The sequence below is a fragment of the Microbacterium sp. 2RAF4 genome (assembly GCF_052115285.1).
GTDB classification, from domain to species: domain Bacteria; phylum Actinomycetota; class Actinomycetes; order Actinomycetales; family Microbacteriaceae; genus Microbacterium; species Microbacterium oxydans.
The window spans coordinates 1,738,802-1,796,472 of the sequence record NZ_JBFRGI010000002.1 but is presented as its reverse complement, the minus strand read 5'-3'; the positions used below and the strand labels follow the sequence as shown (position 1 = coordinate 1,796,472).

The following is a 57,671-nucleotide window of genomic DNA, read 5'->3' as shown; positions in this document are numbered from 1 at the left end:
GCGCTCGCCTTGCCCACCCTGATCGTCCCGTTCATCTCGGTCGCCTGCCTGATCGCGCTCTACTCCGTCGCCGCCGCCGAGCGACGCCGGTGGCTGACCCTGGCTGCGGGCGCTGTCGTGCTCGCGGCGGACACCCGCGGGCTGTGGGAGGAACCCATCAGCGAATACCTGATCACCTCCGGGGTCTATGCGGTCATGACGGTTGCCGCTCCCCTCGCCCTGGGCGTGCTGGTGCGCACCCGCAAAGAGCTCACCGCCCGATTGCGTGACCTGGAGCAGGTGCGCACCAGCGAGAGACGTCACGCCGAGGAGGAGATCCTCGCCACCGAACGCGCCAGGATCGCCCGCGAGATGCATGACGTCGTCTCCCATCAGGTCAGCCTCCTCGCAGTCCAGGCCGGTGCCCTCCAGGTCAGCACGCCCGCCCTCGACGTCAAGGAAGCGGCGCGAACGATGCGCTCCCTCGCGGTCAAGACGCTCGACGAGCTCCGCCAGATGGTGACCCTGCTGCGCGCCGCAGATGGTCAGATCGCGCCGCAACCGACCCTCGACGATCTGCCCGACCTCATCGGGGAGTCCGGCATCCCCACCGCCACCTCCCTCGACCTCCCTGTGGGTGTGCCGGCCGGAGTGCAGCGGGCGCTGTACCGCACCGTGCAGGAAGCGCTCACCAACATCCGGAAGCATGCGCCCGGCGCCGAAGCCACCATCACCGCGGACGCCACCGGCGGCATGATCCGCCTCACCATCCACAACACGCCCGGCACGACCCCGTCGATGAACCTTCCCTCCTCCGGTCACGGGCTCGTCGGGCTCCGCGAACGTGCCGAGCTCCTCGGCGGAACTCTCACCGCGCATCAGCGTTCTCCGCAGGGATACACCCTGACGCTCCACGTTCCGTACGTCTGACGGACGCGCACAGCTCCGTCGGGGTCGGCATTCAGACACGATCAGACGACTCACGAGCTCGCGGGCTCCTCGATCATGGGGTCCTCGATCGAGGCGACCCGTCGCTCGAGTCGCCTGTCGCGCCGACTCTCCATGGCGGTGTAGATGATCGGCACGAGGACCAGCGTGAGCAGCGTCGAGGAGATGAGACCGCCGATCACCACGATGGCCAGCGGCCGGGAGATGAACGCGCCGCCCCCGGTCAGGCCGAGCGACATGGGCACCAGCGCGAAGATCGTGGCCGTCGCCGTCATCAGGATCGGCCGAAGCCGAAGCCTGGTCCCATGGGTGACAGCCTCGACCAGCGGGACGCCGTCGGCCCGGAGCCTGTTGATGAGGTCCATGAGCACGATCGCATTCGTGACCACGATGCCGACGAGCATGAGCAGACCGATCAGCGCCGGCGTCCCCATCGGGGTGCCGGTGAGCTGCAGTCCGAGGATCGCACCTGTCGCAGCGAAGGGGATCGACACCAGCAGCACGAGTGGCTGACGGAAGTTGCGGAACGTCCCGATCATGACGATCAGCACGAGCATGACCGCGAGGATCATCGCCAGGCCGAGCTGGGTGAACGCCTCGTCCTTCTGTTCGCTGATGCCACCGATCTCGAAGGTGACCCCGGCCGGCAGCTTCGTCTCATCGATCGCGGCCTGTACGGCCGCGTTCGCGGCGTCGAGCTTCCCCTTGCGCGGATCGATGGTCAGCGACACCTTGCGCTCCCCGCCCTCCCGGAAGATCACCGGAGGCACGAGTTCGTTCTCCACCGCGGCGATGTCGGCGACCTTGAGCGGGGTACCTCGCAGGTTGTCGATCGCGGCCTGCTCCGCCGCGTCCTTCTGCTGCGCCGCGAGCTCCGCCGCCTGGTCACGTTGAGCCTGGCCCACCTGTGCGATCTGATCGTCCGCCGCGGCGACGGCCGACTCTGCCTCGACGATCGAGTTCTGAAGGGCGGCGAGCTGTTCTTCCCGCTCTTGCTCGGCCTGCTCGCGCGCCGCGTCTTCCGGCGTGCCCGGGTCCGCGGGCTCCTCGGCCGGCAGGCTGGGAACGATCGGCGCGGCCGCGAGCGCGGCGAGCTGCGCACGCAGCTCCCTGATGCTGCCGGCACTCGCCTTCCGCTGCCGCTGCGCATCGGCGATCTGCTTCTCCTGTTCTGCTGCGGCTTGCCGCATGCTCGCTGCCGCTTCCGCATCGACTTTCTGCTGACGGGCATCCCTCGCGGCCTTCTGCGCAGCCTCCGTCAGCTGAGGGGTGACCGGCAGGAGGATCTCGCCGATCTGGGCGGCTGTGCGCTCGCTCCCCGGGGTGCGCAGCAGGATCGACCGTTCCGCCCCCTCGAACATCAGCCGCCCGATCTCGGTGCCTTCCTGGGCCTCGCTGATCACGTCGGCGACGAGCGCTCGATCGATGCCGACCGTAGCGGCGCGCGCTTCGTCGAGCTTCACCCGCACGACGCTCTGCTCGCCGGAAAGCTCGCTCCGCACGGACTTCACGCTCTCGGCAGCCGACAGCTTCTCGACCAGCATTTCGCTTGCTTTCCGCAGAGCGGTCGGATCGTTGCCCTGGATCCGCAGGTCGATCGCGCTGCTCGCGCCTCCATCCGACGAGAACGAATCCTTGGAGTACACCTGGAACGTCGCGCTGTCCTCCCTCGTGTCCAGCTGTGCTTGCACTCGGTCGCCGACCGCTTCGGAGTCAGCCCCGCGGTCGAGCATCAGATCGTAGGAGATGAGCGGGGGCTGGGAAGGATCAGGCTCTCCGACAGGGATGAACACCGAGACGTCGGCGACACCGTCGACCTTCCCGAGCATCTTCTCCACCGGCTCGACAGCCGCGATCAGCTCGGCGGTGGTGGGCGTGGCTATCGGCGCAGCAGCCTGTTCCTCCGGAGCGGCCTCTGTCGTCGCATCCTCCGTCGGGGGCACACCGCCGAACTCTGGGAACTGGTCGATCTGCACCGTTTCATTGCCGGCGGAATCGAGGAACTCCGTGGGAATCTGCGTGGCGAGGCCGACCGTGATTCCCAGGAGGACGACGGAGGCGGTCACGGTGAGCACCCGACGTCGCCAGAGCGTCTGCAGACGGGGCATGAACGCGCGCTGCAGCCGGTCCTCCGGAGCATTGATCTCATCCGCGTCGCGATGACGCGGGATCACCCCTGCCGCCTCCCGATCGACCGCGTACGCGTCGATCGTCAAGCGACTCGATCTCCTGTTCAGGAACCAGTACGCGAGCACGGGAACGATCGTGAGGGCGACGAGCAATGACGCCAGCAGCGCGATCGACACGGTGACCGCGAACGGACGGTACAGCTGCCCGGTCGGGCCGCTGACGAACACGATCGGGAGGAACACCGCCACTGTGGTCAGGGTCGACGCGGTGATAGCCCCGGCGACCTGACGGACCGAGTCGATGATTCCCTGGACGCTGATCCCGTCGACCCGAGCATGTCGGTTGATGTTCTCGATCACGACGATCGAGTCATCGACGACACGACCGACCGCGATCGTCAGGGCTCCGAGGGTCAGCATGTTCAGGGTGTTGCCCGTCCAGTACAGCCCGATGAGACTGATGAGCAGCGAGAGCGGGATCGACACTGCGGCGATCACCGTCGACCTCCACGAAGCCAGGAATGCGAGCACGACCAGGATCGCGAACAGCAGTCCGAGTCCGCCCTCCACCGTCAGGTCATGGATGGACTGCTCGATGGCTGGCGCCTGGTCGAACAGCGTGGTGAACTCCGCCTTGAGCTCGGGCGCCAGTCTGGTCAGCTCAGCGGTCACGGCGTGTGAGATCTGCACGACGTTCGCACCCGGCGCGATCGTGACCGTCATCGTGAGAGCTGACTTGCCGTTCACGCGCGACAGGCTTCCGACCGGGATCTTCTCCGCCTTCACCTCGGCGAAATCCCGAAGCGGCACTGTGCCGGTCTCGACGGGCACGAGAAGGTTCTGCACGTCTTCCAGGGTGCCGACGGTGGTGCCCACCGTGATCGACGTCGGACCGGTTTCGGAGGGCGCCTGGCCGGCGGGGTGCACGGTGCTCTTGGCCTCGAGTGCCGTCTTGATCTGCGTCGGGTCGACCTTCAGACGCTCGACATCGGCCGGCCGCAGATCGACGACGATGCGCTGCTCCTGTTGCCCGGCGACCTCGACTTTCTGCACCCCCGGGATCGATTTGAGCGCCGGCGCCACCTTCTGCGTGAGGCCCGCCGCGAGTGCGAACTCGTCACCGGCGGAGCCGGCACTGATCTGCATCGACGGGGCCGCGTCGTCGCTACCCGAGTAGACGTCCAGCGATGCTGTTGCCGGCAGCGAGGAGGTGACGCCGTCCGCCGCTGCACGAATCGCCCGCTGCGTCTCCTCGCTGTCGAGCTCGAACGGCCACTGGACGTACACGTTCGTGGATCCCGTCGATGTCGTGGACGCCACCGAGGTCACACCCGGCACCGCACGCAGCGCAGCTTCCAGCGGCTCGGTCGCCGTCCGCGACATCTCCTCCGGCGCGACGCCATCGACGCTCACCGATACGTAGGCAGCCGGCAGGGTGGTGGGCGGCATCATCTCCTGCTTGAGCGCACCGGCGACGAACACCCCCAGCACTGCGATCGCCATGGTCGCCAGCCCGACCACCAGACGATTGGCCAAACTCACACGCGTCAGAATCACCTGTACACCCCTTGCAGCACGCTGCTACCCCAGCATCGAAACGGCGCACGAGAGCGCCCGATTGCTTCGAGTCTGCGAGCGAGCGCAATGACATGTAACCCGCCACCTGACCGGAGATGCCCGCCACCCGACCAGACACCGTGCATCGCGCGCCTCTCGATGAGCATCGACCTTCCTCCATCCACCCTGGACAAAGGTCGCCATACGGTGTTGACTGAACCGGGCCGCACGCCCGATCACCCGACTGCGGTCGGGTCGCCGCGAGTCGGCAGATCAGGATCCGCCTTCGACCCGAACGAAGGCGGATCCTGATAGCCGGCGGGTCGGGGCAGCCGCAGCGGGGCCGGATCCCGGTCGATCCGGGCCGGCGCTCAGCATCGAGGAGTATGCTGACCCCTTGGGTCGTTCGGCCCGACGAGTCCCGAAAGGTGGTGATGGCGATGTCCGGTGATAGTTACGACGCCGCCTTCGCTGCGTCGCGACTCCCTGCGCTAGCGCGTTGACCCTCTGGTCCGCTTTCGCACGTCCTTCCCCGCAGCCGTCGGCGGCGTCATCCGCCCCCTGACGAACCGCGCACGGAGCTCTCCGTTGCCGTGCGCCTGCGAGAACGGAGCCGATCATGGCCCTCATCGACAACGGCGTGTACGTCCACGGACGTCGCGTGGAGACCCCCAAGAACCTGGACGAGACCTACCGGATGCTGGACGCCGCCGGAGGCATCGCGTGGATCGGCCTGTACCGACCCAGCCCGGAGGAAGTGGCGTCCGTCGCTCGCGAGTTCGACCTGCATCCGCTGGCCGTCGAGGACGCCCTGTCCGGCCACCAGCGGTCGAAGGTGGAGCGTTACGGCGACACCCTGTTCGCCGTCCTCCGCCCCGCCCGGTATCGCGACAAGGAGGAGTCGATCGAGTTCGGTGAGCTGCACCTGTTCGTCGGCCCCGACTTCGTGGTGACGATCCGGCATGCGGAATCCCCGAACCTCGCCGCCGTGCGCGCCCGCATGGAGGCGAACCCCGCGCTGCTCGCGATGGGACCGGAGGCCGTGCTCTACGCGATCCTCGATGAGGTCGTCGACGGGTACGAGCCGATCGTGGCTGGGCTCCTGAACGACATCGACGAGATCGAGGACCAGCTGTTCGGCGACGGCGACGACGACAGCGCGCTCTCCCGTCGCATCTATGAGCTGTCCCGCGAGGTGATCAACTTCCAGCGGGCGGTGCATCCGCTGAACGGCATGCTGGAGTGGCTGCGTCGGGGCTCCGCGAAGTACCGCATCGACGAGGAGCTGCAGCGCTCCCTGCGCGACGTGCTCGACCACACGATCCGTGTCAACGAGAAGATCGACTCGTTCCGGGCGATCCTCGAGAACGCGCTGACCGTGCACTCCGCGCTTGTCGCCCGGCGCCAGACCGAGGCCGGGTTGGCGCAGAACGACGAGATCAAGAAGATCTCCTCCTGGGCGGCGATCATCTTCGCCCCGACGCTGGTCGGCACGGTGTACGGGATGAACTTCGACGTGATGCCCGAGCTGCACTGGGCCTTCGGCTACCCGATGGCGATCGGCGCGATGCTCGCCTTCGCGGTCGGTCTGTTCGGGGTGTTCAAGTACAAGAAGTGGTTGTGACGGGCATCTCTCATCGGTGGCGCAGGTGGCAGTGGGTGCGCGCGAGGTCCGACGACCGACCGTAAGATCTTCACCTGTTCGTCGTCTTGCTCGCGCCACGCTTGTTCGGCGCGTCCACAGGATGGGGATCCGTGACGCAGGCGGACGGTGAAGCCCCCGGCTCACCCTCTGGTCCGCAATCAAGCACGCGGCTGCGGCGGGGATCTTCCCGGACCCGTCGCAGCCGCACTCTCGACGGGGAGTGACCCGGTGGGTTTTCATACGTCCACGCAACATCCCGCTCCGTAACGTCGATCATGTGAAACCACTCACGATCACCGCAACCGGCCTCGGAGAGGATGAGGTGTGACCTCTTCCTCCGCAGCGCCCATACTCACCCGGTGGGTGGGAGCGGGTGTTCTCCTCGTCTTCGCCCTCACCGTCGCGCTGTTCACCTGGCAGGACGGATCGATACTGCTCATCTGCCTGGCAGCGGTCACTCCGGCCGCCGTCGTGACGATGTTCGCCGCGCGCTGGTTGGATCGAAGGAACAGGCCGACGTGGAGTTCGACCATGCTCGCGATCGCCTGGGGTGCAGGCGGTGCCGTCCTGATTGCGACCTGGGGCGGTTCCTGGCTCGCGCAGGCCGTCGTCTACATCGACGCCCAGGGGATGCTGCAGGAACGAATTCCCTCCACGTGGGTCCTCACTCCCCTCGTCGAGGAGGGGGCGAAGGCACTGGGGGTGGTGCTCGTGATGCTCGCCGTCGGACGGTCTCGCTTCGGCGGTGTCTTCGGCGGTGGCTTCGGCGGCGTCCTCGGGGGCGCCATGATCGGCGCGCTCGTCGGCGTCGGTTTCGGGTGGTTCGAAGACGCCGCGGCGATCGCGACTGACATCACAGCGAACGACCCCGGCTACGGAATCGGCACCTGGATCGTGCGCACGCTGACCTCTCCCACCCATGCCGCCTTCACGATCTGGACCGGCGCGGGCATCGGTCTCGCGATGAGTGTGCGTCGTCTGTGGGCCGGTCCGCTCATCGCGATCGCCGGATTCGCCATCGCCTGCATCGCGCACGGGGCCGTGAACCGCGCGAACCTCGTCGGCGATACCGACATGGCCTCCTTCTTCACCGCCCTCGCGACGGCCGCGGGATGGGTGCTCCTTACCGCCGTCATCGCCGTCGTCGCCAGGCAGTGGCTCACTCGCGAGGACCGGCGGCGCTCCCTCGAGCCGGCACCGCCTCCCAGCCAGCAGGCGAAACTGTGATCTAAAGTTTTACTCATCCCTTGGACCACACAGGAACACACTGATCATGGACCACCCATCGCCGGTGCACGCCACTCGCCTGACGAAGCACCGGCGCGTGAGGCGCTTCATCCTGCTCGCCCTCGCCGCGATCGTGATCGGCGCTCTCGGCTTCCTGGCCTGGAGACTGTTCGCTCTTGCTCCCTCGAGCTATGACGCCCTCGACACGACCGACCGCGAGATGCTGCGCCAGCTGTCCGAGCAGTACGACGTCACGGCCACGCACGGGGACGCGGTATGGACGGAGGACTACCGGTACGAGCAACAGCCCATCGTGCTGCTGCGCACGGACGGCGAAGGCAGTCCGCTCTGGTCGCACGCCTTCCTTGTCAACATGAGCGAGGTCACCGACACCACCGGGATGGCGAAGATCGCCGTGCCACGCGCGACCCACCTCGACGATGTGCGCATCAGCAAGACATTCGCCCTCGGTGAGTGGACGTTGCACCTCCCAGCCAACTTCAGCCCCATCGAGGTCGACGGCCGCGAGGTACTCGCCTTCAAATACCACGAAGCGATGCTGCAGACCGAACCCACCACATCCGATGGATTCCAGCGTTTCTCGATGCACGAGAACTTCCACGTCACAAAGCAGGGCATCGACCCCACGACTCCGGGCGCGTGGCCCTGGGAAGCCGGCGGGTTGATCGAGGACTACCCGCACACGGAGGCTCAGTACGAGCTGCTCCGCGTCGAGGCACGCATCCTCGACCGTGTCGAGAAGGAGACCGACCCGGAGACCCTCTTCGTTCTCGCAACGGACCTCGCGAACGTCAGGATGGCCCGGTACACGACCTGGCCGACCCTGCGCCTGGAGATCGATCTCGAAGCGATCGAGGGGACGGCCACCTACTTCGAGCGCAGCTTCGACCGCGCGCGCGGCCTGCGCCCCGAGGTCTCGACGTTCACGGATGGGCTCGAACGCTTCATCACCGACCCCGACGAGAACGCGGTGCTCGAACGCGACTACTCCTACTTCACCGGAGCGCAACTGGGTCTCCTGCTCGACACCGTCGCGCCCGACTGGCAGCAGAGCATCGAACCCGCGCCGAGCGGGGAGGCAGCGACCCCGTTCGCCACCCTGCAACGCGTCACCGGAGTGACCGTCGCGCCCGACGAGACGCGGCTCCGGGAGATCGCCGACCGCTACCTCTAGACCGCGCGCTCCTTCACGGCGATCACGGGGAACGACAGGTCGTCGGTGCCGGCGCGCACCGGGAGCTGCAGCTGCACCTTCTCCGCCGAATCGACCGTCAGTCTCCATCGCAGTCCCTTGTCGGTGCGCTCGATCTCACCCGTCGAGGGCACCGGAACCTCGAAGCCGTCGTAGTCGGTGAGGTCGATGTCCACCACGGCGTCCCCGCTCGATGCTCCCGCGTTGGTGAGATCGAGGAGGATCAGGCTGCCATCAGCGCCCGCCTGTGGGGCGATCTGCACCGAGTACGACATGGCCGACGCAGTATGGACGGAGAACTTCGTCGGGGCTGTCACGGCCGACGTGTCCGACCCGACCAACGTGCGCACCGTCACCTCATAGTCCCCCTGCGGAAGCGATGCCTTGGTCGACCATCGACCATCCGTGCCTACCTGCACGAACCGCAGGAAGGGCGTGAGTTCGCCGGCGAAGACGTGCACCCGGACCAGTGAGCCGGGGACGCCGGTCCCCGAGATGTCCGTGCTCTTGGCGTAGACCGTCGATCCGGCGAAGGGAGTGACCACAGTCGGCATCTCGGGTGATCTGCGGATGATGACCGGAGCGGATGCACCTCCGCCCGTGAGCGTGGCGTCTCCTGGGGCCGCGTCCGCAGGAATGCCGAGGACGGTGGCGAACCGACCCGCCGCGTCGGTCCGCACCTGCTCGACGGCGTCGGCGATCTTCAGGTCGACCGTGGTGTCCGCCGGGTACCCGCTGCCGTTGACGCGGAACGGCTGCCCGGTGAGGGCGACCTTCGAGTAGACGCCGATCGTGGGAGTCGAGGTTGCTCGGGTATCGACGAGTCCTGCCCCGACCCGGTCCGCGCTGAGCCCGGCGAGCGGATCCGCTGTGTCTGTGATGCGCTGGGTCAACTGATCCGGAGTGAGGCCCGGAGCCTCCGAGAGGATGCGAGCGGCGACTCCGGCCACGTGCGGTGAGGCCATGGACGTTCCGGGGTAGAGCGCGTAGACGGAGCCGTCCGCCTGGCGCGGCACGGTCGACCAGACGACACCGGGCGCGGTGACCGTGACCTTGCCCGCACCGTAGTTCGAGAATCCCGCACGCACGATCGCGCCCGTCGTCTCGTCCTGATCCGCCGCAGCGACCGCGATGACGCCCGGCAGGCTGCCAGGAGCCTGAAGACAGGAGTCGTTCACCGGCCGAGGCTCGAGCGTCCCGTCGTTCGGGCTCATCTCGTCCGTCGTCATCGCCGCGAGGTCCTGACCCTCATTGCCGACCGCGGCGACGTTCAGCACGCCCCGGTCGTGGGAGTAGGCGTACGCGCGGCGGAGCGCCTCGAGAGCCGCGCCTTGCGAATCGACATCAGCGCACCACACGTACCAGGGGTCGACGTAGTAGCTGTGGTTGACGATCGGGATGTCATGCTCGGCGGCCCACATGGTGGCGCAGATGCTGGCCTCCGGGTAGATGTAGCCACCGTCGTTGACGACCTTGATCGAGGCGACGCGCGCCTCCGGGGCGACGCCGACGATCCCCGTGCCGTTCGCCGCACCCGCGACGCTGCCGGCGACATGTGTGCCGTGCGCGCTCGCGCCGCCCGCCCCCGGCTGCCATGCCTCCGGGCTCGTGTCCGGCACACCGTTGACCGTGCACCCGACGGACAACGCCGGGTCGATCCGGTCGGCCAGGTCGGGGTGCCCGATGTCGATGCCGCTGTCGGCGATGCCGACGACCACTCCCGTCCCCGACGGTGACGTCGCCCCGATGGCGACGGTATTCCACGCGGTGCCCTCGGCCGGCATCGTCGCCGGCTCCGTCGTATCGCCGGAGATCGGTGGCGCGGGTGCGGTCGGGGCGTCCGGATCGGTCGACGTTCGGGTGGGGCCGACGGACTGGACCCATGCGAGGCTCTTGAGTTCCGTCGGGAAGTCGCCGTCGGGTGCGCGGGCGACCGTCACCCCGATCTCGGGATAGGAGACCAGCACCTCCCCACCGGCGGCTTCGATGGCCGACTGCAGAACGTCCGCGCTCGGTGCTCCTGGTCTCGTGTTCACCACCCAATTCAGGGCGGACTGCTCCGCTGCTGCGGCGACGGGCACGGCGGCCGTCAGCGGGGCGCTCATCGCGAGTGCCGCGCCGACGGCGAGGACTGCACAGGTACTGCGGACGATCATGCGACTGGTCATTCAGGACTGCCTTTCCGCAACGCTCGACGGACGACCGTCGAGTCGAGGACTCTCCTGCGTACAGGAGTGAAAGGTCGAGGCACGATTACGCGATCCGGTGGCGATCGGTGCATTCCGCCTGCCCGCGGCGGTGAGTCCTACTCCCGGCGGAACATCCCCATCAATGCGGGTAGAGCAACCATGCCCACCAGCCAGAACGCCGCGCCCCAGATCACACCATCGGCGATGAACGGCAACCACTCGTAGTCGGTCGGGTAGGCGATGCCCGTTCGACCGGTCAGGCGCAGAACCACCTCTGCCGGGTAGGAAACGAAGGGGTTGGACGAATGGTCCTGCGAGACCCACGGAAGAGGGAAGCCGAAGGGGACGGATGCGAGGTCGGCGTCGGATCTCACCGGGATCCGCTGGACGGTGGTCACCCACCAGGCGACGGCGAACCCCGCAACGATCGCGCCCAGCACGGACAGCGTCGTCCCCGCGCGTCCCCCGAAAAGACGCGGCGAAGACGCAGAACGAGGATCCGTGGTCATCAGCAGGTGGCCGGCACTCAGCAGATCAGCTGTCGGAGCGGCTGATCTCGTCGAGCAGGTCGTCGAGGGTGTCGAAGTCGATCGTCTCCGAGCCGTCGAGGTCGCGCACCTCGACGCCGTCGACCTCGAAGTCCTCGTCGAGTTGCACGAGGATGCGCGACTCGGGGAACTGCTTCGGCGCGAGGAAGGCGAGCAGTACCGCGTCGGCGAACACGACGACCGAGGTGGCCTCGAGATCATCGCGCAGGTCGATCTGTTCGGCGACGGGCTCGTCATCGACGGCGTCCTCGATGTCGGCGACGATCTCGTCGATCACCGAGCGCCACCGGGACTCCCCGACCGAGAGGGTGCGGGCGACCGCCGCGATCAGCGCCTCATGATCCACGTCATCGCTCTGGACGTCATCCAGCTCAGGATCGACGTTCACGTTGACGGTCGTGCCGGCGGCGTCGATGATCGCGCGCCCGTACACCAGACCGTTCTCGGCGATCGGATCCTCGAGCAGTCCGCTCTCGACGATGCGGGCCAGGAGAGTATCGAGTGCAGACGAAGTCATGCCTCCAGTCTTTCGCATCTCACTCGTGCGGGGGCTGCGAGCCGTGAGATCGCCGGAACGGGCGCCCCGCGTCACACCTCGACGGCGACCGAGCCCCCGACGACGACGTGCGCCTCCGCATTGCGTCGCGTCTTCGCCCAGCCGTTCTTCCGGCGCATGATGCGCAGGAAGGCACGCGCGATGCAGATGTACATGTAGTAGACGTACAGCCACACCCCGAGCCCCCACATCAGGGCCGTGAACCAGCTGGCCTGCGGCTCGCAGCGCACCTTGTAGACGAATCCCCAGACAGCGAAGGGGGCGATCGAGAACACCGAGAGAAGTCCGACGAGACCGAGGATGCTGCCGAGTGCGAGCTGCACCTGAGCGGGATCCTGAATCCACAGCGACACCTGTGCACCCAGCAGGATCGTGAACGACAGCGCCCCGAGCATCTGCAGGAACGGGAGGACGAGGTAGTAGGAGGTCTCGATCACGCCCGCGCTGTCGATGTGCGGGGACTTCACCACCTCGGCGATGTACTTCACGCACTGGATGTTGCCCTGCGCCCAGCGTGTGCGCTGCGTGAGGAGGCGGCGGATGGAGGGGAGCGCCTCCTGGTTCACGTGAGTGTCGTAGACGTGCTTGACCTGGAAACCGGCGAGCACGACGTGCACACCCAACTCGTAATCCTCCAGGAGAGCTCCGTGCCAGGGTTCGCCGAACTTCTCGCCGATCGCGTCGAGAACCGACAGGCGCGTGAACTGTCCGTTCCCCCCGAGCCCCACCGTTCCCGTCTTCGCGCGCAGCGACTGCATCGCGGCGATGGTCGTGCGGAACTCCAGGTCCTGCATGCGCAGCAGGAAGCGTGCGAAGGTGTTCGCGAAGCGGCCGCTGTTCGGGTACGGCTTCTTGTCGTCGCGGTTCTTCATCCACACCGCGATCTGCGCGGCACCGACCGCGGGATCGCCGAAGGTGTCGTCCGCCGAGCAGATCTCCAGGGCGTTGGGCTCCATCTCGCCGTCGGCATCGATCACCACGACGACGATCCGATCACGGTCGGCGTCTTCAGGCAGCCAGCTCAGCAGCTGATGATAGGCCGCATTGAGGGCGTCGCCTTTGCCGGTGCGGGCTTCCGGACGGCGGCGCTGCACCAGGTGCACGTGCGAGTCCTCTGCGGCCCACCGCGAGACGATCCCCGAGGTGGCGTCTTCGCTGTCGTCGTCGATCACCCAGGTGTGCGCACCGGGGAAGTCACGACGGGCGCGCGAGATGGTGGTGTCGATGACCGCCTCCTCGTCACGGCACGGGATGAAGAAGTGCCATTCGAAGTCGGCGGGGTCCCCCGGGATCGCTTTCGGGTACCGGAGGTACGGAACGAGGATGAAGACGACGTAGGTGACGAAGGCGACGCCGAGAAGAATTGTGAAGGCGTTGAGTATGGAGAGCATGGAACGGCCTTTCCGGTTCACGTCAGAGCGCGCCGTTTCGGTGATATCGAGGCCCCTCGGTCTCTTCCGGCACGACGCGGCGACGGCGACGCGGCCGCACGCCGACGATGAGCAACAGGGCGGCGAGGCCGAGCGCATAGCCGATGATGCCGACGACGGAACCGACGAAGACATGGCTGATCTCATAACCGGGGTCGAGACCCCAGGTCTGCGTCGACCATCCGATGATCACGAGCCGGAGGAGGTTGACGACGAAGATGATGGCCCACATCGCCAGGATCCCGAGCACGCTGCGGCTCCACGACACTCGGGTGCTGGCGAGGATGACCGCGCCGACGACCGTGAGGGGAACGCCGATCAGCAGCGTGGTGCATTCGACGGTGACGCGAAGGGCGATGAGCTCATGCTCGGGCGTCCGCACGAAGTAGTGCTCGGCGATGGGAAGACGCTGACCCTCGACGAAAGGGGAGAGAGCCCAGGTCGCGGCCGAGGCTTCGAAGGAGCGGAACGCCTCGTTGACGGAGACGAGGGCCAGCACCGCGAGGATCAACAGCACCGCCGCGAGGATTCGAGCGGCGCGGTCCCCCTTCGGCCCGCCGAGTGCGAACCGCACAGGGGCTCGGAGTTCACTTCGCGGTTTGTCGACGATCGTGCTGCTGGCCATGACTACCTCTCACTGCGGGTGGTGCAAAACGAGGCGAGGAGAGGGCCGTCCTGGAAGGACGACCCTCTCGTGTTCGCCGGGGCGCGCCTTAGCGGGCGCTCCCGTAATAGTTGACACCGGGGAAGGCGAAGCCGTCTCCGTTGCCGTTCCAGACACCGGTGAAGGTGATCACGACGGTCTGGCCGGACGCCAGCGGACCCTTCCAGTCGATGGTGTTGCCGCTGACCACGACGGTGCCGCTGTTGGCGGTGATGCTGGACGGGCTCCAGGTGGAATCGTCCAGCACGCCGGCCAGCGCGTACTCGATCTCTGCGTTCGCCGAGTCGACGTTGCCGTTGTTGCCGAACTCCATCCGGTACGTGACCGCCTGACCCGGCTGCGGGTCGGTCGGGTTCGAGTTGAACGTGTACTGGAAGAACTCGCGCTTGACGGTGTCGGTGTCGGTTGCGCAGACGTTCGATGCGTTCGACGCGACGGCGCATGCCTGGTTGGTCAATGCACCCGGTGCTGCCGACTGGTTGACCTTGGCGTTCACCTTGAGCGTGACCGACTGTCCAGCAGCGAGGTCGCCGAGGTTGGCGGTCACATTGCGACCGGCGGCCGTGACCGTGATGCCCGCGGGACCGCTGCCCGACACGAAGTCGAGACCGGCCGGAAGCGGATCACTGACCGCGACGCTCTTGGCGGCACCGTCACCGGTGTTCCGCACCACGATGTCGTACGTCAGGTTCTGACCCAGCGTGACGTCGCCCTGCTGATCGTCCTTGGTGATCGTCAGGACGGGCTTGGTCTGCTTGTCGATGGTCGTGTCGTCCCAGTCGCAAGCCTGGTTCGACGAGGTCGCGACGGCACATGCGTTGTTGCGCAGGTTGCCGAGCGGAGTCGACGTCCCGACCGTCGCCTTCACCGTCAGAGTCGACGAGGCGCCGGGGGCGAGCGAAGGGATCGTGCCGCGCACCTGCTGTCCGGAGACCGTGACCTGGCCCGAGGTACCCGCGGTGTACGAGGCAGTGATGCCGGTCAGTCCTGCGGGCAGGTCGTCGCTGATGGCCACGTTCGTCGCCGTCGCGTCGCCGGTGTTCTTGACGACGATGTCGTAGGAGAGCTGGTCGCCGATGACGACCGCGTCGCGGTGGTCGTTCTTGTCGACGGTCAGCACGGGCTTGGTGGGCTTGTCCACGTCGATATCGATGCTGTGCAGGTCGCTCGGCACCTTGGTCCACGTCGGGACCACGCCGAGGAAGGCGCCCTTCGAGCGCATCGTGACCTGGAACTCGACCTTGGAGACCGTGCCGTTGATCTGCACGGTGCCGCTCTTCGCCGCGAAGTTCGTGGAGGTGATGGTGTTCGAGGTGACGTCGAGGTTGCCCGACGACGAGCTCAGCGTCACGCCGGAGGTCTTCAGCGTGTATTTCGCGGAGCCGTTGACGATGCCGCCGATGGCATAGACATCCCCACCGAGGTTGTCGAGCTTGATCTTCGGGTTCGTCACCTGCTGGCCGAAATCGATCACGACGTTGCCGCGGACGCACTCGGTGCCGTTCTTGCAGGGATAGCCCTCGTTCAGACCGATCACGTTCAGCCCCAGCTCGCCGCCGTCACGGACGGTGGCGAGGTTGACGACATCGCCGGAGCTCTTGACCTGGACCTTGTCGGTGGTGGTGATCGTGGCGGTGGCACCGGCCGCGGATGCGGTGCGGGTGTCTCCAGAGCCGGTCCAGCCGTTCACGTCTGCGGCCGTGGCCGCGGGGGCCGCCGCGAGGGCGCCCACCGCCAAAGCGGCGAGCAACCCCCCGGCCAGCGCACCCCGGAGGATGGATTTCTTCTTCACTGTGTCTTCTTCCTCTTGAGTGAGCCGAGCGCGGTCAGTCGGTGGACGACGAGGAGCGACGCCGCAGGGCGAACGCGCCGAGCGCGCCGACGCCGATCACACCGGCGCTGGCGAGTCCGACACCGGCATCGATCACCGGCACCGGAGGACGCTGCGCGAACTGGTGCGAGTAGTTGTACGTGAAACGGACGTCGTCCGTGAACACTCCGCCGGTGTAGACGACTTTGGCGCTGTTGGTGATCGTCGGCCCCCAGTAGCCGTCGGCCACCGTGAACGACGCCATCGGCTGCACGATCCGCGTGCCACCGTCGTGCGTGACGTTGAACGTCCACACGACGTTGGAACCGACCAGCGTGCCGCCATCGGTCGCCGAGACGAACGTGGTGTTCGCGGGCACCGGAAGGATCACCTTGTACACGCCGTCGATCTGCTCGTCGTTGACGAGCTGCACGATGGCGCCTTCCTTGATCTCCGATCCGGGAGTGACCCCGGTGGCAGCCGTCTGTGTGGCGCGACCGAGGTAGCCGCGGACCAGCTGGGGAGAGTCGACCCTTTCCGTGGCGCTGGCGCCCGTGGTCGTCGTCGACGAATCCGGCGTGACCGGCTGGTCGTCGGCCATGGCCACCTGCCCACCGAGCACTGTGCCTCCCACGATCAGCAGGCCGATGCCGGCGGTGCAGGCAGTCTTGAGGATGCTCTTCATCTCGAGCCCCTTCCTTCCATTTGAGTGACGCGCAGAGTGCATCGCCGCCGATAGGACCGCGGATCGAACGTTCGATTACGCCCGCACGGGAAACACCTCAACGGCACGGCCGGCGTCGATCCCGCCCGGCCGGGACGGCCCGGCGCAGCACGCGCCGACGGACCGTGAGCAACGCTCCAGCCCCCATGGCTGCCGCGCCCACGATGAGCCAGGTGAGCACCGAATCCGGACCGGTCATCGCGAGGAGGCCGACGGCGGCGAGCGGCGTGGTGAGATCGCTGCTGTACATCAGGACTCCTCTGCGGCGAGACGGACGACGGAATGGATGTGCGTGGCGATGCGTGCCGTGGCCTTGCCGTCACCGAACGGCGACGGCAAGGCGCTCAGCTTCTCCAGGGTCCCCGCGACATCGGCGAGCACAGCCGCCGCCTCGCTCGCGAGCGTCTGAGGTGTGACGAGCTTCGTGAAGGATCCCAGCGCCTCAGGGCGTTCCGTTGAATCGCGCACGACGAGCACCGGTCGCCCGAGCACCGTGGCCTCCTCCTGGATGCCGCCGGAGTCCGATACCAGCACTGCCGCGTGTGCGGCGAGGGCGAGGAAACGCTCATAGCTGTACGGCTCCTCGGCGATCAGGGCGTCGAGGAGATGCTCCGCGTCCAGTGAGGTGAGCATCGCCCGCGTTCGGGGGTGCACGGGGAAGACGACGGGCCATCCCGAAGCGGCGATCTCGTTGAACGCGTGCAGCGTCGAGATGAGGTTGGCCGGGGTGTCCACGTTCTCCTGACGGTGCAGGGTCGCGAGCACGTAGCGGTCGGGGTGGACCCCGAGCCGGACGAGCTCGTCGACGTCCGCGGCGACGTCGGAACGCTGCATGCGAACCGCCTCGACCACGGGGTTGCCGGTGACGAGGATGCGCTCGTCTCCGATTCCCTCCTCGAGGAGATTGGCACGGTTGGTCTCGGTCGCGGCGAAGAGGTCGTCGGAGATGTGGTCCACCATCACCCGGTTGTGCTCCTCCGGCATGCGACGATCCCGCGCCCGGAGGCCCGCCTCCACGTGCCCCAGTCGCACTCCCGCCGCGTTCGCGGCGAGCGCGGCCGCGAATGTCGCGTTCGTGTCGCCCTGGACGACGACGTATTTCGGGTCGAGCTGGGTGATCGCCTGTGCGATCTGCTCGGCTGCGCGCCCGATCTGCGCCGCGCGTGGGAGTCCGCCGACATGCAGCTGGAGATCGACGCGCTTGATACCGCACGCCTGCAGGAAGACGCGGGACATGCCGGGGTCGTAGTGCTGGCCGGTGTGGACGATGTAGGCGGCGTCGCCGAGGCTTCGCACCAGAGGGGCGAGCTTGACGATCTCGGGACGGGTGCCGAACACCACCATCACGGAGGATTTCGGAAGCTCAGCGGACGGAAGGAGAGAAGAGGATGTCATTTCTGGGTACTCCGATCAGTCCCCGGGGCTTCCCGGGGACGACGTGTGTGAGTGGATCTAGCGGTTGGACCTGCGGCGCATGCCGACGACGATGAGGAACGCCCCACCGGCGAGGAGGATGACCGCGGGGATGGCCAGGGCGAAGGTCGCACCGGTCTGCGCGAGAGCGGCCGGAGCAGGGGTGACCGTGGTGACGGCACACGACCAGGAGGCGTCACCCTCGCAGGCATGCACCGCGGTGAGCGGCGGGAGCGCCGGGAGCGCGGACAGGTCGGCGCTGCCGGGAACGGCGAGGCCCGCCTGCTTCGCCGCGCTGCGGAGGGAGTCGCTCATCGCCTGGTCGTACGCGACCGTGGCGCGGTTGACGACCTTCCCCTTCACCGTGGCAGGAACCTGAGCCCGGAGGGTCATCGTCGCCGACTGCCCGGGAGGGATCTCCTCCACCATCCACCCGACGCGGTCCTTGACCGCGATGCCACCGGTCGAGGCGGAGATGAACCGCGTCCCATCCGGGAGGTCATCCACGACGGGGATCTGCGTCGCGGTACCAGGGCCGGTGTTCACGACCGTGATCGTGTAGTCGAGGATGGCGCCTGACTGCACTGCCGCCTGCGCCACCGTTTTGCTGATCTCCAGGGATGCGAGCGCGGGGATCGCCGTCACCGCGCAGGCCTGCGCGACATCGTCGGCACAGGGGGTGAGGATCGTCGGCTCCGGAGTGCCGGCGGGAACTCCGGTCGGGTTCTGCACGGTGGCCCTGTTCACGAACTGCGCCTCGTCGAGTCCGCCCGGGGTGGTCCCGACGACGTGCAGTTCGACCTGGCCGCCCGCGGGCACCTCGGCGACGGTCCAGCGGATGGCCCCGTCTTCGATCACGCCGCCCTGGTCGGCGGACACCTGGCTCAGCGCGTCCGGAAGCTGATCGGTCACCGGCACATCGACGGCCGGAGCGACCCCCGAGTTCGCGACGACGATCGTGTAGGCGAGGGCTTCGCCGTGAGTGGCGACCTGCTTGTCGACGACCTTCGACAGCGAGAGCGCCGGCAGCGCGGCGACGACGGTGCTCGCGCATGCGGCGGACGGGTCGTCGGCGCAGGGCGTGGTCGTCGTCGGGTCGGGAGTCCCTGCCGGTGAATCGACGGGGTTCTTCACACCGGCGCGGTTCACGAGGGTGGCGCCGGCGCTGGACCGGTCGATGGTCGCCGTCACGTGCAGTCGGCGCTCGTCGCCCGCCGCGAGGTCGTCGATGGTCCACCCGACCGTGGTGCCGTCGACCTTGCCGCCGTCATCGACGGTCACATCGGTCAGACCGCCGGGAAGGGTGTCGGTGACGGGAACCTGTCGAGCCTCGGCCTCGCCGGTGTTCTTGACGGTGACCGTGTACTCGAGCTGGTCACCCGGCACCGCAGCTCCCTTGTCGACGACCTTCGACACCGACAGCGCTGCGAACGTCGGCTCAGGGGTGGGGGTCGGCGTGGGCGTCGGGGTCGGTTCGGGTGTCGGGGTCGGTTCGGGTGTCGGGACAGGGGTCGCGGTCGCTGTGACACCGAACGCGTATCCGTCGACGAATCCGGACTGGTTGGCGCTCAACGCGAAACGGGCGACATCGAACACGATCTCGGTGATCTTCTTCCCGGTGACCGTGAAGCTTCCGCAGCCACCGGGCTTGGTCGCCGCAGTGCACTTGATCGCGGCATCGCCGCGGTGGTACCCGTCTCCTCCATCGACGAAGGTGGCCCCGCGAGACACGACAGCGGTCGTGGCGCCGCCGTCGGCGGAGGCGAAACGGATCCCGTCGGCAGCGGAGAGCCCGCCGCCGAGTGGCGTCACCCCGCCGCCGGCCCCGAACTCGGCGATGTGGATGGCGGGGTCGTCCACGGGTCTGTCGAAGCGAACGGTGATCTGCCCCTCGCCGCACCGTTTCGACGAACCGCAGTTGTTCTTGGAGTGGATCCCGACGACCGGAAGATCCTTTGCCGACACCCCCTCCGCGTACATCGCATCGGTTCCGCTCCACGCGCTGAGAGACTTCCCGTCGTCGGCGAACTCACGATCACCCCCACCGGAGATCGTGGCGGTCGCGACGGTGCCGTCGGCGAGGGTGAAGGTCGCGGTCTTGGCGTCTTTGACGCTGGCGGACCCTGCGGCCGCAGCGGGGAGCGCTGTCGTGGCGACGGCACCCAGTGCGAGCAGGAGTCCGAGCATGAATGTGCCCGATCGTTTCCACATGACGAGTTGGTTCCAATCTGATTCCCGGTCGTCCGATTGCGCACCCGTCAGAGTGCCGGACAGATACTGGACGGCTGTGAAACACATCCATTACGCGTGGACGTGAAATCACTCGACGATGGTCACCTGGGCCGAGACGCCCCCCGAGACTCCGGCGACGTTCGACTGCACGAAGTCGAACGTGATCACGGTTCCGACCTCCACCGGATAAGCTGCGACATCGACGCTCGCCTGCCAGGTCCCGCTGCTCGAGCACGTGCCGACGGCGGCCGTGACGCCGAAGGCCGAGACGGTGACATCGGCACCTGCTTCGCACCGGATGCTCGCCGAGACCACCTGCGTCCGTGAAACCTGGGAGGGGATGGACAGGATCACCGGCACGCCGGGCGTCTGGGCCACGGGCGGAGCCGGCGCAGCAGGAGGTGGCTGCGGGGCCTCGGCGGGAGTCGAGGTCTCCGGGACAGGGACGGGGACATCTTGCGGCGGCGGGCTCGCTTCGCTGGGGACGGCAGTCGGCAGAAGCGTGGGCAGCCGGTCCGACTCCGCTGCGTCGAGTCTTTCGGCCGCTGCACTGGTCTCGACCGTCTCGACATCGCTCGTCACCGTCGAGGTGATTCCCGCGGAAAGCGTCACGACCGCGACAGCCGCCGTCATCAGGATGCTCGCCTTGGTCGCCACGAGCCCGACAGCAGGCAGAGTGATGGTCGCCGGCATGGATGACGCGCTGGCCGATATCCCGGACGTCGTGAGTGTCTGCCACAGCTGAAGACCCGTGCCGACGCCGATGCCGGCGGGGAACAGCACCGTGAGGATCCGCGAACTCGCCCGACGCGCCTCCTCCGCTTTCGCAGTGCAGTCGGCGCACGTCGCGAGGTGTGCTCGCACGCGCTGATCATCCCGCGTGGTGAGCCGTCGACGAGCATGAGCGCCCAACTTGCCGAGCGTCCACCGGCACTCCTTGGAGGCCGGTGGTCTCGACGTCAGGTGAGCCGAGATCCAGGCCTGACGGAGTCCCTCCCTGGCACGGAATGCGAGCACTGCCGCCGCGCGTTCGCTGATCTCCAGGCGCTTGCCGATCTCGAGCATCGACAGGTTCTCGACTTCGGCGAGCCACAGCACGTCCTGCCAGCGCGTGGGCAGGGTGAGGATCGCCTTCGAGACGAGCGCGGCATCGAAATCGGAATCTGCCGCCTGGTCCGTCGAGGCCGGGTCCTCGACGGCTTCGATGTACTCGATGGGCACCTCGCGTCGGGAACGTCCCCAGCTGATCGCGAGATTGCGCATCGTGGCGAAGAGGTAGGGCTTGAAGGCGGTCGTCGGCCCCTTCCCCGTCTGGATGGCCTGGTAGATCCGCGTGAACGATTCCGCCACGAGGTCGTCGGAGTCGGCAGACCACCAGTAGGTACGAGCGACGGCCCTGGCGACCTGTGAGTAGCGCGCCCAGAGTTCAGCGTAGGCGCGCTGGTCGCCGGTACGCACACGAGCCAGGAGATCGGAGTCCCGATCACCTGGCTCGTTGATGTCTTCTTCTCTGTTCATGGATTCTCCCTTTCCCCCAAGGGATCTCAGGACGGCGTGGAAACGCCGTCCTGCACGAGTCATGCCCGAGTGGGCCGGGCGCACCCGGCCCACTCGGGCGATGGATTCAGCGAGAACGGTTGAGTCGTCGTCGCATCACGAGACGCGTACCTCCGATCAGCAGCAGGCCCGCGAGGAGCAGAATCGAGGTGGCGGCCTGCATGCCGGTGGCCGCCAGGGTCATCACCTCAGGAACGCCGGTCGTCGGCGGCGGTGGCGTGACGGTCTTCACCAGCGGGTTGGTGACCGAGACCGTGACCGCCTCACCCCCGACCGTGAAGTGTGCCGGCGAGATCACCGGCTTGCCCCACGTGATTCCCTCGATCGGCTTCGGAGCACGCTCCCGCACGGTGACGTCGGCGCCGACCGGGAGCGCGGAGCTCGAGACGGGAGTTCCCGCTTTGAGAGCAAGCTCGCCTGAGCCCGCTTCGAACCCAGGACCGGCCGGGTACGAGTACTCGAGCACGTACTCGGTATCCGACGGGACGAGCGAGATGGCCGCAGCCGGACCGTCGAGGGTCTTCAGCGCCGAGAAGGGCAGGGTGCGCAACGTCGCCTCGTTCGTGAGTGCGACATCGATCGTCGCCTCGCCCTTGATCTGCAGCGTCTGCGGCGAGAACACCGGAGCCGCCCACTCCAGATTCCACGGAAGGCCCTCGAGCGACTCCGTGAGTGCGATCGTGCTGCCTTCGGCGAACGACGGGCTCACCCACGGCGTGCCGGCCCGCACTGCGAACTCGCCCGATGTGACGACGCCCTGGGGGTCGGTGGCGGTATACCCGCCGCGGTATGTCACGTCGCCGAGATTCGCCGTGTCGCCGAGCACCTTCTTGTTGATGGTGAAGGTTCCGACCCTGGTGCCGGTTCCCGTGCCCGACCCTCCGTGACGTGTGACCTCCGCGGTGGTGGTGCCCGTGCTCTCCGTGCCGATGCGGATCGTCGCGTCGTTCTTGTAGACGCCTGCCGCACCGCCGTCGGTCACCTGCGAGAGGTAGTGCACGTTGTAGAAGTAGCCCTCGCGGGCGGTGAACGTGACGGTGGTCCCGTCGGCGGAGACGGAGTAGTCCGTCGACGCCACTTCGGTGAACGGCCCGGGGACCACCAGTCCGCTCGGAAGCGTCTGCAGCTCATTGGCCGCCCACAGGCTGGGGTAGTGCTCGCCGGTGGCTGACTGGGCGATGAGCTCTTGGTTCGCGCCGATGACGTCGGTGACGACCACCTCCTGCCCGCCGATCATCCCCTTCGCCCCGGCAGCGACCGCGACGTCCCAGAAGATCGTGTCGGTCCCGTTCTGGTACTCGCCGCTCTTGAAGTTCCAGCGACCGGTGAAGTCGCAGTCCTCCTTGCAGATGAACGGATCGGGCCGCACATCGACCGAGGCACTTGCATCTCCGAAGTCGTACGTCACCGTCTTCTCGTCGGTCACTTCCGTCGTGACGGTCGCCCAGAAGGAGAAGCCGCCGGAAAGACCGCGCGGGTGGCTGCTGAGGTATGCGCTGTCGAAGTCGCACACCAGCTCCGCGGCCGTGGTCACACAGTTCCCCGCAGCCGTTCCATCGGAATCGAGCAACGGGAAGGAGTCCGGCAGCCCGCGCAGGTCATCCGGGAGGTCGACCACGAACCCGGCGGGACTCACGGGGTCGTCGGGGAGAGACCACCTGCCGGTCAGCTCGGCCTTCGTGCCGCTCGTGATCGCGCTCTCCGTGAACGCGATCGAGTCGACCTTCGCCTCGGTGGTGTACGGAGGTGCTGCAGAGGCGGCGAGCGGGGCGGTGATCGCACCCGCCGCTGCCGCGATCAGGACGACAGCAGCGGCACCGAGTCGGATGATCCGGCGGGGATGGGACGGGGAATGCCCGCGGGCGGGCGGTTGGTGGTTCACAGGACTTCCTCCGGTTCGTCGAATGGCGGGCAGGTGCACAGCACGCCATGCGGGATATGACGCGGCGGCCGGTGTCAGGTAACGGATACGTCGACAACTTGGAGGTCGTCGACAACCGTCTTGTATTTGATCTCCAAGCGGAGCTCTCTATCGACGCTCGCCGCAGCGGATGCGGGGCTTTGCGGCTCTGCTGGCGCCTCATGACAGGGAGGCGCCGCCCCAGATCCGCACTGAGAGTAGCTATGCCCGACATCGCCCGCCCGGCAGTGCAGGCCGTGAATATTGGCGGCATATCGATGTGCTGGGATTCGTGCCTTGGCGCCGTCCTCCCGAGGAAATGTGCGGCGAGTCCGGGGAGAACCCGCCGCACGGAGGGCCGACTTCTGGGGAAGCATCGGCGATTTTGGGGAACCGCCGGCGAGGCGGACGGAGTACTCCGTGAGAAGACGCCCCGATCGAACCCTCGAAGCTACGACCGCGAAAGCGCTGATCCATTACGCGCGACTCGATGACTTTCTCCGCAGGCGCCCTGTTCCCAGCCCGGTCACCCGCACCGCCGTGCCGATAGGCTCGGTGCCGTGCCGAACGTCGAGCCCTCCACTCCCGCATCCGCCGCCTCCGACCTCCGCCGCATCGCCACGGCGCTCGAGGATCCACGGCCCCTGAACTGGGTGATCACCGGCGACTCGATCACGCACGGCCTGGTGCACACCCAGGGAGGCCGCAGCTATCCGGAGCACCTGCACGAACTGATCCGCGGCGAGCTGGAGCGTGTGCGCGATGTCGTGATCAACACCGCGATCAGCGGCAATCGCATCGTCGACCTGCTCGATGACTGGGATCGTCGCATCGCGTCGTGGCGGCCCGATGTCGTCACCCTCATGATCGGCACGAACGACGCCTCCGACGGCGGACCCCGCGAGGTCATCTCGGCCGACGACTACGCGGCATCCCTGCGCGATTTCGTGGCCCGCGTCCGTGCTCTCGGCGCCGTGCCCGTGCTCCAGACGCCGCCGGCGATCGACATCCGCAACGCCCCGGAACGGGCGCGCATCGGGGAGTTCGCCGAAGCCGTGCGTCAGGTCGCCGCACGCGAGGACGTCATCCTCATCGACCAGTACGCCCGGTTCGCGGAACTCGGCGCCGGTTCCGTTCCCTGGGGGCTGATGAACGACCCGTTCCACCCGAACACGGAAGGTCACGCGGCTCTCGCGCTCGAACTCGCGCACGGTCTCGGGATCCGCCCGGAAGGGCCGCGCGCCCGCACCTTCGCGCTCCTCGAGGGGCTCGTCGCCACCGCTCGACTGAACGGTTAGACCTCGCAGACACCCTCACCCGCGGTGGACGAAAGACCTCTGGACGCGATGCTCAGCACCGCACTAGGTTGAGCGCATTCGCAGTCGTCGAGAGGTGGGGGCATGTCTCACGTGGTGGCAACAGGGGCCGGGAAGGCCATGATGGAGCGTCGGAACGACCCGACGCACGACTACATCCTCGGCCTCACCGGCAAGGAGAGACCACGAGTCCTCTTCGTCGGCACGGCCACCGGTGACGACTCCGCCTACATCGTGAGCTTCTACTCCACGTACGACTCCGACAGGTGCGCGCCGCACCACCTCCCCCTGTTCCACCGCGCGGTCGACGACCTGGCCGGCTTCGTGAAGGGCTTCGACGTGATCCACGTCGGTGGCGGCAACACCGCCAACATGCTCGACGTGTGGAAGCGCCAGGGACTCGACGAGATCATGCGCGAGATGTGGGAGGACCCCGACTCGAACGTGGTGTTCACGGGCGGCAGTGCCGGCGGCATCTGCTGGTTCGAGGGCGGGACCACCGACAGCTACGGGCCCACCCTGCAGGTGCTGCCTGAGGGACTCGGCTTCCTGCACGGCAGCTTCTGCCCGCACTACGACGCCGAGGACCAGCGGCGGCCGCTCTTCCACGCGTCCCTGCTCAGCGGAGAGCTCTCGACGGGCTACGCGGTCGGCAACCTGCAGTCGCTGCACTTCGAGAACAGCGAGTTCGTCACCGCGGTGAGCCCGGTCGACGATGCCCTCGCCCTTCGCGTGGAGGCGGTAGGCGGGAAGATCGTCGAGACCGAGCTGCCCACCGAGGTCCTCAGAGGCGCCGCGCCCATCGTGAAGGGGCCGTCGTCATGAACGACAACGTGTGGATCCTCGTCGCCGAACTCGTCGTCGTCGTCCTGGCGATCTTCATGGGGACGCGTACGAGCGGGATCGGACTCGGCGTCTGGGGACTCGTCGGTGTCGCGGTGCTCATCTTCGTCTTCGGCGAAGCGCCGGGCAACGCCCCGGTCGATGCGGTCTTCATCGTCATCACGGTCATCACCGCGGCGTCGACCATGCAAGCCGCCGGCGGCATCGACTGGATGGTGTCGGTCGCGGCGAAGGTGATCAGACGCCGACCCCGATCGGTGGTCTTCCTCGCGCCGGCGATGTCGTTCCTGTTCACCGTCGGCGCCGGAACGGGCAACATCTTCTACCCGCTGCTGCCGGTCATCTACGACGTCTCGTACCAGCAGAAGATCCGCCCGGAGCGGGCGCTCTCGGTGTCGGCCGTAGCCTCGCAGGTCGGCATCCTCTGCTCTCCCGTGTCCGCCGCGACCGCCTCGATGGTGGTGCTGCTCGCCCCGCAGGGTGTCGACCTCGGCGGACTGCTGCTGATCATGTGGCCCGCATCCATCGTCGGCCTCTTCGTGGCGGCACTCGTGATGATGCGCCACGGCAAAGACCTGGAAGACGACCCCGAGTTCCAGAAGCGCCTCGCCGATCACCAGATCAAGCCGCCGGAGACCGACGCGCACGAGAAGAAGCTGCCTCCCACCGCGGTGCTCTCGGCCTCGCTGTTCCTCGCCGGCGTCGCTGTGATCGTGTTCTTCGGTCTGTTCGAGAACCTGCGTCCTGTCATCGGGACCGATGACGCCGGCGACCCGGTGCGCCTCAGCGTCACGGTCATCATCGAGGTCGTGATGGGCATCATCGCCGCGCTGATCTTCGTCTTCTGCAAGGTGAAGGCAGCAGATGTGCCCAAGCAGCCGACGTTCCCCGCCGGCATCGTCGGAGCGATCGCACTGTTCGGCATCGCCTGGCTGGCGAACACCTTCGTCGCCGCGAACCAGACCCTCATCGTCGACGGCCTCGGCTCCGTGGTCTCCGGCTCGTCGGCGTTCCTCGGTGCGCTGCTGTTCGCGCTGGCCCTCTTCGCGGTCGCCATGCTCACGACGAGCCAGTCGAGCGCGACGAACGCGATCGTGCCGATCGGCATCACGATCGGCCTCCCCGCCTCCCTCCTGGTGGGTCTGTGGCCGGCGGCGATGGGCATCTACACGCTGCCGGCCAACGGCAGCCAGGTGGCCACCGTCGCGTTCGACCAGACGGGCACGACCAAGATGGGCAAGTTCGTCTTCGACCACTCGTTCCAGCTGCCGAACCTCATCTACGTGGCTGTGGCGATCATCGTCGGCGTACCGCTCTCGTTCCTGTTCACCTGAGCCGAGCGGCCGACGACGACATGACCGACGGCCTCGACCGGGCGACGCTCCGGCAGTTCCTGCTGGGGCTGGCGCAGGGCATGAACGCCTCCGCCGAGTCGGTCGACCGTATCCGCGACGTCATCGCAGAGGTGGCCAGGGCCTATGGCGGCGACGACGCCGATTTCGTGGTTCTGCCGACGATCATCCTCATCGAGAGCGGCGAGTCCGATGAGTCGCGCGTCGCGATCCGCTCGGCGACGAACGCCTCGTTCCGCTTCGATCAGATCGCCGCCCTGTACGAGCTGATCGCCCAGGCGAAGACCGGCTCGGTCGCCCCGCTCGACGGCATCAGACGCCTGAACGAGATCGGTGCGATGCGCCCGCGGCTCGGCTGGATCACCCGCACGTTCGGACATGCGGTGCTGACGACAGGGCTCTCGCTCCTGCTCGCCCCCACGTGGCAGGGCGTGATCGTCGCGTTCGTGCTCGGGGCGGTGATCGGATTGCTGAAGCTGGTCCGCTCCCCGACGCTGCAGCTGATCATGCCCGTGGTCGCGGCTTTCGTGTGCGCCACCGCGGTCTTCCTCCTGGCCGAGGTGATCGAGATCGGGGACCCGATCCGCCTGCTCATCGCCCCGCTCGTCACCTTCCTGCCCGGCGGCGTGCTGACGAGCGCCACCGTGGAGCTGGCAGCGGGGCAGATGATCTCGGGCGCCTCGCGACTGGTCTACGGCTTCGTGCAGCTGGCGCTGCTGGCGTTCGGCATCCTGGCCGCCGGCACCGTCGTGGGGGTCGACTCGTCCTCGTACGAAGCGCTCGACGGGGGCTCGCCGCTCCCGTGGTGGGTGGCGCTCATCGGGATCCTCGTGTTCGCGCTCGGGAACTATCTGCATTTCTCCGCGCCTCCATCGACCTTCGGGTGGGTCCTTCTCGCACTCGTCGTCGCCTACACGGGCCAGTGGGCTGGTACGGAGTTCGTGGGCGCGACGGTCGGCGGGTTCGTCGGCGCCGTCGCGATGACCCCGGTCGTGCTGTGGATCGCGACCCTTCGCCACGGAGCACCGTCGCAGCTCACGTTCCTCCCGGCCTTCTGGCTGCTGGTCCCCGGAGCTGCCGGGCTCGTCGGGCTCACGGAGGCGGTCGCGACCGACGGCGGACTCTCCGACTTCACGACGGCGCTGGTCTCGGTCATGTCGATCGCGCTCGGCGTGCTCATCGGTACCGCGCTGTACCGCGTCGTGCACCACGGCGCCGAGGAGATCGTGCAGTTCGCCGTGGCCCTTCCCCCCGCCTCAGATGAGAGCGCCCCTGCTCCGAACCTCTGGTCGCGGATCACGGCACCCTGGCACCGGAACAGTCACCGCTGACGACCTCGTACGGGCTCCTCGTTCCCCGCATCGCTTGTCCTCGCGGGCGTTGCTTGTCCGTGCGGGATTTCGGCATATCGTAGAGGGAGGGGACCTGGGGAGGTACGGTGTCGGCATTTGTCGCGCAGGGGGACGGACATATACCGCGAGTATCGGCGCACGCCATCAGGCGTCCGCGATTGAGCGCCGAGTTCGAGACCGAGACGCCTCTCACACTCATCCGCTCCGCATCCGGCTCCGGCAAGACCACGGCCCTGGTGGACTGGGCGGCCACCACATCCGCCCACGTCGTGTGGCTGACCGTGACGCCGGCGATCACGAGGAGTGAGGCACTCGCCGGAGCGCTGCTGCGCGTCCTGCCCGGAGCCGACCGGAGGAACGACGGCGACGAGGGCTGGGCCGCCGTGACCGCGCGCCTGCACGAGGCGGAGGGACACCTGGTCGTGGTGCTCGACGATGCTGCCGCCGTCGAGCGCGATGGCGCCTTCGCGCTGTGTCGCGCCGTCGGTTCCGCTGCCCGCACCCGCCTGATCGTCGCCACGAATCGGCCGAGCCCCTTCGACAGCGAGGGCATCGACCTCTTGATCGACACGACGCTCGTCGCTCCCGAAGACCTCATGTTCGATGATGAGGAGATCCGTCGCGCGCTCGACGTGGACGAGGACACGGCGGCTGCGACGCGAGAGGCGACGGGAGGGTTCCCCGCGCTCATCCGCGCCCTGGCAATGCGGGGAACCGGCATGGATGCCGCGTCCCTGCGGGCCGCGACCACGGTGATCGAGGACTACCTGCAGGACAGGCTCGCCGAGTGCGGCTTCGACCCGCAGGCGCTTCGGGGCCTGCTCCGGATCAGCGTCACCGACTCCGTCGACGTTCCACTCGCCACTGCGCTCACCGGCGATCCGGACATCGTGAAGGCGCTGGACCAGGCTGAGATGTTCGGCTTCGGTCGCTGGGCTGCCGACGGCCGCAGCTCGTTCGAGCTCACGCCCCTGACGCGCGGGATGCTGCGCCGCGAGCTCCGCGCAGTCCTCCCGGACGAGGTCCCCGGCCTGAGGCGCATCGCCGCAGAGGGTGCCGTGCGCCGTGACCTGCCCCTCGAAGGACTGCGGCTCGCCGTGGAGGGCGACGACTTGCGCCTCGCGACCCACGTCACGATGTCGGGGTGGAACCGACTGCTGCACCGCGATCGGAACGGTGTCGTCGAACTCCTCGGCGACGTACCGGTGGCACGGCTGAAGCAGGAGCCGCTGGTGGCCATGCTGCTCGGGATGTGCCTGAAGCCCAGCCGCCTGCGGCGCCAGCGCGGACTCCAGCTGCTGCGCATCGCGGTGGCGGCCGCGAACGCCCGCCGTACCACGCTCTCGGCCACGGAGCGGATCTTCATCTGGGCGGCCGAGAGCGCGTCGCTGCGCGCCATCGGACGACCGGAGCGCGCCGCCCAGGTGGCCGCCCGATCACTGGCGCTGTTCGACGAGACCCCGGAATCGCAGTGGCAGCAGTACGCCCGCGACATGCCGCTGCTGTGCACGCACCTGGGCATCTCCCTCTACTACGGCGGGCAGCAGGAGGAGGCCATCCACCTCTGGGAGCAGGCCACCGCCCTCGCCGCCGCGCACGGGGGCAGCAACGCCTTCCACGGCATCTGCCTTCTCGCCGGCGTGCACGCCTTGAACGGAGACCTCCCCGAGGCCAGGCACTACGTCTCCCTGATCCGGGACGGCGACTGGGACCCGGTGCTGCTCGACAGCTACCGCGGCACGTTCTACCGTGTGGCCGAGGCCATGCTGGCGGTGGAGGACGGCGATCTCGCTGCCGCGAAGCAGCACATCCGGTACTTCGAGCCGTACCGCGCGACCAGCGAGCACTGGACGACGATGGCCTCCGTCGAGGCATGGATCGCTCTGCACGAGGGCGAGGCCGCCGCAGGGCTGGAGCGCCTGGAGTCGTTCGCCCGTCTGCGGGGCAAGGAGGCCGGTGCACCGCACGTGCGCCAGGCACTGTCGCGCCCCCGGATCCTCCTCCATCTCGCCCTCGGCGACGTGAACGCCGCCAAAGCCGTGGTGCAGCGGGATGCGATCCCCGACCGTTTCGCGACCGTCCTGAAGCGTGCACGCCTGGCGCTCATCGACGGCAAGGCGGCCGACGTGGTCCGGCTTCTGGGACAGACCCGCCTGCGCCCGACGAACGCCAGGGAACGCGCAGAGGCCTCTGCGGTGCAGAGCGCCGCCCTGCACCGGGTGTCGCCGGCGGCCGCGCAGCCGTCGAGCGAGGCGCTGAACGCTCAACTCGCCGATAGGGGCCTCACCACTCCCCTCGTGCTGCTGAGCGCGGAGGACTTCGGCACGGTGCGAGCCGACCTCGACCCGACCGGCCGCGGGACGTTCCCGCTGCGATCGGCGCTGCCGTCGTTCGCGGCCCGACCCCGCCTGTCGTCACGCGAGCAGGTCGTGCTGCGCGCCCTCACCTCCGGCGCGTCTCTTCCGGCGATCGCCCTGGAGCTGCGCGTCTCGCAGAACACCCTCAAGACACAGCTCCGCAGCATCTACCGAAAGCTCGGCGCGCACAACCGCGCCGAGGCGGTGGAGCAGGCAGCGCGTCACGGTCTCCTGCCGGAGTGAGCGCGCCTCTTTCCGGTGAAGACACGGAAGGCCCCGCCCGTCGAGTTCGACGAGCGGGGCCTTCTTCATGACCGTCAGGCCTGGGAGCGGCGTCGACGCAGGATCAGCAGCACGGCACCGCCGAGCAGCAGAGCGATCGCGAGCCCCAGCACCCAGGGCGCGAGCATTCCACCGGTGAGCGCGAGCGGCGTCAGCACCGGGTTCTCCGTCGTGCTGGGCGGCGGCGTGAGCGTCCCACCGCCGGGAGGGGTCGCCGTCCCCACGGCCGCGTTGCGGAGAGTCGCACCCGCCGCGTTCGCATGCACGGTCACGGAGTACGTGATCGTGACGCTCTCGCCCTCGGCGAGGCTGCCCGTCCAGCGCAGCTGCGTGCCGTCGACCACGGGTGCCGCCACCGTCCGCTCGCCGACGACCGCGGTCGCGCCGGGCTTCAGATCGGCGTGCGACAGGACTCCGGAGAGGTCGTCCGTGATGACGACCTCGTCCAGCCCTGTCTCACCCGTGTTGGTGCCGACGAGCGTGTACGTGACGGTGCTTCCCGTAGCGACCGCCGTGCCCGATCCCGGGTTCGCGGTCTTGAGGAACGCGAAGCCGGGGGTGCCGACCGGGTTCTCGGTGGTCACGGGCGGAGGCGTGAGCTCGCCACCGCCGGGCGGGGTGGCGGTGCCAGCGACTTTGTTCGCGATCGTCGCACCGCCCGCGTCGCCGTTCACGGTCACCGAGTAGGTGATCGTGACGCGCTGTCCGATGGCGAGCGCACCCGTCCAGGTGAGCTCGTCACCGTTCACGACAGGAGCGGGTGCAGACCCATCGATCACGGTCGCCGTCGCGTCGCCGTTGTAGGCGGCGTGGTCGAGCACGCCGGACAGGTCGTCGCTGATGCGCACAGGATCCAGCGCCGTCTCACCGGTGTTCACGCCGGTCACCGTGTAGGTGATGACGCTGCCGGGGTCGACTCTGGTGCCCGTGGCGGGATCGGCCGACTTGCGCAGCTCGAAGCCGGGCTCGTTGACCGGGTGCTCCGTGGTCGCCGGAGGCGTCTCGATCGGCGGCACGCCGCCCGGCGGGGTCGCCGAGCCGGAGGCCGAGTTCTCGAGGATGGTGCCGCCGGCGTCAGCCTTCACCGTCACCGAGTAGGTGAGCGTGACGGTCTCGCCGATCTGGAGCGCGCCCGTCCAGGACAGACGCTCACCGGTGACGCCGGGTGCCGTCGTCTCCGTGTTCCCGATCCTGGCCGTCGCATCGCCGTTGTAGACGGCGTGCGCGAGCACTCCGGAGAGATCGTCGGTGATGGCGACGGGGTCGAGCACGGTCTCGCCGGTGTTCACGCCCGTCACGGTGTACGTGATGACGCTGCCGGGGTCGACCGCCGTGCCCGCTGCCGGGTCGGCGCTCTTCGACACCGAGAATCCGGGCACGTTCACGGCGTTCGTCGTGGTGCCGGGCGGCGGGGTGATCTCCTCGCCTCCCGGCGGGGTCGCCGTCGCCGTCGCACTGTTCTCGATCACGGAGCCGACGCCTTCGGCCTTCACGGTCACGGAGTAGGTGACGGTGACCGTCTGACCGACCGCGAGGGCGCCCGACCAGCTGAGCTTCGCGGCGTCGAACACCACTGCTCCCGCCGGCGCTCCGGCGACGACCGCGGCGGCATCCTCGTTGTACGACGCGTAGGGCAGCACCTTGGAGAGGTCGTCCGCGATCGCGACCGGGTCGAGCACCGTCTCACCGGTGTTCACGCCGGTCAGCGTGTAGGTGATCACGTCGCCGGGATCCACGGCCGTTCCCGCGACGGGGTCGGCCGTCTTGGCGAACGTGAACCCGGGCTGGTTGACCGGGTGCTCGGTGGTCGCCGGCGGGGGCGTGATCGGCGTGCCAGGGGTCGTCGGGCTCTCCGGGTCGCTCGGATCCGTGGGGATCAGCGGCGTCGCCGTGCCGGTCACGGTGTTGGCGATCGTCTCGCCACCCGCGTTCGCGTCGACCGTCACCGAGTAGGTGATGACCACGTTCTGTCCTGGGCGCAGCGTGCCGCTCCAGGACAGTGCTCCGTCGGCCACGCTGGCGTCGCCACGGGTGGCCGAGACGTCGTCGTTGTAGGCCGCGTGAGCCAGCGCGGGGCGCAGGTCATCGGCGATCGAGACCGGATCGAGCACGGTGTCGCCCGTGTTCGTGCCCGTGACGGTGTAGGTGATCACGCTGCCGGGATCGACACGCGTGCCCGTGGCCGGGTCGGCCGACTTCGACACCGTGAAACCGGGGGTCGCGACCGGGTGCTCCGTGGTGGAGGGCGGCGGCGTCACCGGCGTGCCCGGCGTGGTCGGACTCTCGGGGTCGGTCGGGTCGGTCGGGATGAGAGGGGTCCCCTCACCCGTGACGGTGTTGCGCAGCAGCACACCCGTCGCGTCCTGGTCCACCGTGACGGTGTAGGTGATGTCCACACGTGCACCCGGAGCCAGCGCGCCTGTCCAGGTGAGCGTCGTGCCGACGACGTCGAGCGTCCCGGTCGAGGCCGTCGCGTCGCCGCCGTACTGTGCATGCGCCAGCACAGCGGACAGGTCGTCGACGATCGTCGCAGGGTCGAGGGCGGTGTTGCCCGTGTTGACGCCGGAGATCGTGTAGGTGATGGTGTCACCCGCGCGCACGGCAGTGCCGGAGGCGGGATCGGCGGACTTCGTCACCTCGAAGCCGGTGTCCACCACCGGGTGGTTCGTCTCCACGGCGGGAGGGACGATCGGCGTGCCCGGGGTCGTGGGACCGTCGGGGTCGCTCGGGTCGACCGGGATGCGCGGCGTGGCCGTGCCGGTGGCGGTGTTGTGCAGCAGCGCCTTCTGGACATCGGCGTCGACCGTCACGGTGTAGCGGATGACGACGGACTGGCCGCGCGGGACATCACCGGTCCAGGTGAGCGTGGTGCCGGACACGGCGACGGAGCCGCGGTCGGCGGTGACGTCGTCGTTGTAGGCGGCACTGTCGAGCACACCGGACAGGTCGTCGACGATCTTCGCCGGGTCGAGGTCGGTGTCACCCGTGTTGGTGCCGGTGATGGTGTACGTGATGGTGTCGCCGGCGGACACGGCCGTGCCCGATGCGGGGTCGGCGGACTTGCTGATGGTGAAGCCGGAGCCGACGACCGGATGCTCGGTCGTCGTCGTCGGCGGGACGATCGGCTCGCCCGGCACCTCCGGTCCCTCGGGATCACCGGGCTTCGGGGTGGTCGGCGTGGCCGTGCCGCTGACGGTGTTCTTCAGGATCTTGCCGGATGTCTCCGGCCCGACCGTCACGGAGTAGGTGATGGTCACGGCCTGTCCCGGCTGCAGCGCGCCGGTCCACGAGAGGGCGTTTCCGTTGATGGTCGCCGCCCCGGAGGTCACGGGGGTTCCGCCGACAGTGGTCGCGATGTCGGAGTTGTAGGTGGCGTGAGCCAGCACACCCGACAGGTCGTCGGCGATCGATGCCGGGTTCAGCACGGTGGCGCCGGTGTTGGTCCCGGTGACCGTGTACGTGATGACCTGCCCGGGCTCCACGACGGTGCCCGGTGCCGGGTCGGCGGTCTTGACCACCGTGTATCCCGCCACGGGGTGCTCGGTCGTGACGGTCGGCGGAGTGGGCGGAGGAAGGGTGCCCGGCGGGGTGCCGGAGGCGGTGACGCTGTTGGCGATCCGCTCCCCCTCTGCGCCCTCGTCGACGATCACCGAATAGGTGATGGTGACCACCTGGCCGGGCTCGAGCACACCGGTCCAGGCGAGGTCGTCGCCGGTGACGGTCGCGGCGCCGGAGGTGACGGTCGTTCCGTCGATCTTCGTGGCGACGTCACCCTGGTACGTCGCGGAGGTGAACACACCGGAGAGGTCGTCGGCCACCTGCACGGGGTCGAGACGCGTGTTGCCGGTGTTCTCCGCCTCGACCGTGTAGGTGATGCGCTGTCCGGCATGCACGGCCGCCCCCGGGGCGGGGTCGGAGGTCTTGCGCAGTGCCAGATCCGGAGCGAGGCGCACGTTGGTGAACGTGCAGGTGACGTCGGTGCCGAGCGATCCGGCGGGCTGAGTCACCTGACCGTCGGCCGTCACGGCGACCGGCACCGTCGAGCCGTCGGAATTGACCTGCACGCAGTCGAGGGATTCGGCGTATCTCGTGCGATCCGTCGTGCCGGATGCCGCCTCGCTCAGTCGGAACACGTCGCCCTGGTTGGTGAACACGGGGCCCGCGTAATCGGGCTGCAGTCCGGTGCGCTCACCGCGCGTGACGGCGTCGGTCTGGGGGACCTGGTACCCGGCGGGCGACTGCACGCGCAGGGCGAACTGATCCGTGGCCAGGTGACGCCCCTCCGGGAGGTCCTTCTTCAGCGTGAGCGTGTTCGGGAACGTGCAGCTCGCCATGTCGGTGGGCTGGAAGGTTCCGAGCGACGTCGTGTTGACCGTCTCGCCACGCGGCAGGTCGACCTCGATGATGCGGTTTCCGCCACCCGAGACCGAGACGAAGATGTGGCCGAGGTTTCCGAACGCGATGCCGTTGCCCTGGACGCCGGCGCCCATGTCGTGCACCTGCTTGGCGTCGATCGTGGCGGTGCTCGGGGTGAGCGAGGTGGGCAGGTCGGAGGAGTAGATGAAGTTGTCGGCCACGAGCACGAGCTGACCCGAGGCGCTGAACGCCATGTCGCCGTTCGCGCCGAAGGCGCTGCTGCCCGCGGTCGGGCGAAGCGTTCCCACCTGAACGAAGGTCTGCGGCGTGACGTTCTCTTCCCAGGCGTAGAGGTTGATGGCGCCGTTCGTCGTGCCGCTGGCGAAGTAGTAGACGCCGGTGACGGGGTGCACGGCACCGCGCAGCACGGACGAGTTCAGCGAGAACGTCGTGCGGGTCGTGGTGTCGGTCACGCGATCGTGCTTGGCGAGCGTCTTGGTGCCGGCGGCGTTGGTGACGGTGTACGCGTAGCGACCGTTCGAGGAGATGCCGAGGGCGTTGTTGGAGTGGTCGACACCGAGCGTGCTGGCTCCGAGCGTTCCGCCGTTGCCGGGCGTGCCCTGCTCGTTCACGACGAACTCGCGCACCTCGGTGGCGCTCTGGACGTACACCGCTCCGGGCGTGCAGAGGAACGGGTCGGCAGCGGCCGCAGGAGCGGCGGTCAGGGTTCCGCCGATGAAGACCATCGACGAGGCGACGAGCGCCGTGCTGACGGCGCCCCCGATCAGCTTCTTCGCGCGGCCCCGCCAGCGGCTGAGCCGCTCGGACGGAAGGCCATCGGATGTGTGGTCCTTGCGGGCAACACGGAATCCCATGACTGTCTCCCCATTCATCGCTTCGCCGCTGCGCGTTCGCGCACGGAAGCCCCCGCCCCCTCAGGCGACCGCCGAGCACCATTCGGGCATGGTGAACTCGGTTCGGGCCACCGCCAGCCTGGCGTGGGCGCGAGCTCCGTTCCCGGCGAATGCAGGTTTTTCACCCCGCCTTTTCACCCCACGAGGAAAGGGGCGCACCGGCGACACCGGTACGCCCCTTCCGACTCCGCCTACTGGCGCGAGCCGATCTCGTCGATCGGACGCGTGCGCATGGTCGCAGCGGTCCCGATCCACATCGCCACCAGGGCGAGGGCACCCATCGCACCGATGATCGTGAGCGACCCCAGCACCGGCAGCACGGGCAGCGGCTGCCCCGAGATGCCCATGCTCACGCCGATGAGCGGAGGGATCGCGACCACGACACCGAACACCATCGCGATCACCGCGACCAGCACGGCCTCGATCCGCATCATCGCGCGCACCTGCCCACGCGAGGATCCGATCAGCTGCAGCAGAGCCAGCTCGCGCGAGCGCTCTCCCGTCGCCATCACGAGCGTGTTCACCACGGCGATCGCGATGTAGCCGAGGATCACCAGCAGGGCGATGAGGTTGACCCACCCCTGCTGGGATTGCGCTCCCGCTCCCGCAGCCTCCTGCCCCGAGCCTTCGCTCGCGAGCAGACCGCTCGCACCCAACGCTGCACGGACCTCATCCGTCGTGCCCGCGTCGACCGTCACGAGCGCGAAGGCATCGAGGCCTGACGTGGTGTGGGCCCTGACCGCATCGGCGGCCATGGTGAGGTCGCCGAAGCCGAGGCCCCGCTCGTACACCGCGACGACCGCGGCCTCGAAGGGCGAACCGTCGCCCAGGTACCCGACGACCGTTCCGCCGAGGTCCAGACCCAGCGCCTGCGCGGCATCCGTGCTCACCGCGACAGCAGTGGTGCCGTCGAGCTGCGCGAGCGCCCCCTCCCGCACCCGCAGATCGAGGCTGTTGGCGATGTTCGTCGGATCGATGCCCTGCAGCACGTGCTCGTCTCGTTGGAGCTTGCCTTCGAGATCGAAGGAGTCCACCACCGCCGCGCTGAGGGCGACCCCCGAGACCTCGGTCACCCCTGGTGTCTCGCGGATGGTGTCGATCATGTCGGGCGAGAGGCCCGCCGGGGCCGTCACGCGCAGGTCGGCGATGACGCCGGCACTGGCCTGCGTCGCCGCCTCGGCCGCGATGATCGACGGCGCCCCGATCTGCACGAGTCCCAGGCCGATGCCGAGGGCGATCGGCAGGATCGCCGAGGCGAGGCGCCTGCTGTTCGCCGTGGCGTTCGCCGAAGCGAGGAAGCCGGCGGATGAGAGGCGACGTAGCATCGTTCCGATCAGGCGGACGCTCAGCGATACCAGCCACGGGCCGAGTACCGCCAACGCGATGATCAGCAGCATGGCTGCGCCGGCCGCCGCACCGGCCGCGATCTGTCCGCGCACCACGAGCGGCACGGTCGAGACCGAGATACCCGCGGCGGCGAGCACGATGCCCGTGATGATTCGCGGCAGCCCGATGGCGGGCGCACCCGTCGCCGACTCCCGCAGCGCCTCGACCGGGTCGAGCTTCGCGACCCGGGCGGCGGCGATGCGCGCGGCACCCCAGGCGGAGGCGAGCACGAGCAGCACCGCTCCGGCCGCGGGAAGCGGACTGAAGGCCAGGGCGAAGTCGCCCGGGATCACACCCCCGGCGACGAAGGCCGACTGCAGCACGGTCGACAGCAGGTATCCCGGCGCGATGCCGAGCAGCACGGCGACCGCCGACACCCACAGCACCTCTCGGGCGACGAGCGCGTGCACCTGGGAGGGGCTCGCACCGACGGCGCGCAGCAGGGCATAGTCACGACGACGCGACTGCACCGACAGCGACAGCGTGCCTGCCACGATGAACATCGCCACGAGGATGCAGGTGCCGACGAACGCGCTGCCGATGGCCACGAGCGTGGACCGCGCCGCACCCGAGTCGAGGAACTCCACGTCGCCGCGGCCGTCACCCGTGCGGGCCACCAGGCCGGGGTAGGTCTCGCGGATCGCGGTCGCCGCCTGCTCGGGATCCGCCCCGGAGACGAACACGCCGAGCGCCTGCGGGGCACCCCTGTGCGGGTCGAGCTGGTCGATGCGACGCTCGCTCAGGAAGACATGTGCGCCGCGTTCGGGTGCGACCGGAGCGGCGACCTCGCCGACGACGCGGTACTCCGACGGCACGCCGCCGTGGGCCAGGACGACCGTATCGCCCACGGCACGACCGCTGCCGGCGGTGACGACGACCTCATCCGCCGCCGCGGGTTCCTGCCCCTCTTGCAGCTCGAAGCCGGTCAGCGCGGTGGCGGGCCAGGGGTGTGCCTCGACCACGACGGCACCGGCCGCATCCGCTCCCTGCAGGACGAGCGGAACCGTGACGTCGGCGACGACGCGGTCGACTCCCGGAAGGGCGGCGATGTCGCGCACCGCGTCGACCGGCAGCGGCGCGCGCTCCCGCAGCGGAACAGGCAGGTCCTCCGGCACCTCCACCTGCTGTGGCGCACCGACCACGACGTCGACCGCGGAGTAGCGCTCGGGCGCCAGCCCTCCGCGCATGCCGGATTCGACGAGCACGCCGAGGCCGGTCACCAGTGCGCTCGCGACGAACACCGCGACGGCTACGCCGACGAAGCTTCCGCGGTGGTGGCGAAGATCGGCACCGACGAGCCGGCCCAGGCCCAGCGACCCCGACATCACCACTCCCCCAACGCGCTCATGCGATCGTTGATCTGCGCAGGGTCTGCACCGTCGAGGTATCCCGCGAAGGCCCCGTCTGCGAGGAAGATGACCCGATCGGCGTGCGAGGCGACCACCGGATCGTGCGTCACGACCACGACCGTCTGGTTCAGCTCTCGCGCCGTGTGCGCGAGCAGATCGAGCACCTGCTTGCCCGAACGGGAGTCGAGGGCGCCGGTCGGCTCGTCGCCGAACACCACGTGGGGCCGGGTGATGAGCGCGCGTGCGATCGCCACCCGCTGCTGCTGACCGCCGGAGAGCTCGGACGGGCGGCGGCGCCGGAATTCGGTGAGACCCACGGCGTGGAGCAGGAAGTCGAGCCACTGCGCCTCGAGACGACGGCCGCCGAGCCGCAGCGGCAGCGTGATGTTGTCCTCGACGTTCAGAGCCGGCAGCAGGTTGTACGCCTGGAAGACGAATCCCACGTGATCACGACGGAAGGCCGTGAGCTGGCGGGTCTTCAGCCCCGAGATCTCGGTCCCGCCGAGGTGCACGGTGCCGCTGCTCGGCCGGTCGAGTCCCGCAGCGCTGTGCAGCAGGGTGCTCTTGCCCGAGCCGGATGGGCCCATGATCGCGGTGAAGGTGCCCTTCGCGATGGCGAGATCGATGCCCCGAAGTGCGGTGACGCGGTTGGCGCCGGAACCGTAGGTCTTGACGACGGACTGCAGCCGCAACGCTTCGGAGGGCCGTGCGTCGACGGCGGGGGCGAGTGGTGTGAAGGTCATGGTTCGACGCTAGGGACGCCCGTCGCGGCATCCCATCCCGTCCGCTGCCGCATCGATGGTGGGGCTGGCTATACCGTGCGGCTGCGACTGCTCGGGCAGACTGTGAGAGTGAAGGACCGATGGATGCGTCGCTGGCTGCGCGCGTGGGGATACCTGGCCGTCGAGGCCGCGGTCTCGATCGCATCCGTGGTGTTCCTCTGCCTGGGCATCGTGCTGCTCCCCTTCATGATCCTCACGGGCGGCGTGCTGATCCTGCCCGAGGCTGTGCAGGGCCTGCATCGGTGGACCGATGTGAGCCGCCGCCGGGTCGGAGCGTACCGGGGCGAGGAGCTGACGCCGATCGGCCAGGTGCTCCCGCCGTCGTCGACCATCGATGCCCGCCTGCGCTTCGCCTTCTCGCGTGCCACCGGGCGCGACGCCCTGTGGCTGGCGGTGCAGGGGATTCCCGTGCTGTTCGTCTCTCTTCTGACGATCTCGCTCCCCGTCGCCGCGGTCAACACCCTCGCCATCACCTACTACTGGCAGTTCGCCCCCGCCGACGACCCGGTCGGCTCGGTCTACCCCGTCACATCCTGGGAGCTCGCGGCCACGATGCCGCTGCTCGCGGTGGCGTATGCGCTCCTCTCGGCCTTCCTGATCCCCGCCGTCGCCCGTCTGGTGTCGTTCGTGTCGGCGAAGCTGCTCGCGACGCCGGAGAAGTCGCGCCTCGCGGCCCGTGTCGACGCCCTGACCCACAGCCGTGCTGCCGCGCTCGACGCCCACGCGGCCGAGCTGCGCCGGATCGAACGCGATCTGCACGATGGTGCGCAGAACCGTCTGGTCAACGTGGTGATGATGCTCGGGATCGCGGAGCGCGCACAGGAGACCGGCGGCGACGTGCTCGAGCCGCTGCGGCGAGCGCAGGATGCCGCGACCGATGCGCTCGCAGGGCTCCGCCGCACGGTGCACGACATCTACCCGCCGATCCTCGACGAGCTCGGGCTCGAGGGTGCCCTGGCCTCGCTCGCCGGGCGCAGCGTGGTGCCCTGCACGGTCGAGACGGACGAGATCGGACGTGTGCCGGCGGCGGTCGAGTCGGCCAGCTACTTCGTCGTGGCGGAGGCGCTCACGAACGTCAGCAAGTACAGCGAGGCGACCCGTGCCGCGGTGCGGGTCGAGCGCGACGGCGAGCTTCTGGTCATCACTGTCGAAGACGACGGCGTGGGTGGAGCGGTCGAGAGGCCGGGTGGCGGTGTTGCCGGCATCCGGCGCCGCATCGAAGCCTTCGAGGGCGCTCTGGACCTGACGAGTCCGGCCGGAGGCCCCACCACCCTGAGAGCGGAGTTGCCATGCGGATCGTGATCGCCGAAGACGACACCCTGCTGCGCGAGGGGCTGGCGCTGCTGCTGCGCAGCGAGGGGTTCGATGTGGTCGCCGCCGTCGACAACGCCGACGATTTCCTCGACCGGCTCGATGAGGCGGACGCGGCAGTGGTCGACGTGCGGATGCCGCCGACGTTCACGAGCGAGGGACTGAAAGCGGCGGCCGAGGCTCGCGCCCGCCGCCCCGGATTCCCCGTGCTGGTGTTGTCGGCGTACGTCGAGGACCGCTATGCCGGTGAGCTGCTGGCGGCCGGAGCCGACGGTCTCGGCTACCTGCTCAAGGAGCGCGTCGGCAAGGTGGCCGCGTTCGTCGACGCCCTGCACCGCGTGGCCGCCGGGGGCACGGTGATGGATCCGGAGGTCATCTCGCAGCTGATGAGCCGGCGGCGCGCCGACGATCCGGTGCAGACCCTCACGCCGCGCGAGCGCGAGGTGCTGGGTCTGATGGCCGAGGGTCTCGACAACGGCACGATCGCCGAACGGCTGTTCGTGACGGAGACCGCCGTGAGCAAGCACATCGGCAACATCTTCGGCAAGCTCGGCCTCGCCTCCAGCGACAGCGGCCACCGCCGCGTGCTCGCCGTGCTGGCGTACCTCCGCAGCTAGCCCCCCTCCCTCCCTCTCCCTCTCCCTCGCTCTCTGCGCGACCGAGACCCACTGCCGACGCCGAGACCCACCGCTCCGGACGTATGCGGGCGTGGGTTTCGGCACCCGCGATGGGTCTCGGCGTCGCGCGCAGAAAAAACACTCAGTATTCGGTGTTGCTAAGTACCGGTACTCAGTGTTACTTTGTACCGGTACCCAGCAACACTGAGTACCGAACGAGAGACACAGGAACGAGAGGAGGGGACCGATGGGCAAGCAGATGACCGAGATGCTCAAGGGCACCCTGGAGGGCATCGTGCTGGCCCTCCTCGCCGAGCAGCCGGCCTACGGATACGAGATCACGACACGGCTGCGCGAGCACGGCTTCACCGACACCGCCGAGGGCACCGTCTACGCCCTGCTGGTCAGGATCGAGCAGAAGAAGCTCGTCGACGTCGAGAAGGTGCTGAGCGAGAAGGGCCCGCCCCGCAAGGTGTACACCCTCAATGCTCAGGGCCGCCAGGAGTTGGAGGAGTTCTGGACCACCTGGAGCTTCCTCCGCACGCACATCGAACGACTGCACACCACGAACACCAGCGACACCACGAACAAGGAGAACTGACATGGCCGCGAAGTGGATCGAAGCGATCACCGGATCACTCGAAGAGAAGAAGCAGTACAAGCAGGCTCAGGCCCGCATCAACGCCCTGCCCGAGCCGTACCGCGAGATGGCGAAGGCCCAGCAGCGCTACAACATGTACTACGGCGGCGTCACCGACGGCGACACCATCGTGAAGATGTTCCTCGACATCGCCGACATCTGGGAGCGTGCCGCACTCGACGGAACCCCGGTGAGCGCCATCGTCGGCGACGACCCGGTCGAGTTCGCTGAGAACTACGCCGCGGCGTACGGCGGTCGCCAGTGGATCGACAAGGAGCGCGCCCGTCTCATCAAGGCGTTCGACGACGCGAAGAAGAAGGAGGAATCATGACGAACTCCGCCATCTCGGTGCGCGGCATCGAGAAGTCGTACAAAGATCTGCACGTGCTGCGCGGCGTCGACTTCGAGGTCGAGAAGGGCAGCATCTTCGCCCTCCTCGGCTCGAACGGCGCGGGCAAGACCACCATGGTGCGCATCCTCTCCACCCTGCTGAAGGCGGATGCCGGCACCGCGACCGTGCAGGGCGCGGACGTCGCCACCGACCCGGTCGGAGTGCGCGAGCGCATCAGCCTCACCGGGCAGTTCGCCGCCGTCGACGAGATCCTCACCGGACGCGAGAACCTGGTGCTGGTCGCGAAGCTGCGGCATCTGCCCGACGCGGGGAAGGTCGCCGACGAGCTCCTGGCCACGTTCCGTCTGACGGATGCGGGCGGGCGCAAGGTCGGCACCTACTCGGGCGGCATGCGTCGCCGGCTGGACATCGCGATGAGCCTGGTCGGCGACCCCGAGGTCATCTACCTCGACGAGCCCACCACCGGCCTCGACCCCGAAGCCCGCATCGAGGTGTGGGGCGTGGTCAAGGAGCTCGCGAACACCGGCACGACCGTGCTGCTCACCACGCAGTACCTCGATGAGGCGGAGCAGCTGGCCGACCGCATCGCGATCCTCCACGAGGGCCGCATCATCGCGAATGACACCCTCGCCGGACTCAAGCGCCTGCTTCCGGCCGCGAAGGTCGAGTACGTCGAGAAGCAGCCCACCCTCGAGGAGATCTTCCTCACCCTCATCGGCCCTTCCACAGGAAAGGAGAAGGCAGCATGACCACGCACTTCGCCGCCGACACGGCGACGCTCACCGGCCGCTCCATGCGGCACATCTTCCGCAGCCCCGACACGATCATCACCACGGCGGTCACCCCGATCGCGCTGATGCTCCTGTTCGTGTACGTCTTCGGCGGTGCCCTCCAGCAGAGCACCGGCGTCGACAACTACGTGAACTACCTGCTGCCGGGCATCCTGCTCATCGCGATCGCGTCGGGCATCGCCTACACGGCGTTCCGGCTGTTCACCGACATGCAGAGCGGCATCTTCGAGCGGTTCCACTCCATGCCGATCGCCCGGTCGAGCGTGCTGTGGGCCCACGTGCTCACGTCCCTCACGGCGAATGCCATCACCCTCGCGATCATCTTCGGCGTCGGGTTCCTCATGGGCTTCCGCACCGGGGCGAGCGTCTGGGCCTGGCTCGGAGTGATCGGCATCCTGATGCTGTTCACGCTGGCACTCACGTGGCTGGCGATCATCGCGGGCCTGAACGCCAAGACCGTCGACGGCGCGAGTGCCTTCTCGTACCCGCTGATCTTCCTGCCGTTCATCAGTTCGGCGTTCGTGCCGACCGACACCATGCCGGCACCGGTGCAGTGGTTCGCCGACAACCAGCCCGTCACCTCGATCGTCAACACCATCCAGGCGCTGTTCGCCCAGCAGCCCGTCGGCAACGACATCTGGATCGCTCTCGCCTGGTGCGTCGGGATCCTCGTGGTCGCCTACGTCTTCGCGATCATCTCCTACCGGAAGAAGGTCAGCTGATCGACGCCAAGCGAGACGGAACGCTCCGACCGGGGACTTCTCCCCGGCCGGGGCGTTTCGCCGCGCTCGGCGGTCCTTCGATCCCGGGGCCTCAGACCGTGCGGAGCGCGGCCGTCGGCGACAGGCGCGCAGCGCTGATCGCGGGATAGAGTCCGGCGATCACCCCGACCACCAGCGCCACGACCGGGCCACCGAACAGCACGACCGCGGGGATCGCCACCGCCTGCCCCTGGATCGAGGCGTAGACCACGACCCCGAGCGCCCCGACCGCAGCTCCGGCGAGGCCCCCCAGCCCGCCGAGCACGATCGCCTCCGCCACGAACTGACCCGCGATCTGCCCCGAACGCGCGCCGAGCGCACGTCGAAGGCCGATCTCGCCGCGCCGCTCCAGCACCGCCACCACCATGGTGTTCGCGATGCCGATCCCTCCGACCAGCAGAGCGATCGCCGCGAGTCCGACCGCGAGGCCGGACAACGAGTCATCCGCGGTGTCCCGCGCGCCGGCGAGGTCGCCGAGCCCGTTCACCTGCACATACGGAGACGAGGGGTTCGCTGCGCGGGCGATGGCATCGCGGATCGTCTCACCCGTCGCACCGTCGGCCATGCGCACGTAGATCGCAGCGATCCTGCCGTCGCTCTTCTTCGCCACGTGCTCGGCCGCCCACCGGTCGCCGAGGAACGCACTCGCGTCGATGGATTCGGCGAGGCCCGCCGCGTCGAGGATCCCGATCACGGTGTACCACTGCTCGCCGATCCACACCCGCACGCCCGGCTCCGTGATGCCCATCCGCGCAGCGGCCGCCGCGCCCAGCACCGTCACCGGCAACGAGCGATCCGTCTCGTCGAACCAGGAGCCCTTCGCCACGGATCCCTCCACCGACGACAGGAAGTCGGGACTCGCCGCATAGGCGGTCAGTCCGTTGCCCTGGCTCTTCGGCATGAGGTCGTTGCGGTACACCCCCGTGTCGTCCGGCACCTTCTCGAGCACCCCGATCCGTTCCACGCCGTCCACCCGCTCGATCATCCCGGCAGCCGTCTCCGGCAGCGCGACCGGCTTGTTGTCCGGACCGTAGCCCGGCTGCACGACGATCATGTTCGCGCCGAGGGAGTCGAGTTCGGCCAGCAGCTGGGCCTGGTTCGACGCGGCGATGCCCGTGATCGCGGTGAGCGCCGCGATGCCCACCGCCACGCCGAGCGCCGACAGCGCCGTGCGCATCTTGCGACTGCGGGGACCGATGAGCGCCGTGCGGATGCTGTCCGCGACACTGAGTCGCGGCATCCGCTCCCCTCTGCGCCTCATGCCGCGACCTCTTCCTTCCGGCGCGAGCCGGTGTCGCTCACGATCCGGCCGTCGTGGATGCCGACCTGCCTCTGCGTGCACTCCGCGATGTGCGGATCGTGCGTGATGATCACGACAGCCGTGCCGGAATCGGCGATCGAGGTGAGCAGTTCGAGGATGCGCTCGCCCGTGGTCGAGTCGAGCGCACCGGTCGGCTCATCAGCGAACAGCACCGACGGATCGCCGACGATCGCCCTGGCTATCGCCACGCGCTGCTGCTCACCACCGGACAGCTGACCGGGTCTGTGCTTCATGCGGGCGCCGAGACCCACCCGCTCCAGGGCCGCCGCAGCACGCCTCGCCCGCTCCGCTGCAGGCACGCCGGAGTAGAGCAGACCGAGCGCGACGTTGTCGACCGCGCTCAGCGCGGGCAGGAGGAAGAACTGCTGGAACACGAAGCCGATGCGGCGAGCGCGCAGCACGGCACGCTCGCGTTCGGGCAGAGCGGCGGCGTCCGTCCCATCGATCAGCACGGTGCCGCTCGTCGGGTCGTCGAGGGTGCCCATGATCGAGAGCATGGTGCTCTTGCCCGACCCCGAGGCTCCGACCACGGCCACCAGCTCACCGCTCTCGATCGCCAGGCTCATGCCGTGCAGCACGCGCAGCGGCGGGTTCCCCGGGTACTCCTTGATCACATCGACGAGTTCGACCACCGTGTCGGGTGTCATCGCGCCACCACCACGGCATCGCCGGCGGCGAGATCGCCGCCCGTGATCTGCACCTTGGTGTCGGCGATCAGCCCGACGTCCACGGCGACGCGCTCGGTCTTGCCGCCCTTGCGCAGCACGTCGACGGCATATCCGCCGTCGGTGGTCGCGACGAGGGCGGTGACCGGCACGACGAGCGCGTCCTTCACCTCCGAGGTCGCGAACACGACCTTGACCGCGCGCAGACCGATCCCCGCGGCGACGGCGGGGTCGTCGAACTCGACGTCTGCGGTGGGCGGAGTGGTCTCGCCCTCCTTGTCGGTCGGCTGCCCGCCGGGATCGACGGCGGTCACGGTCGCCGGCGCCTCCGTCCCGTCCGGCAGGATCACGGTCACCTTCGTGGCGGGCAGGATCTCGCGGGCTTGCGCATCCGTCAGCTTGGCGACCACGCGCAGCGTCGTGCTCGTGTAGCTGAGCGGACTGGACCCGGCCGGGTCTCCCAGCTTCGCCGTGACCGACTCCACCCGCACGGATGCGGCGCTGATCGCGACGACGTCACCCAGCTTCACGATGCCGTCCTGCGGCACTCCGAGCGACTTCTGCCAGGCCTTGACGTTGGTCTCGGTGACCGCGGTGAACTCGTCGTCGATCGTCATGTTCCTCCCGAAGCCGAGATCGGCGAGAGCCTGTTCCAGCTGCCTGACATCCGGGCCCTTCTCCGCTCCCGGGCCCAGGTCGCGCCAGAACGGCCGGTCTCCCCGCATCGCGATCACCGGCTTTCCGTCCACCTCGTAGATCGCCTGCCCGACGCCGATCTGCTCCCCCGCCGCCGGCAGGCGGGTGATCGTCCCGGCGCGTCCTGGCAGGGCGATCGATGCCCCATAGCTCAGGGTCCCGTTGAGGCGCAGATCGGAGGTGAGCGTTGTGAGCTCGGCCTCGACCGTCACCGGCGCCTTCTCCTCATCCGGCGACTCGGCCACCGAGCTCCAGGGCTGCAGCACGGCCACGGTCACGGCCGCCGCCACCAGCAGCACTCCGACCGGGACGAGCACCTTGGTCAGCCGGCGGCTCATTCGTCGCCTCCGGAGGGAAGGGTGGATGCCGCCGCGAACATGCCGTCGAAGTACTCGCTCATCACCGCGAACCAGTCGAAGTCGACCGCCTCGATGCTCTCCTGCGTGAACATGGGGGGCATGTCCCCCGTGGTCTCCGCGCAGGCTTCGAGAAGGGTGCGCGCCTCGTCCTCCGTGATGCCCTTCGGCAGCGTGAGCATGCCGTCGGTGTCGGGGTCGGCGAAATCGGTGAAGCCGTTCTTCCTGGCGCAGGAGGCGAACGCGAGCCCTGACTCCATGATCTCCTCCGGTGAGATCATCTTCGTCTGCGAGCCCTCGCCCGCCATATCGGGCTCCGGTTGCGTGAACTCGGGCACCTTCTCCTCACAGGTCTCCCACGCGGCGCGCTGCCCGCCTTCCTCTGGATAGCCCGAAGCGGCGGTCGAGGCGAGCCACGTACCGTCATCGTCCGAGAAGACCATCGTCATGGCGAGGTCCTCACCGTCGCCCGAGCCCGCTTCAACCGACATCATGCCGCCTGTCGAGGTGCCGCTCGCGGGACCGTCGGGCATCAGCATCCCCACCTGTCCGCCCTCGACGATCTTCGCGGTCTGCCCCTCCTCCGTGAGGCAGCTGACGAAGCGGGCGGCCGCCGCATCGTTGGCCCCGTCCTTCGCCTTGTCGTCTCCCGATGGTGCGCTGCACGCGGCGAGCGCGAAGAGTGCGAAGACAGCGGGGATCGCCGCCCACGATCGGACTGCTCTCGAATCGAACATGAGGTTCCCTTTCTCGCGGTCGCAGCTCATCCGCGACGTGCAGTCAGTTCTACGGAGGCGGTGGTTTGCTGTGGGTATGACGGCGCCTAACCGGAAACTAACCGCGGCACACGCACCCTCGGATGACGGAGGTGCCATGCGACTGCTGCTGGTGGAAGACGAGGCCGACCTGGCCGACACGCTTGCCGACGGCCTGCGCCGCGAGGGGTACCTGGTGGAGGTCGCCCGAGATGGAGCCGCAGCCCTGACCTCCGCGGCCTCGAACGACGTGGACGTGATCGTGCTCGACCGTGACCTGCCCGTGCTGAGCGGCGACGCGGTGTGCCGCACGCTCGTCGCGCAGGAGTATCCCGCACGCATCCTGATGCTCACGGCCGCCGGGACTCTGAACGACCGTGTCGAAGGCCTCGACCTCGGCGCCGACGACTACCTCGCCAAGCCGTTCGCGTACGTGGAGCTGCTGGCCCGCATCCGAGCGCTCGGACGACGTGGCGGATCTGCGCGGACGAGTGCCGTGCAGGAGTTCGCCGGAGTGCGCCTCGACAGCGCTCGACGCATCGTGGAGCGCGACGGCAGCCCGATCCGACTCACGCTCAAGGAGTTCGGGGTGCTCGAGACCCTTCTCGCCGCGGAGGGCGGCTACGTCAGCGCGGACGACCTCCTCGACGAGGTGTGGGACGAACCGCAGGAGCGCACGCGCGGTGTGGTCAAGATCGTGGTGCACACGCTGCGACGCAAACTCGGCTCGCCCGAGGTGATCCACTCCGCGGCGGGACACGGCTATCGAGTGGGGACGACCGCATGAGACGCATGAGCTTCCGCACCCGGCTGGTGATCATCATCACCGCGGTGTTCATCGCGGCCGGTGCCGCCCTGCTCACCGTGCAGTACCTGGTGGTGCAACAGCTGTTCTCCTCCGCCATCACCACCACCGAGGCCAGTTGCCTCCCGATGGCGGCGGTCATGCAGGTCGGCAGCGAGTCGAGCGCGACCGATGGATCCGACGTCAGCGAGGTGACTCCGCTCCCCGACAGCAGCAGCGTCGTCTGGGGTCAGGCCAGCACCGGTTGCGGGTACTTCGCCGGATCCATCGACGCGCAGCTCGCGGTGCCGTCCCAGACCCTGAGCCTCGATGCCGTGGAAGGCGCGGTGCTGCAGCAGTCGAGCTTCCTCGCCGACGAGGTGGGCAACGGGCTTCTGCTGTGGTCGGTCGTCGTGCTCGTGGCCTTCACCGGAGTGGCCGCCGCGATCGCGTTCTGGCTCGCGCGCCGTTCGCTCGACCGCATCGGAGAGGTCACGGCCGCCGCGCGCGACATCTCCGCACGCGACCTCGGCCGACGTCTCGACCTGCCGGGGCCCGACGACGAGATCAAGGAGCTGGGCGACACGATCGACGGGATGCTCGACCGGCTGCAGTCGGCGTTCACCGCCCAGGACCGCTTCGTGGCGAACGCCTCGCACGAACTGCGCACCCCGCTGACCACGACGCGCACCGCGCTTGAGATCCCTCTCGAACAGGGCGCGGTGCCGGCGGATCTGCAGGCCAACATGCAGCGGGCGCTGCGGGCGACCGAGCAGAGCGAACGTCTCATCACGGCGCTGCTCGCCCTCGCGCGTGCCCGCACCGGCCTGGACGAGATCGAGCCCGTCGAGCTGAGCGCCCTCATCCAGGATCAGGTCGACGACCTCGACACCCAGGGCATCGAGGTGCATCCGACGCTCCGTGACCTCACGGTGCAAGGAGATGCGGTGCTGCTGGCGAGAGCCGTGCGCAACCTGCTCGAGAACGGCGTGCGGCACAACGCGCAGGGCGGAGAGCTGTGGGTGCGATGCCGACGCGAGCGCGGACGCGCCGTCATCGAGGTCGAGAACACGGGCGCTCCGATCACCCCTGCGACGGTGGAGCTGCTCACCGAGCCGTTCTACCGCGGCGATGCGAGTCGCACCTCCGCCGGCCCCGATGGCACGGGGCTGGGCCTCGCGATCGTGCAGAGCATCGCGAAGACCCACGGCGGAGAGGTGCGCCTGCGCGCGCGGAAGAGTGGCGGCCTGATCGCCGCGATCGTGCTCCCGCTCTGATCCGGTCTTCCCGCGGAAGGGAAGGGGGTGTCATCTACGGCGAAGGAGGGCCTCCCGGTGCGGGAGACCCTCCTTCGTGAAGCGGGAGCGGTGTCAGCTGGTGACGGTCCAGTCGAACTGGTCGCCGTACTGCTTCAGCCACTCGTCGACCGCGTCGGCTTCCTTGCCCTCGCCGTACTCGTTGACCACGAGGTCTTCGAGCGCACCGTACTGCTCGTCGTCGAGCTTGATCTTCTCGATCAGCTCGGCGGCCTCGGGGAACTCCTCGGCGAAGCCGTCAGTGCCCAGGAAGTGCAGGCCCTCGGCCTTGCCCATCGCACCCTTCGGGTCTTCGAGGTCCTTCACGGGGAAGGCGTCGTTGGCCCAGAACGGACGCCACAGCGTCACGACGATGTCCTCCTGCTTGTCGGTCGCGGTCTTCAACTCGGTGAGCATCGCCGCGGTCGACGAGGTGACGAGCTCGTACTCGCCGTCGAGACCGTATTCCGGCATCATCTTCTGCGTCTGGGCGGTGAGGCCCGCGCCCGGCTCGATGCCGTAGATCTTGCCGTCGAACTCGCCGCCCTTGCCCACCAGGTCTTCGATCGAGTTCAGCTCGGAGTACTCCGGCACAGCGAGCGTGAGCTTGGCGTTCTCGTAGTACTTGCCGAGGTCTTCGATGTCATCGCCGTACTTCTCCATGTAGGAGGCGTGGGTGAGTTCCGGCCACGCCGACGGGTAGATGTCGACGTCGCCCTGGGCGAGCCCGGTGTAGAGCGGGCCTGCCTCGGTGAGCGTCTTCATCTCGACCGTGTAGCCGATCTTCTCGAGCTGGTCCTGCAGCAGGTAGGCGGTGCTCAGACCGTCGGTCCACGAGGGCAGGAAGCCCAGCGTGATCGTGCCCTTGTCGTCGGAGCTGCCGTCGCCGCCGCCCGTGCCGCCGGCGCCGTCGCTGCTGCAGCCCGCGAGGGTGAGCGCCGCTGCGGCGCCGAGTGCGGTGATTGCGAGGATCTTCTTCTTCATGTGATTTCTCTCTCTTGCGTTCCGTATGGGTGTTGTTCCGTAGGGGTGAAAGTGTCAGCGCACGCCGCCGCCGACGGCGTTGCGTCGCGGCGCGACGTCGGCGCGTTCCGCCGCAGCCGCGGCGTCCTGCTGCTCGACGACCTCGGGAGTGGGAGCGGATGCTGTTCCGCCACCGTTCGGAGTGCGACGCCGTGCGAGCATGCCGAGCAGCGACGAGCGGTTCTCGCCCGGCGCTCCCAGCGCCGCAGTGACCCGGTCGAGGAAGACCGCGATCAACACGACACCGAGGCCTGCCTCGACGCCCTTGGGGATGTTGATGGTCGAGATCGCCTCGACCACCATCTTCCCGAGGCCGTCCGCTCCCGCCATTCCGGCGATGACCGCCATCGACAGGGCGAGCATGATGACCTGGTTGACGCCGGCCATGATGGTCGGCATCGCGAGCGGAAGCTGGATGCCGCGCAGGATCTGGCCCGGCTTCGCGCCGAACGCCTGCCCCGCCTCGACGGTCTCGGAGTCGACCCCGCGGATGCCGAGCTCGGTCAGGCGCACGCCAGGGGGCAGCGCGAAGATCACGGTCGCCACGAGGCCGGGCACCACGCCGATGCCGAAGAACACGATCGCCGGGATCAGGTACACGAAGGCCGGCATGGTCTGCATGAAGTCGAGCACGGGCTTGAGCACGGCGCGGACGGTGGCGTTGCGCGCCGACCAGATGCCCAGCGGCACGGCGATCAGCACCGCGATGATGGCGGCGACGAGCACGAGCGCCAGGGTCTGCATCGCGGGAACCCAGAGGTCCATCCCGACGATCAGTCCGAACGACACGACCGTGCCGATCGCGAGCTGCCATGAGCGCACGACCCAGGCGATGAGCGCGGCGATCACGATGATGACCACGAAGTTCGGTGCGAGCAGGATGCTCGTGAGGCCGTCGACGAGGAAGCTCATCACGAACGAGATCACGTCGAGCAGACCGTCGAGGTTGTCCTTGACCCAGTCGACGACCGACTCGATCCAGGTTCCTACGGGGATGCGGAAGCCATCCATCAGCGCACCTCCTCCGTGGTCGGGGCGTCCACCGGGTCGGCGGTCCACCCGTCATCGAGCACCGCATCGATCTCGGCCTGCGGCATCGGCATGAGCGGGAGAGTGATCTCCTCGGTCGCCCCGGGTCCGGGGCCGAGGGCGGCGAGCAGCGTCACGCGCGGTATCACCCCGACCAGGCGGCCGTCGGCATCCGTGACCGCGAGCGGCAGCGGCGACTCCACAGCCGGCACGAACAGGTTCATGAGCACGTCATCCTCGCGCACGCTCTGCAGCACGGGCTTGATGATCGAGTCGAGCGTGGTCGCGCCGTTGCGCACGAGCTTCACCGCGTCGCGGTCGGTGACGACACCCACGAGCTGCCGGTCCTTGCCGACCACGTACGTGGCCGACATGTAGGCGTCGCGCATCTGCCGAAGGGCGGTGCGGGGTCCCGCGGTGTGCGGCACGACGGGGCGCGGGCGCTCCATCACGTTGGCCGCGGTCAGCACGCGGGCACGGTCGACGTCCTGCACGAACTGCTCGACGTAGTCGTTGGCCGGGTCCATCAGGATGTCTTCGGGCGTGCCGATCTGCACGATGCGGCCGTCGCGCATCACCGCGATGCGGTCACCGAGGAACATCGCCTCGTTCAGGTCGTGCGTGATGAACACGATGGTCTTCTGGAGCTTCTGCTGCAGTTCGAGCAGCTGCTCCTGCATCTCGCGCCGGATCAGGGGGTCGAGGGCGCTGAACGCCTCGTCCATCAGCAGGATGTCGCTGTCGGCGGCGAGCGCACGGGCGATGCCGACGCGCTGCTGCATGCCACCGGAGAGCTCGGACGGGAGCTTCTCGCCCTGCCCCTCGAGCCCGACCAGCGAGAGGATCTCCTCCGCCTTCGCCAGGCGCTCGGCCTTCGGGGCGCCCTTGAGCTCCAGCGGGTACGCGACGTTCGCAGCGACCGTGCGGTGCGGCAGCAGGGCGAAGTGCTGGAAGACCATCGAGATGCGGTCGCGACGGATCTCGCGGAGTCGCGACGACGGGATGCCGGTGATGGGATCGCCGTTCACGGTGACGGTGCCGTCGGTGACGTCGTGCAACCCGTTGAGCATGCGGATGATGGTGGACTTGCCGGATCCCGACAGGCCCATGATGACGAAGATCTCTCCGCGGTTGACGGAGAAGCTGGCGTCGATGACCGCGGCGGTGCCGGCATCCGCGACGGCGGATCGGCTCTCACCGGCCTTCAGGCGACGGACGGCGGCGTTCGGATTCTTACCGAAAACCTTGTACAGATTGCGCGCTTCGAGAGCGATTTCGGACACGTTTCCCCTGCGGCTCGCCTTCGGGTGGCTGAGCCTGCTTCGGTTACGCCCGGGTGATCCTCTCAAGGCCGTTCGACATGTCTGCTGTGGCGGCACGGACGGCGGATTTCGGATCTGCCGCGATAGAGCATCGACCGTACGTCCACGCCTCTTCGCAGCACAGCTCATCGAAAGAAGGACGTGGTCGCGGACTGGTCTTCGGGCCGTCAGGCCCACAGACCAACGTAACGAAATGGCCGATCAGGGGCAAATCCCGGTCGGGCGAGGTGGTCTCGTTTCGGTGGCTGACCGGGGGATTGCACGGGTATTCAACAATCCCTCCCACGGTGGTTCCGCGGTCAGGAATCCGAGGTCCGCGCGCTCCGGATGCTGCGGGTCACGGTGAACTTCGGGGTGCGGGCGAGCTGCGTGGTCGGCCCGATCAGACGGGTGAGCTCGGGGCGATAAGCGAGTGAGGAGTTGTACACCGCGAACAGCTCTCCGCCGGGTCGGAGCACACGGGCGGCGGCCTCGAACAGCCGCGTCGCCGCTCCCGTGTGCACGCTCGCGCCGAGGTGGAACGGCGGGTTCAGGAGCACCACGTCGAAGGAGGCATCGGGAAGCGCGGAGCCGGCGTCGTCGTGCGTGACCGCGACCCGGTCGGCGACTCCGTTCGCAGCCGCCGTCGCGCGGGCGGATGCCACTGCAGCGGCCGACCTGTCCGTGGCCGTCACCTGGGCGTCGGGGTGTGCGAGGGCATAGGAGACGGCGAGCGCGCCGGTGCCGCAGCCGAGGTCGAGCACGCGTCGGTCCGCAGTGTCGTGAACAACTCCGGAAGAACGTCCGTTCTCCAGCCCGTTCCGGTCCGGATCACGCCGATCCGGTGCATTCTTGCGGAGTCGTGCACCGGTCAGGCCGAGCACCTCCAGCAGCACCCGCGTTCCGATGTCCAGGCGCGGCCCCGCGAAGGCACCTCCGTGGGCGACCAGCGTCAGTCCGTCGTGATGCGCCGTCACCGGGAACGGCGGGTCCGCGGGGACGGGGCGCGGTTCCGACGCCAGGATCAGTCGTGACTTCCGCTCGGCGCGTTGGGCCTGCACGTGCGCGAAGCTCCGCCCCAGCACCTCGTTCTGGCCGAGGGACATGTGCTTCACGCGGCCTCCGGCGACGAGAACCACGTCGGGAGCAGCCCAGCGAGCCACGGCGTCGGCGATCTCCTCGAGTTCCGCGAGCGACTTCGGCAGCTGCAGCAGCACCAGCTTCGCACCGGTGAGCAGGTCGGCGTCGAGCTCGTGCGGGCGGAACAGCAGGCCGAAACCCAGACCACCCGTCTCGCCCGCGGCGGGTTGCTCCACGACGCGCCGCGTCGCATCGAAGTCGTCTCCGTTTCGGCCGGAAGCACCTGCAAGCCCGAGCTCCTCCGCGTTGCGCTGCAGTGCGCGCCGACCGGTCGCGAGGTCCTGATGCACGCGGATGCCGTGCCGCCCTGCAGCGGCCAGAGCGAGCGTGATCGCGCCGTACTCGTCGCCGATCACGACCGTCTCGGAGCCTGGCACCTCGAGCGCGAGTGCCCGTTGCACGAGCAGCAGGTCGGTCGCGTCATACGCCTGCAGGTTCTCCGCCTCGACGTCGGGCCAGCGGCGCAGGCGACTGTAGGGGAACTCCGGCACCAGCCCACTGTACGCGGGCGTCGTAAGGATTTCGCATGTGTTGTTTTCGCCCGATTCACAACTTTGTGAATCGGGCGTACGCTCCCGCGCATGACCACCGTCATCGCCACCCGCGACCTCACGAAGCACTACGGCCATGTGCACGCACTCGACGGCCTCGATCTCACCGTCGGGCAGGGCCAGGTGCACGGGTTCCTCGGCCCGAACGGCGCGGGCAAGTCGACCACCATCCGCATCCTCCTCGGCCTCGCGCGGCGCACCGGGGGTGAGGTCGAGGTCTTCGGCGAAGACCCCTGGGATCGCGCCGTCGACCTGCACCGACGCATCGCCTACGTGCCAGGAGACGTCAGCGTCTGGCCGAACCTGTCCGGGGGCGAAGCCGTCGACCTGCTCGCACGGCTGCGCGGCGCCCGCGCGAAGGACACGGCCTACCAGCACGAGAAGAAGCGCCTGATGGACGCGTTCCAGTTCGACCCGCGCAAGAAGGGCCGCGCGTACTCGAAGGGGAACCGGCAGAAGGTCGCTCTGATCGCGGCGTTCGCCGTGCCTGCCGACCTCTACATCCTCGACGAGCCGACCAGCGGACTCGATCCCCTGATGGCGGTCATCTTCCAGCGTGAAGTGGCCCGCGCCAACGCGAACGGCGCGACCGTGCTGCTGTCGAGCCACATCATGAGCGAGGTCGAGCAGCTGTGCGACCGGGTGTCGATCATCCGCGCGGGCCGCGTCGTGGAGACGGGGACCCTGTCGGAGCTGCGTCATCTCACCCGCAGCGACGTGTCGTTCGCCTCCGCCGGCGCGACCCTCGAACAGGTCGGCCGCATCCCGGACGTGCACGACCCCGTGCAGCAGGGCGACCGCATCCGCCTCTCCGTCGACAGCGATCGCACGGCGACGGTGCTTCCGGCACTCGCCACCCTCGGCATCAGCGACCTCCGCGTCGCCCCGCCCTCGCTCGAGGAGCTGTTCCTGCGCCACTACGGCGACGACCTCGCCGGCCTCGAGGCGGCCGAGGACGGCGAGGCGGAGCACGAAGCGCCCTCCACCCGTCGCGCGCTGAAGGATCGTGCGTGATGACCGCGTTCGGCGTGCTGCTGAGACAGCGACTGCGCCGCGATCGGCTGCAGCTCACGCTGTGGATCATCGGTACGGCGCTGATGGCCTTCGCCGGGTACGCCGGTGTCAGCCAGTCGTACTCGACTCTTGCCGACCGGCAGAACATCCTCGCGGCAGCGCTCGCGAATCCGGTGATCCTGATGTTCCGCGGGCTGCCGTCCGGCACATCCGAAGGGGCGTTCCTGGCTTTCGAGGTGCTGCCGTGGCTGGCGTTCCTCGCCGCTCTCATGAGCACTTTCCTCGCCGTACGGCACACCCGGGGCGACGAGGAGGCGGGACGGGCTGAGCTCGTCTGGGCCACCCCCGCCGGACGCCGCCTTCCGACGGTCGCGACGATCGTGCACGGGGTCATCGCAAACCTCGCTCTGGCCCTGCTCACCGCGCTCGCGCTGATCGCCACCGGCCTTCCGCTCGCAGGCTCGATCCTGGCGGGGACCGCGGCGGCATCCTGCGGCATCGCGTTCTTCGGCGTCGGCCTCGTCGCCGCGCAGCTTCTGCGCACCTCTCGAGGCGCGAACTCCCTGACGGTCTGGGTGCTCGTGGCGATGTTCCTGATCCGCGGCATCGGCAACGCGGCGGGCACCCCCAGCGACGATCTCACGAGCATGACGAGCGCGTGGCCGGCGTGGCTGTCCCCCTTCGGCTGGGTGGAGCAGTCCCGCCCCTATGACTCCGACCTGGTCTGGCCGGTGCTGCTCGGCCTGGCCTTCGGACTCGTGCTCGCCGGCGCATCCGTCGCCCTCCAGTCGCTGCGAGACATCGATGCGAGTTTCGTCGCGGAGCGCCCCGGCAGGGTCTCGGCACGGCCCGTGCTCGCCTCGCCGCATGCCCTGGTGTGGCGGCTCACGTCCGGGGCGATCGTGGGGTGGGCGGTCGGCGGAGCGATCACCGGCATCCTCGCCACCACGCTGAGCGGACTGGTCGACCGGATCTCGGGCGAGAACCCGGCAGTGGCCGACATCCTGACCAAGATCGGCGGAGCGACGGGCGGGCTCGACGAGGTCGTGGTCACCGTGTTCTTCACCCTTCTCGGGATCCTCGCAGCGTGCTGCGCCGTACAGATCGTGGTGCGCGCGCGGCAGGAGGAGGCGCGCGGCACTGCCGAGGCCGTGCTCGCGACCCCGGTCGGTCGTGTGCGCTGGCTCGCCGACTACGTGATCGTCGGCGTGGTCGCGGTGCTGATCGTGGTCGCCGCCGCGGTGCTCGCCGGGTGGGTC

At 68.5% G+C, this 57,671-nt stretch carries 43 protein-coding genes (2 of these 43 running past the window's edge); 19 read left to right on the top strand and 24 right to left on the bottom strand.

Features of this window, described 5'->3' with window-relative positions; all coding sequences use genetic code 11:
* Positions 1-909 carry the 3' portion of a sensor histidine kinase gene (locus AB4070_RS13065; protein WP_441980462.1) on the top strand. 174 nt of this gene lie to the left of the window's left edge, so the window shows 909 of its 1,083 coding nt (coding positions 175-1,083); its start codon lies off the left edge, out of view; it ends in the stop codon at positions 907-909.
* 50 nt (positions 910-959) lie between these two features.
* On the opposite strand, the gene AB4070_RS13060 is transcribed toward AB4070_RS13065, so the two are convergent.
* Positions 960-4,598: an efflux RND transporter permease subunit gene (locus AB4070_RS13060; RefSeq protein ID WP_441980461.1), complete on the bottom strand. Its 3,639-nt coding sequence runs from the start codon at positions 4,596-4,598 to the stop codon at positions 960-962.
* Positions 4,599-5,232: 634 nt separating this feature from the next.
* Here AB4070_RS13060 and AB4070_RS13055 point away from each other — a divergent pair.
* The 3 genes from AB4070_RS13055 to AB4070_RS13045 all read left to right on the top strand — a co-directional run bounded on the left by AB4070_RS13055 (position 5,233) and on the right by AB4070_RS13045 (position 8,680).
* Positions 5,233-6,237, top strand: a complete 1,005-nt coding sequence (locus AB4070_RS13055; protein ID WP_441980460.1) for a magnesium and cobalt transport protein CorA — start codon at positions 5,233-5,235, stop codon at positions 6,235-6,237.
* A 345-nt stretch (positions 6,238-6,582) separates the two neighbouring features.
* The gene (locus tag AB4070_RS13050) at positions 6,583-7,485 is read left to right on the top strand and encodes a PrsW family glutamic-type intramembrane protease (RefSeq protein WP_441980459.1); all 903 of its coding nucleotides are present in this window, start codon (positions 6,583-6,585) and stop codon (positions 7,483-7,485) included.
* Positions 7,486-7,582: 97 nt separating this feature from the next.
* On the top strand, positions 7,583-8,680 hold the full coding sequence (locus AB4070_RS13045; protein WP_441980458.1) for a hypothetical protein: 1,098 nt from the start codon (positions 7,583-7,585) through the stop codon (positions 8,678-8,680).
* On the opposite strand, the gene AB4070_RS13040 is transcribed toward AB4070_RS13045, so the two are convergent.
* From AB4070_RS13040 to AB4070_RS12985, 12 genes are all read right to left on the bottom strand, one after another.
* Positions 8,677-10,866: a S8 family peptidase gene (locus AB4070_RS13040; RefSeq protein WP_441980457.1), complete on the bottom strand. Its 2,190-nt coding sequence runs from the start codon at positions 10,864-10,866 to the stop codon at positions 8,677-8,679. The two genes, AB4070_RS13045 and AB4070_RS13040, sit on opposite strands and share 4 nt — an antisense overlap.
* A 137-nt stretch (positions 10,867-11,003) precedes the next feature.
* Entirely contained in the window at positions 11,004-11,396 is a 393-nt protein-coding gene (locus AB4070_RS13035; protein WP_441980456.1) for a hypothetical protein, read from the bottom strand.
* 25 nt (positions 11,397-11,421) lie between these two features.
* Complete coding sequence (locus AB4070_RS13030; RefSeq protein WP_441980455.1) at positions 11,422-11,952, bottom strand: cytochrome C5; 531 nt, start codon at positions 11,950-11,952, stop codon at positions 11,422-11,424.
* A gap of 71 nt (positions 11,953-12,023) precedes the next feature.
* On the bottom strand, positions 12,024-13,382 hold the full coding sequence (locus AB4070_RS13025) for a glycosyltransferase family 2 protein (RefSeq protein WP_441980454.1): 1,359 nt from the start codon (positions 13,380-13,382) through the stop codon (positions 12,024-12,026).
* A 22-nt stretch (positions 13,383-13,404) separates the two neighbouring features.
* On the bottom strand, positions 13,405-14,046 hold the full coding sequence (locus AB4070_RS13020) for an exosortase/archaeosortase family protein (RefSeq protein ID WP_441980453.1): 642 nt from the start codon (positions 14,044-14,046) through the stop codon (positions 13,405-13,407).
* Positions 14,047-14,134: 88 nt separating this feature from the next.
* Entirely contained in the window at positions 14,135-15,877 is a 1,743-nt protein-coding gene (locus AB4070_RS13015) for a DUF7927 domain-containing protein (protein ID WP_441980452.1), read from the bottom strand.
* A 34-nt stretch (positions 15,878-15,911) separates the two neighbouring features.
* Positions 15,912-16,580: a hypothetical protein gene (locus tag AB4070_RS13010; RefSeq protein WP_441980451.1), complete on the bottom strand. Its 669-nt coding sequence runs from the start codon at positions 16,578-16,580 to the stop codon at positions 15,912-15,914.
* Positions 16,581-16,677: 97 nt separating this feature from the next.
* Positions 16,678-16,869 carry an LPXTG cell wall anchor domain-containing protein gene (locus tag AB4070_RS13005; RefSeq protein ID WP_441980450.1) on the bottom strand — a complete coding sequence of 64 codons (192 nt, stop codon included), beginning with the start codon at positions 16,867-16,869 and terminating at the stop codon, positions 16,678-16,680.
* Positions 16,869-18,014 (bottom strand): non-hydrolyzing UDP-N-acetylglucosamine 2-epimerase, encoded by a 1,146-nt coding sequence (wecB, locus tag AB4070_RS13000; RefSeq protein WP_441980449.1) that lies wholly within the window; start codon positions 18,012-18,014, stop codon positions 16,869-16,871. Before wecB ends, AB4070_RS13005 begins: the two co-directional genes overlap by 1 nt.
* Positions 18,015-18,071: 57 nt before the next feature.
* Positions 18,072-20,243, bottom strand: a complete 2,172-nt coding sequence (locus tag AB4070_RS12995) for a hypothetical protein (protein ID WP_441980448.1) — start codon at positions 20,241-20,243, stop codon at positions 18,072-18,074.
* A gap of 108 nt (positions 20,244-20,351) precedes the next feature.
* Positions 20,352-21,782, bottom strand: coding sequence for a sigma-70 family RNA polymerase sigma factor (locus tag AB4070_RS12990; protein WP_441980447.1), 1,431 nt, complete (start codon positions 21,780-21,782; stop codon positions 20,352-20,354).
* A 106-nt stretch (positions 21,783-21,888) separates the two neighbouring features.
* Positions 21,889-23,703: a DUF5979 domain-containing protein gene (locus AB4070_RS12985; RefSeq protein ID WP_441980446.1), complete on the bottom strand. Its 1,815-nt coding sequence runs from the start codon at positions 23,701-23,703 to the stop codon at positions 21,889-21,891.
* A gap of 578 nt (positions 23,704-24,281) precedes the next feature.
* Here AB4070_RS12985 and AB4070_RS12980 point away from each other — a divergent pair.
* The 5 genes from AB4070_RS12980 to AB4070_RS12960 all read left to right on the top strand — a co-directional run bounded on the left by AB4070_RS12980 (position 24,282) and on the right by AB4070_RS12960 (position 31,184).
* Positions 24,282-25,019: an SGNH/GDSL hydrolase family protein gene (locus tag AB4070_RS12980; RefSeq protein WP_441980445.1), complete on the top strand. Its 738-nt coding sequence runs from the start codon at positions 24,282-24,284 to the stop codon at positions 25,017-25,019.
* A 102-nt stretch (positions 25,020-25,121) separates the two neighbouring features.
* Positions 25,122-25,862 (top strand): Type 1 glutamine amidotransferase-like domain-containing protein, encoded by a 741-nt coding sequence (locus AB4070_RS12975; RefSeq protein WP_441980444.1) that lies wholly within the window; start codon positions 25,122-25,124, stop codon positions 25,860-25,862.
* Positions 25,859-27,214 (top strand): anaerobic C4-dicarboxylate transporter family protein, encoded by a 1,356-nt coding sequence (locus AB4070_RS12970; RefSeq protein ID WP_441980443.1) that lies wholly within the window; start codon positions 25,859-25,861, stop codon positions 27,212-27,214. The genes AB4070_RS12975 and AB4070_RS12970 overlap by 4 nt, the downstream gene beginning before the upstream one ends.
* Positions 27,215-27,234: 20 nt before the next feature.
* Complete coding sequence (locus tag AB4070_RS12965) at positions 27,235-28,563, top strand: threonine/serine ThrE exporter family protein (protein ID WP_441980442.1); 1,329 nt, start codon at positions 27,235-27,237, stop codon at positions 28,561-28,563.
* A gap of 179 nt (positions 28,564-28,742) precedes the next feature.
* The gene (locus AB4070_RS12960; RefSeq protein ID WP_441980441.1) at positions 28,743-31,184 is read left to right on the top strand and encodes a LuxR C-terminal-related transcriptional regulator; all 2,442 of its coding nucleotides are present in this window, start codon (positions 28,743-28,745) and stop codon (positions 31,182-31,184) included.
* A 74-nt stretch (positions 31,185-31,258) separates the two neighbouring features.
* Here AB4070_RS12960 and AB4070_RS12955 read toward each other — a convergent pair whose 3' ends face one another.
* The 3 genes from AB4070_RS12955 to AB4070_RS12945 form a co-directional block, all read right to left on the bottom strand.
* Positions 31,259-36,454: a beta strand repeat-containing protein gene (locus AB4070_RS12955; RefSeq protein WP_441980440.1), complete on the bottom strand. Its 5,196-nt coding sequence runs from the start codon at positions 36,452-36,454 to the stop codon at positions 31,259-31,261.
* A 230-nt stretch (positions 36,455-36,684) separates the two neighbouring features.
* Positions 36,685-39,204 (bottom strand): FtsX-like permease family protein, encoded by a 2,520-nt coding sequence (locus AB4070_RS12950; protein ID WP_441980439.1) that lies wholly within the window; start codon positions 39,202-39,204, stop codon positions 36,685-36,687.
* Complete coding sequence (locus tag AB4070_RS12945) at positions 39,204-39,971, bottom strand: ABC transporter ATP-binding protein (RefSeq protein WP_441980438.1); 768 nt, start codon at positions 39,969-39,971, stop codon at positions 39,204-39,206. The genes AB4070_RS12950 and AB4070_RS12945 overlap by 1 nt, the downstream gene beginning before the upstream one ends.
* Positions 39,972-40,079: 108 nt before the next feature.
* Between AB4070_RS12945 and AB4070_RS12940 the strand changes: the two genes are divergently transcribed.
* The 6 genes from AB4070_RS12940 to AB4070_RS12915 all read left to right on the top strand — a co-directional run bounded on the left by AB4070_RS12940 (position 40,080) and on the right by AB4070_RS12915 (position 44,443).
* Positions 40,080-41,312 (top strand): sensor histidine kinase, encoded by a 1,233-nt coding sequence (locus tag AB4070_RS12940; RefSeq protein WP_441980437.1) that lies wholly within the window; start codon positions 40,080-40,082, stop codon positions 41,310-41,312.
* Complete coding sequence (locus tag AB4070_RS12935) at positions 41,300-41,938, top strand: response regulator (RefSeq protein ID WP_441980436.1); 639 nt, start codon at positions 41,300-41,302, stop codon at positions 41,936-41,938. Before AB4070_RS12940 ends, AB4070_RS12935 begins: the two co-directional genes overlap by 13 nt.
* A 247-nt stretch (positions 41,939-42,185) precedes the next feature.
* Positions 42,186-42,539: a PadR family transcriptional regulator gene (locus AB4070_RS12930; RefSeq protein WP_441980435.1), complete on the top strand. Its 354-nt coding sequence runs from the start codon at positions 42,186-42,188 to the stop codon at positions 42,537-42,539.
* Position 42,540: 1 nt separating this feature from the next.
* On the top strand, positions 42,541-42,909 hold the full coding sequence (locus tag AB4070_RS12925; RefSeq protein WP_017203035.1) for a DUF1048 domain-containing protein: 369 nt from the start codon (positions 42,541-42,543) through the stop codon (positions 42,907-42,909).
* Positions 42,906-43,679, top strand: a complete 774-nt coding sequence (locus tag AB4070_RS12920) for an ABC transporter ATP-binding protein (protein ID WP_441980434.1) — start codon at positions 42,906-42,908, stop codon at positions 43,677-43,679. Before AB4070_RS12925 ends, AB4070_RS12920 begins: the two co-directional genes overlap by 4 nt.
* A complete protein-coding gene (locus AB4070_RS12915; protein ID WP_441980433.1) occupies positions 43,676-44,443 on the top strand; it encodes an ABC transporter permease in 768 nt (255 codons plus the stop codon). The genes AB4070_RS12920 and AB4070_RS12915 overlap by 4 nt, the downstream gene beginning before the upstream one ends.
* A 91-nt stretch (positions 44,444-44,534) precedes the next feature.
* Here the strand turns inward: AB4070_RS12915 and AB4070_RS12910 are convergent, their stop codons facing one another.
* Genes AB4070_RS12910 through AB4070_RS12895 form a run of 4 tightly spaced genes read right to left on the bottom strand, consistent with a single transcriptional unit; the run spans position 44,535 to position 48,257 of the window.
* A complete protein-coding gene (locus tag AB4070_RS12910) occupies positions 44,535-45,722 on the bottom strand; it encodes an ABC transporter permease (protein WP_441980432.1) in 1,188 nt (395 codons plus the stop codon).
* A gap of 17 nt (positions 45,723-45,739) precedes the next feature.
* Positions 45,740-46,450 carry an ABC transporter ATP-binding protein gene (locus AB4070_RS12905; RefSeq protein ID WP_441980431.1) on the bottom strand — a complete coding sequence of 237 codons (711 nt, stop codon included), beginning with the start codon at positions 46,448-46,450 and terminating at the stop codon, positions 45,740-45,742.
* Positions 46,447-47,502, bottom strand: coding sequence for a peptidoglycan-binding protein (locus tag AB4070_RS12900; RefSeq protein ID WP_441980430.1), 1,056 nt, complete (start codon positions 47,500-47,502; stop codon positions 46,447-46,449). The genes AB4070_RS12905 and AB4070_RS12900 overlap by 4 nt, the downstream gene beginning before the upstream one ends.
* Positions 47,499-48,257, bottom strand: a complete 759-nt coding sequence (locus AB4070_RS12895; RefSeq protein ID WP_441980429.1) for a hypothetical protein — start codon at positions 48,255-48,257, stop codon at positions 47,499-47,501. The genes AB4070_RS12900 and AB4070_RS12895 overlap by 4 nt, the downstream gene beginning before the upstream one ends.
* Positions 48,258-48,393: 136 nt before the next feature.
* Here AB4070_RS12895 and AB4070_RS12890 point away from each other — a divergent pair, with 136 nt between their 5' ends.
* Together AB4070_RS12890 and AB4070_RS12885 are read left to right on the top strand one after the other, a co-directional pair.
* Entirely contained in the window at positions 48,394-49,062 is a 669-nt protein-coding gene (locus AB4070_RS12890; protein ID WP_113680817.1) for a response regulator transcription factor, read from the top strand.
* A 5-nt stretch (positions 49,063-49,067) separates the two neighbouring features.
* Positions 49,068-50,336 carry a sensor histidine kinase gene (locus AB4070_RS12885; protein ID WP_441980428.1) on the top strand — a complete coding sequence of 423 codons (1,269 nt, stop codon included), beginning with the start codon at positions 49,068-49,070 and terminating at the stop codon, positions 50,334-50,336.
* Between the two features lie 93 nt (positions 50,337-50,429).
* Here the strand turns inward: AB4070_RS12885 and AB4070_RS12880 are convergent, their stop codons facing one another.
* The 4 genes from AB4070_RS12880 to AB4070_RS12865 all read right to left on the bottom strand — a co-directional run bounded on the left by AB4070_RS12880 (position 50,430) and on the right by AB4070_RS12865 (position 55,338).
* Positions 50,430-51,338 carry a glycine betaine ABC transporter substrate-binding protein gene (locus AB4070_RS12880; RefSeq protein ID WP_441980427.1) on the bottom strand — a complete coding sequence of 303 codons (909 nt, stop codon included), beginning with the start codon at positions 51,336-51,338 and terminating at the stop codon, positions 50,430-50,432.
* A 54-nt stretch (positions 51,339-51,392) separates the two neighbouring features.
* Positions 51,393-52,388 (bottom strand): ABC transporter permease, encoded by a 996-nt coding sequence (locus AB4070_RS12875; RefSeq protein WP_441980426.1) that lies wholly within the window; start codon positions 52,386-52,388, stop codon positions 51,393-51,395.
* On the bottom strand, positions 52,388-53,689 hold the full coding sequence (locus AB4070_RS12870) for a quaternary amine ABC transporter ATP-binding protein (RefSeq protein WP_441980425.1): 1,302 nt from the start codon (positions 53,687-53,689) through the stop codon (positions 52,388-52,390). The genes AB4070_RS12875 and AB4070_RS12870 overlap by 1 nt, the downstream gene beginning before the upstream one ends.
* A 338-nt stretch (positions 53,690-54,027) precedes the next feature.
* Complete coding sequence (locus AB4070_RS12865) at positions 54,028-55,338, bottom strand: class I SAM-dependent methyltransferase (protein ID WP_441980424.1); 1,311 nt, start codon at positions 55,336-55,338, stop codon at positions 54,028-54,030.
* A 90-nt stretch (positions 55,339-55,428) separates the two neighbouring features.
* Between AB4070_RS12865 and AB4070_RS12860 the strand changes: the two genes are divergently transcribed.
* Both AB4070_RS12860 and AB4070_RS12855 read left to right on the top strand, forming a co-directional pair.
* Positions 55,429-56,412 (top strand): ATP-binding cassette domain-containing protein, encoded by a 984-nt coding sequence (locus AB4070_RS12860; RefSeq protein WP_441980423.1) that lies wholly within the window; start codon positions 55,429-55,431, stop codon positions 56,410-56,412.
* Positions 56,412-57,671 carry the 5' portion of an ABC transporter permease gene (locus tag AB4070_RS12855; protein ID WP_441980422.1) on the top strand. 363 nt of this gene lie beyond the right edge of the window, so the window shows 1,260 of its 1,623 coding nt (coding positions 1-1,260); it begins with the start codon at positions 56,412-56,414; its stop codon lies off the right edge, out of view. The genes AB4070_RS12860 and AB4070_RS12855 overlap by 1 nt, the downstream gene beginning before the upstream one ends.

Bases quoted from the DNA above. Each gene is read 5' to 3' on its own strand.
- AB4070_RS13055 (WP_441980460.1), top strand. From the start codon at position 5,233: ATGGCCCTCATCGACAACGGCGTGTACGTCCACGGACGTCGCGTGGAG.
- AB4070_RS13040 (WP_441980457.1), bottom strand. From the start codon at position 10,866: ATGACCAGTCGCATGATCGTCCGCAGTACCTGTGCAGTCCTCGCCGTC.
- AB4070_RS13035 (WP_441980456.1), bottom strand. From the start codon at position 11,396: ATGACCACGGATCCTCGTTCTGCGTCTTCGCCGCGTCTTTTCGGGGGA.
- AB4070_RS13030 (WP_441980455.1), bottom strand. From the start codon at position 11,952: ATGACTTCGTCTGCACTCGATACTCTCCTGGCCCGCATCGTCGAGAGC.
- AB4070_RS13025 (WP_441980454.1), bottom strand. From the start codon at position 13,382: ATGCTCTCCATACTCAACGCCTTCACAATTCTTCTCGGCGTCGCCTTC.
- AB4070_RS13020 (WP_441980453.1), bottom strand. From the start codon at position 14,046: ATGGCCAGCAGCACGATCGTCGACAAACCGCGAAGTGAACTCCGAGCC.
- AB4070_RS13010 (WP_441980451.1), bottom strand. From the start codon at position 16,580: ATGAAGAGCATCCTCAAGACTGCCTGCACCGCCGGCATCGGCCTGCTG.
- AB4070_RS13005 (WP_441980450.1), bottom strand. From the start codon at position 16,869: ATGTACAGCAGCGATCTCACCACGCCGCTCGCCGCCGTCGGCCTCCTC.
- wecB (WP_441980449.1), bottom strand. From the start codon at position 18,014: ATGACATCCTCTTCTCTCCTTCCGTCCGCTGAGCTTCCGAAATCCTCC.
- AB4070_RS12995 (WP_441980448.1), bottom strand. From the start codon at position 20,243: ATGTGGAAACGATCGGGCACATTCATGCTCGGACTCCTGCTCGCACTG.
- AB4070_RS12990 (WP_441980447.1), bottom strand. From the start codon at position 21,782: ATGAACAGAGAAGAAGACATCAACGAGCCAGGTGATCGGGACTCCGAT.
- AB4070_RS12975 (WP_441980444.1), top strand. From the start codon at position 25,122: ATGTCTCACGTGGTGGCAACAGGGGCCGGGAAGGCCATGATGGAGCGT.
- AB4070_RS12970 (WP_441980443.1), top strand. From the start codon at position 25,859: ATGAACGACAACGTGTGGATCCTCGTCGCCGAACTCGTCGTCGTCGTC.
- AB4070_RS12965 (WP_441980442.1), top strand. From the start codon at position 27,235: ATGACCGACGGCCTCGACCGGGCGACGCTCCGGCAGTTCCTGCTGGGG.
- AB4070_RS12955 (WP_441980440.1), bottom strand. From the start codon at position 36,454: ATGGGATTCCGTGTTGCCCGCAAGGACCACACATCCGATGGCCTTCCG.
- AB4070_RS12950 (WP_441980439.1), bottom strand. From the start codon at position 39,204: ATGTCGGGGTCGCTGGGCCTGGGCCGGCTCGTCGGTGCCGATCTTCGC.
- AB4070_RS12945 (WP_441980438.1), bottom strand. From the start codon at position 39,971: ATGACCTTCACACCACTCGCCCCCGCCGTCGACGCACGGCCCTCCGAA.
- AB4070_RS12935 (WP_441980436.1), top strand. From the start codon at position 41,300: ATGCGGATCGTGATCGCCGAAGACGACACCCTGCTGCGCGAGGGGCTG.
- AB4070_RS12930 (WP_441980435.1), top strand. From the start codon at position 42,186: ATGGGCAAGCAGATGACCGAGATGCTCAAGGGCACCCTGGAGGGCATC.
- AB4070_RS12925 (WP_017203035.1), top strand. From the start codon at position 42,541: ATGGCCGCGAAGTGGATCGAAGCGATCACCGGATCACTCGAAGAGAAG.
- AB4070_RS12920 (WP_441980434.1), top strand. From the start codon at position 42,906: ATGACGAACTCCGCCATCTCGGTGCGCGGCATCGAGAAGTCGTACAAA.
- AB4070_RS12915 (WP_441980433.1), top strand. From the start codon at position 43,676: ATGACCACGCACTTCGCCGCCGACACGGCGACGCTCACCGGCCGCTCC.
- AB4070_RS12910 (WP_441980432.1), bottom strand. From the start codon at position 45,722: ATGCCGCGACTCAGTGTCGCGGACAGCATCCGCACGGCGCTCATCGGT.
- AB4070_RS12905 (WP_441980431.1), bottom strand. From the start codon at position 46,450: ATGACACCCGACACGGTGGTCGAACTCGTCGATGTGATCAAGGAGTAC.
- AB4070_RS12900 (WP_441980430.1), bottom strand. From the start codon at position 47,502: ATGAGCCGCCGGCTGACCAAGGTGCTCGTCCCGGTCGGAGTGCTGCTG.
- AB4070_RS12895 (WP_441980429.1), bottom strand. From the start codon at position 48,257: ATGTTCGATTCGAGAGCAGTCCGATCGTGGGCGGCGATCCCCGCTGTC.
- AB4070_RS12890 (WP_113680817.1), top strand. From the start codon at position 48,394: ATGCGACTGCTGCTGGTGGAAGACGAGGCCGACCTGGCCGACACGCTT.
- AB4070_RS12885 (WP_441980428.1), top strand. From the start codon at position 49,068: ATGAGCTTCCGCACCCGGCTGGTGATCATCATCACCGCGGTGTTCATC.
- AB4070_RS12880 (WP_441980427.1), bottom strand. From the start codon at position 51,338: ATGAAGAAGAAGATCCTCGCAATCACCGCACTCGGCGCCGCAGCGGCG.
- AB4070_RS12875 (WP_441980426.1), bottom strand. From the start codon at position 52,388: ATGGATGGCTTCCGCATCCCCGTAGGAACCTGGATCGAGTCGGTCGTC.
- AB4070_RS12860 (WP_441980423.1), top strand. From the start codon at position 55,429: ATGACCACCGTCATCGCCACCCGCGACCTCACGAAGCACTACGGCCAT.